We start from the raw sequence: 57,671 nt of genomic DNA, 5'->3' as shown, positions 1-57,671 counted from the left end.
GATTTTATCGAGAGCAAAAGCCAGATCATTTTCCAGCTTTGGGTCTCTGGTTCTGAGATCGTAGTTGATCTGTCCTGATTCATATTGGTGGATCAGGCATTCAAAAAGCTCGATGATATGCCTAACATGCTGACCGACAGAAGCTGTGCGAAATACAGGGGAAATGGAAGAATACCTTTCTGGGGGAAGTTGATCCAGTAGATCACTGAGTTCTTGGAGTTGAAGAGCGCAAGCTTTAGCTAACATACCGAGTTTTTATAAAGCTGATCAATTGATTTTTGAAAATAATCACCTGCCCTACACAAGCCAGAAAACAGACCAATGCCAGTCCAAAAAGCTTTCCTCCGTCGTTGTTGAATATAATGCCTATTTGGAAAATATGAGCACCCAAGGCGCCAATCATTATTCCTATGCCCAAAATAGAACCTAAAAGGGTGGTTTTGGGAAATAGAATCAGGGTCGCTACGATCAGTTCGATCACGCCAAGGCTGATTCTGCCTATGGGCTCTACCCCGAGCTGGGTAAATAGCATCACCGAATCCGGATGTGCCCCAAACTTGAAAATCAAAGATTGGATCAGAATCAGCGCAGCCAATATCCGCAGTCCCCAACTGAGGAATTTGGCATTGGTCATCGTATTAGGAGGAAATCCGGGGCCTTGTAGCATCGTGATGAGATTTGGTTTTCATGTCTCAAGATGCAGCTGGATTGGTTTTTGAATTGTCGGGTAACTTGCATTTAGGAGTTTTTTATGCAAGTTCTTTAAGGTTTTTGATCATGATTTCCTTGCGGGAATAGCTGATCAGTCCCTGCTGTTCCCATTCGTTGAACAGCTGGGTGGTGGTCTGTCGGGAGCTGCAGATAATCTGGGAGATTTCTTTTTGGGTGAGAAAGTTGTCGATGCAGACCTGGTTCCCGGTGAACCGCCCTTCGCGATTGGCCCAATCGGTGAGGAATGCAATCAATCTTTCTTTTGTGTTTTTGAAGAAAAGGTTGGAATAATTGTTTTTGATTCGTTTCAACCTGAAGCCGATCAGTTTGGTGTAAGATATCGCCAAAGTCGGATGCTCAGCCAAAAGCCGTTCGAAATCTGCGGTATTGAAGCTGCAAAGAACGACACTGTCTGTGAGCACTTGGGCATATTCATAGCTGCCGTTGTCCTGTCCAAAATTCAGTGAACCAAAAAGTTCGCCCTTCTGAATGATGTCCACGATTAGTTCGTTTCCTTCCTCATCCACTTGGACGATTTTAAGATTGCCACGCTTCAGGAGATAGATTCGGGAGCTTTCATGCTCTCCAAAATCAATCATTTCCCCCTTTTTTGCCCGCTTGTAATTGGTGATGATGCAGAGCTGACGGACTTGGGAGTTGTTCAATACCCAAAAGAGCTGATGATTTCTCAGGTGCCAAAATTTCACTTCCTCACTCATGCGTGTTTTTGATTAGTTGACGGTAGAGCCAAAAATTCCGAAGTAAATCCTTCAGTTTGGGTTCGGGGCGAATGCTGCTGAGCTGAGATCGGGCGATAGTTGCCATCTGCTGAAAGTAGCGGGCAATTTCCCGGATTGAACTCAGGTAAGTTTTGCCATGAGAATAGATATGAATCGGCTCGGAGTTGGCTCCGTTTACTTCCAAAATGAGGATTTCATCGGGTTTTTTCAAGTCAGTGGAGGTATTGACTTTCACGTCGAGTCTCCCGTAGTAGAAGTCCTCTACGTGTCCGCAGATTTCCTGAAAGGCATCCATGATTTCTGAACAGATCAACTGAGAGCGATCCACAAAAGCGGCTCCCTTGCAATGGTTTCCCTTGATACTTAGCTGGAGCAATTTTCCTGAGGCTGGGACTATTTCCAGAAGTTCAGGTTTGATTTCAGCAAGATACCGTTTGGCGCGGGGATGATTTTGGGCTAATTCCAGCACGTTATCCCGGCCATTTCCTACGACCTGAAGCGGGATTTTTTGTGTGATAGAGGTGACTTTAATTTGCCGGGTGCTTGGATCTTTTTGGATGAAAACTCCATATTCCTCACTTTTTGAAATAAACTCCTGGACAATAACCGATTCATCCTTAAAGTCTCGCAGGTAAATTTCAGCTTCCTTTTCATTTCGGATAAGCTTTACTCCCCGGCCACGCTCACCGATATCAGGTTTGAAGATCATTGGAAAAGCAAACCCTGAACTTTCGGCGTTTTGTAAAAGAGTTTTCGGCTGGTGAGGGGATTTGCTCAGGATGCTTTTTGGGATGTTTCTAGGAGCAAAAACTGCTAAAGAATCAAACTTGGAGTAAAGAAACAGCCCGCCGTTTGCCATTCCGGGATTGACTGCCGGAAAGAAATTGAGGTTTCCCAGTCGGATTCCTTGGTATACACCGATTAAGTACATCGGAATATGAATCGTCCAAGCTGGCCAAAACTCAAAGGTATTGGTCAGAGCTGTACTGTCTGCGAACGGCGTGATCGTGGGATTAGGTATCGGATCCTCTGCGACCACTGACAACTCGCTATTGTTCATGCATTAGTTCTTTTTGACAGTCGCCCAATTTTTATTGGCTTTCTGAATCATCGAATCCCGATCTTTCAGCCAGTCTTTTTGGACGTTCAGATTGTAATTTAAGTAGAGTTTGTCATTCACAATAGTCCATGCATCCGGAGAAGTTTTGGCTTTGTAGCCGCCTGCCACTCCAAAGGCACAATAGCCACCATATTGTGGGGCATATTTTTCAGGATTAGCTACAAAGAGTTTTTTGTTTGCTTCTGAGGAAAAGTGCCAATTGGCGCCTTGATAGGCTACTTTGAATTCCTCTTTTCCTTTGACTGGTTTTTTCTCTGTGAAATAGGCTACCGGATCATAGCCGCCTATTGCTTTGTTGTCAGCGAGATAGATCTCGGATTTTTGTGCAAATGAGACCGACTGGAAAGTCAGTAAAATGAGTAGAACGATAACTTGTTTCATAGACCGGAATTGTATTAGTGGATAAAGCAATGACTTAACCTCTGCAAATTTCCTAAATCGTCGATAACCAAATGTCAGCCAAGCGACAACAAAAAAAGCATGGGTTCTTTCGAATCCATGCTTAATTAGTTGGTTTAATTTACTTTTTAATTGTTTCTGCTATTTCCTCTTCCAGAAGTGGAGCTGCCTCTGCTTGGAGTAGCCGGGGCTTCTTTCCTGGCAGCTGGGGCAGTTGACTTTACTTGCGGGGAAGGTCTGCTTGTTTGCGTTCTTGTAGGTGCAGGAGACTGTGATCTCGCAGGAGCGCTACTTCTTACTTGAGGTGTCTGAGTCCGGGATTCCTGAGTCCTTGCAGGTGCTTGGGATGGTCTGGACTGCTGGACAGTTCCTCTGCTAGGAGCCGAAGTTCTGCTTTCGGTTCGGTTCACCTCACCAGAAGGTCTACCTACAGGAGCCGAGCTTCTCGAGCTTGGACTGGTCGAAGGTCTGGTTTCAGTTGATCTGGACGGAACAGACTGTCTGGTTTCCGGTCTTTCGGTTTGGGCAGGTCCGGTGCTTCTGCTTCTGGATTCATTCGGCATTGGCGTCACTTTTGGTCGTTGAGTACCTTCATTTATTGCAGGACTGGTACCTCTGCTTGGAGTAGTTCTGCCAGATGACACGTCTGAATTTTGTCCGCTTCTTCCGGAAGATTCCAATGTTCTGCTAGGAGCAGTTGATCCTGCTGAAGAGTTTCTGCTAGGAGCGTTTTCATTAAGTGTTCTATTGGATCGGCTACTTTTTGCCTGATCGGCCTCTAGTACTCTGGAAGGTCTTGAATTGACACTTGCATTTCTGGAAGGTTGAATTTCCGGTCTGTACACGTTTAATGAGTTTCGGGAAACGGAGGCTCTACCGGGTGAGTTGCTGTTTCTGACTTGGTATACCGGCACATTTCTTCCTGTCACTTGCTGCAGCTCTCGTCTGGATGGGCCTGCTACATAGGTTTGGTTGTTGTATACATAGGTGTTGTTGATGATCGTAGTGTTATTATAGATTTTGACACGAGTTCTTTGAGGCGGACAATACCGATAGGCATAGTGGTGATAGATGCGGTGTCTTGGGAGAAAAACCCAATGAAACGCAGGGAGATTCACCCGAATATTGACCGATACCCCAGGCCCCATTGGTGCCCAGCCATAGTAGCCCCCACCTGTTCTCCAGCTCACCCAAGCCGGTCCCCATTCGTAGCCTGGGATCCAGGCCCAGCTTTGGAAGTAGTCGTCAAAATACCATCTGCCGTAGTGAAAAGGTGCCCAGCCCCAATCATAGTAGGATACCCAGGTATTGCCAAATTCGGTCATGACCCAATGTCCCTCAGTTCCATAAGGATGAAAATCCTGTCGAACTGCAGGGAGCCATATGTACCCGTATCGGGCATCCTTGACCCAGTCTCCATAGGGTGCTAGCTCATCGTAGAAAACTTGAAAGCTGATTCCAGAGTAATTCTTGCTCTCAGCTTGACTTGGTGTAGCGAATCCCAAGAGAATCAGGAAGCTTAGTCCCAAGGTTAGTAATCGGGGGTTAAATCGAGTTTTCATTTGGAGTGTGGTTTAGTAGTGGATTTATTTTCGATGGGGTTGGGGATACTGGTGTTTTGAATTGGTTTAGCTTTTTTCCATTAGGTTTTGCTTTCAATTAGGTAGATGAGTTTGGAGAAAGAAAGGTTGCATGTGGTTGGTCCAAAATCAAGCCAGTTTTGGTAATTTATTCGAAAAGTGAATTGATAAAGTTTTTAAAAATTGAATATTACCTGAAAAATATTTTAACTTAAATAAAAAAATAGATAAACATAATTTTTAAAAATGGAAATTTGTAAAAACTCAGATTTTTTAAAAAAAAATAAGGCTTAATCTACCAAGCGGGGAAGCTAATTTTATAAAAGCTCATGCAGGAATTTTTTTTACTTCATCCAAAAAATAAAAGCCCGAAATAGAGATTTCAGGCTTTTGAATTCATGATTTTGTCACCATCGAGGTTTTAGTCGCATTTTCCGGATTGGCTGGCGAAGTGTTTTTCTCCATTTACAAAAAGCTCTTCGTTGATAAATTTCAGATTGGCCACGAAAGGAGCGAGGCCTTTCTTATCAAAAGTTAAGGTCAATATCGCTTCGGCATTTCTGCCTTCTACCGACCATTTTCCTTTCATCGAGCCTTTGTATTCCGGATTGGAATCTTTCATCATTCCTTTTTTTGAAATGGCGGCTCGGAAGGTTCCATTGCCGCAAAGGTTAACTTTGGTCTCTTGTTTTGCTCCGACAAAACCCTCATAGGAAATCAGCAACTTGCCTGAAAGAAATTCATTCCAATCAAAATCCTCGTAGGGATCCACTTCCCTAGGGTGTGATAGTGAGGCGGATTTGAGAAGGTCTAAAGCCGATTGGTTCGCCATTTCAGCGTTTTGCTCTAAGGAAATCACCAAAACAGTGATGCAGGCATCCCCGCAGCGCGTCGCAGCAAAGGCCCTGTAATCTTTTGGAGGAAGGTAATTGCCAGTGGCCTCGGCATGGGCATAGAGTAAATCACCTTCGATCTTTGGATCCGTAGCTCGGAGGGTAACTGTCTCTGATACATTGACCCCCGATTTCCAGCTTTCGGCCAGTTGATTTAAGTCGACTTTTTCCCTACCAAAAATAAAAATCTCACCAAAAGTACCTGAGGTAGAATTCAACAGGAATACTTCCGTCTCCCTTGGCAGTACACCAACCCATCCCTCCGGTATCACTCCGCTAAATCCGTACCGTGGGGTATAGATCGAGTCGCCGGAGTTGTAAATTTTCCCGGGTTGGATTCGGTTTTTAAGATTTTGGGCAGTGAGTCCCTGCGGAAGAAAGAGCATACCGAGGAAAAAAGCGAAGTAAACAAGTCGGTTCATGGGAAGCTGAATTAATTGGACCTTAAGATACTAGAAAGAATCTTTTGGAAAAATGAAGGACGGTTCCTGTCTCAGATCAATGCCTGCCCCGAAACGATGAATTGAAATTCAGATTAAGGCAAAAACTGGTTTTTGGTTTATTTCAAAAATCCCCCCAATCCCCTCTGGGATTCCCCGGCATAGATACCAGATTCCTGTTTTTTTTTATTCAGGAAATCAGGTTTCGGTGCAAAAAATAAATCAATGGCTGCCAGAAATAAGTAGCGATTTATAGAATACAAGCGGCAGGGTAAATTTTCATAAAAAGTCATGAAAAAATCACTAGTTGTATTGAGTCTCCTTTTGGGAGTTGTTGTATTTACCGGCTGTTCCAGTGATGCTGAAGATCAGCCATCTGTTCAGGAAGGGTACATTCGGTTCAAGTCTGATGGAGTATCAAGGGAATTTATTCCGGGACCTTTTGATAGGATGGGATTTAGTTTTGATGCAAATGGATCAATTTTCAATGCGGGTGTCCAGGTGCTCGGACCTGGCAGTACTGGCACGAGTAATTTTATCCAATTCACCATCAGAAACGAATCTCCCTTTGCTGAAGGGGTGGATTACGACATGCAGGACGCTATTTTATATCAAGGTGTACCTGTCACACGCATTCTTTTTACCTATTCTGATGAAGAAGGGCAACTATACAATGCTGTGCTTTTGGAGGAGAATTTCCCGTTGTTGGTAGTCAAGGATAATGCGATATTTCGCTTCACTTCGATTACAGATGAGTGGGTGGAAGGGACTTTTTCTGCCCTGCTCACTGGACCGGTGACCAACTTGAGTGTGGGAAATCAGGAGCGGAGACTGACAGAGGGTCAATTTCGCATGAAATTGCTGGACCAAACCCCCTGAAGTGTTGTTCAAAATTTCAGTGAAAGGCCAAGATTAAGGTATGCAACCCCGTAGCCAAGCTCCGCAAATGCACCAAGATTTTCTTCGAAATAGTATCTCGCTCCTGCAAAAAGTGTCAGTCCGGCGGTGTTCCCAAAATTACCTGTATTGCCCGTGTTGAACCCCGAATTATCGGAATAGCTGTAATTCAGTAGGTTATAGCTCGCCATCAATCCTCCATAAACATCCAGATGGTCAACATTGATACCAGTAAAGTGAAGTGCTCCTCTGATCCCAATAATGGTATAGTTCCACTTAGATGTCGCATCGATAGATCCGGCGGAAGTTTTGTATGTAAAGCTTTTATAGCCGACATAGCCACCCAGACCTATCACGCCTACATTTCCCGCCTGCGCTATTCCCTGCTCATACATCAGGCTGATACCGGGGACTTGAGTGCTGTAGTCAAAGCTTCCTAAAGAACTCCCGATTCCAATTCCTAAAGAGGCGACTTTTGTGCCTTTTTCAAAGGTCTGCGACCATGAAGAAGTCGCCGCCAATAGCATCACTGCGAACAATACAAACTTGAGTTTTTCCATGACAATGAGATTTTTGAGGGAAAGTTAATCCCGGATCAATTCGCTGTCACCTTTCAATTATTTTCTGCTGGAATCCGCTTATTTAATCTGCTGAATGGCTTTTTTCTGTAAAAATTCCCTATTTTTTTTCTCTAGTTTATTGAAGATGAGGACTCTTGTTTTTTTTGTTGGGTTTTTTCTTTCTGTTTTTCATGCTTGGGGCCAAAGTCAGATTGATTCACTTCGTCTTGAGCTTACCAAACCCGGTCTCCACGATACGGTACGGGTAGCTATTTACAATGACCTGTCCTTTTACTATGCAGGTATTGATCCAATGGTGGGTCTCAGGTATTCAGATTCGGCCTATGTGCTGAGCTCTAGGCTTGGTCTGACTGACAAAGCCATCACTTCCATCAATAACCGGGGTGTCAATTATTGGTATCAAGGCCAAGATTCCCTCGCACTGGAATCGTATCTTCAAGTGCTCCATGCCCATCAAAAATCAGGAAACCGCAAGGGTCAGGCCAGTGCAATGAATAATATCGCCCTGATCAAATACAACCAAGGAGACTATCGCGGGGCTTTAGAGAGTCATGAAGCTTCTACAGCGATCTTTCAGGATTTGGGACTCAGGAAAAATATTCTGAATAGTCAAATGAACACAGGGGTGGTTTTTCTGGCTTTGGCGGACTACCCTAAAGCCATGGAATATTTCCTCAAAGCTCTCCGCCAAACTGAAGATCAGGACGTCTGGGAGAGAGGAAATTTATATACCAACCTCGGTTTGGTCTATAAAAACCTAAACCAACTTACCGAGGCCGAATCCTATCATCGGAAGGCTACCGAACTCTACCGTCAGGAAGGTTTTAAGCAGATGGAAGCCAGTTCACTTGGTAATTTGGGTGCAGTACTGCAGCTCCGGGGAAAGATCGCAGAAGCCGAAAAGCTTTTTTCAGAGGCCTTGATCCTGAACAAGGAGATCGGAAATAAGCGCCGCGTGGCATCGGATTTTACAGCTTTGGGAAGTTTGTATTCGGAAAAGAAAAACGTAGCATTGGCAAGAAAGTACCTTGACAGTGCCGCAGTTTTTTACTCAGAAATCGGAGAAAAACTCGGCCTCTCCACGGTTTTGCTTCAACTGGCAAAGCTTGAAAAAAGTGATTTTTTTGCCAAAAATCTTCAAAAAGCGCTGGAGCTTGAGCAGCGAGCACTCAGTCTTGCCCAGGAATCCGAATCGCTCGAAGCCCAGCGGGCTGCTTGGAAGGCCTTGTCAGAAAGTCAGGAGGAAGCGCATGATTACCTGAACTCGCTTCGTTCCTTTCAGAACTTTCAGGTCTTTCAGGACAGTATTTTCAATGATGAAAATGAGAAAAAACAACTCAGCTTACAGATCGGCTATGAATTCGAAACCCAAGAGAAAGAGCTAAAGGAAGCCTTTGAATCCGAAAAGCAGCTGCTGGAATTGGAGAAAGAAAGTGAGCAGCTAAAAGCCAGTCTGTATTTATTGGGAATTGGAGCAGTTTTGCTTTTTGGGGGTGGGGGATTTTGGGCTTTTCGGCAGCAGGCTAGGAATAAACGTCAGAAGTTGGAGTCGGAACTAAGAGCCCAAATGGCCGAACTCGAGCTGAAAGCGCTCAAAGCACAGATGAACCCTCACTTTATCTTCAATGCCCTGAGTTCGATCAGTAATTTTTTACTGAAAAATCAGCCGGAGGAGGCCGACCGCTACCTCACACGTTTTTCCAGACTAATCCGGAGGATTTTGGAATATTCTGAGGTTAAGGAAATTTCACTCCGTGAGGAAATCAGTCTGATTCGGGATTACATTACGATCGAGTCGCTAAGATTGGGGAAGAAAATTGATTTTGAGGTGATTTTGGAAGAGGATGTGGATGATTCGCTTCTGATGATTCCACCACTTTTGCTACAGCCTTTGGTTGAAAACAGCATTTGGCACGGAATCGCCCCGAGCAAAGAAGAAGGCTTAATAACGCTCAAAGTGTTGAATCAGGATGAATCCTGCCTTTTGGTACTCCGTGATAATGGGACCGGCATGAAGGAATTTGTCCAGATTCCTGAAAAACACCACTCTATGGGAATGAACCTAGTGAAAAATAGGCTGGAAAACCTCAATTTTAAGAATGGCCAGAGCGCGCTATCTATTTTTTGGAAAAATCTCTCCCCAGGTTTTGAAGTCCAACTGACTATTGCTCAACCTAATTCAATGAAATTCTCATGATGCAATGCATAATCGTCGAAGACGAACCCCAAAGTGCCGAAAGACTGCTGACTTTACTTGAGCGCTATCATTCACATCAAGTATCTGTGGAAAAGTGGCTGAAAAGCCCTGCGGAAGTGGTGGACTATTTAAGCAAAAACACACCGGACTTGGTCTTCTTCGATGTGGAAATTAAGGATCAAACGGCTTTTGATTTGATGAGGAAATTGCCCAAAATTGAGTTTAAGGTGATTTTCACTACTGCACATCAGGAGTATGCCTTAAAGGCAATCAAAGTCTCTGCTTTGGACTATTTGCTCAAGCCGGTCGACCGGGACGAGCTAGCAGAGGCGATCCGAAAAATGGAAAAAAGCATCGCCAAACCTGACGCAGTGGAGCAGATGATGGAGTTGATCGCTGAGTTGAAGCAAGAAAAACTCCCGGTCAAAATCGGTTTACCTACACTTTTTGGGCTGGAATATGTGAGTCCCGAGGAAATTATCCGCTGCCAGGCAGATGTGAACTATACCCATATTTTTCTTCGGGATACGAGAAAGCTCACCGTGGCCAAGACACTGAAGGAATATGAATCGATCTTGAGTGCTCATGGATTTTTCCGGGTGCATAATTCTCACCTAATCAACCTTCGAGAGGTTAAATTTTACAACAAAGGAAAAGGAGGTTTTTTGGTGCTGAAAGATGGAACTGAGGTAGAAGTGGCATCTAGGAGGAAAGAGGAACTGCTCCGGAAATTTAACCCCAGATAATCTGATTTCCGTTTTTGTGGGCCCTTCATAAAATCCCTTCGGTTTATAAGGGATTTTTTGCTGCCTCTGGTTTTTCAAATTCTATGATATATTCTGACATATACTTTCCAAGATCTGAGTATTTGAAAAACAACCTAGCCTTCTTGCCCAATCTTAGACTTGTATTCTTTGCTGCTATATCTTCCGGTGAATTCAACGGCTGCAAAGATGGATACCAGAGGACATGACCGGGCTTCTTCAATAAAAGCTGCGGTGTGGACCAAGCCTGAGAATTATCACCATCTCCTAGGTCCTTGTGCGGATTGAATGAAATGTAAATTTCGTCCCCAAACCAAGATTGACCTTCTACTTTCCCCATCAGCATGACCCAGCTTTCTAGATGGGTATTCCAACTGACAGAAGGTCCCCAATGGAAACCGCCCGCGGGAGAAGATGCAGGGCCTCCACCAGATTCCATAGGTATTTGAAGTGATTTTACAGGTTTTCCTATTCCGTCCCAAGCGGCATTAAATCCATTGCCATCCCATCTCATTCCTTTGCCCTGTGGATCGTCTAAATCCGAAATTTTAATTCTTGCGATGCTGATACACTGCCCACTCCATTCTGTTTCGGGAGAGTAGGTGGCAGGATCGTATTCGCCTGGATAGCCATACTCCCCATAAAAAAGGTACAAGTATTCTCCCACTGCAACGGCAGAGGGATCGCCTACTCCTCCTGCGAATGTCTTGGAAGTATTGTGTGGCTTGAGGATCATCCGGTCTTGGTTGTCTTCGAGGAAGAGACCCTTGTTTTCCCAATTCCATCCACCGTCTGTAGATTTCATCACTCCGATTCGAGGAACCGCCGCTGGCGTGATTCGTTCGGTGAGGCCTAAAGGCCAGTCTTTGTCAATATATCCCTCTCCGGTCTCCTCGTTGAATGGAAGTGTTTCGGGATAGTTTTCATTGTGATAAATCGCATAAAGTGTCCGACCTGTAGGATCCCGTTGATCCTGATAAACGGTTTCAAACCAAACCGCCCCATGAAGTCCGGGTTGCCCGACAGCTGCGTTTTTAGGTAAAGTTGGTGCAATGTATTCTTCGGCTGGTGTGCTGAACACCTCATCAGCATTCGCGCCCGATGCAAATTTCAGGTCGTTGGCAAAACCCCACACGGGATCCTCGCCATATTTGCCCGGAAAAATACGAAGGGTATCTCCAACCCATACCTCTGCCATGTTGCAATCCACGAAATTGTTGAAATGAAAGGTATCTGTCTCAATTAATCGAAATTGTGGATTTTGGAGGTTTACCGGATCTTCGTTAGTGGCAAGGTCTGATTGCGGCGAACCACAGGAAATCCAACAAAAGGCTAATCCTGAAAGAAGAAAAATCGAAAATCGTGAGTGGGTCATTTGAGTAGGGATTATAGCCTACTAATTAAGTGAAAAAAGGCTTTTTGGCAAGCCTCCAGTGATTTGTTGAATTTTAAAAGTTTTCAGCCAATCCAAAGATTAAGCGGCATCTTTTTGATTAGGTCAACCAATAAATACTGAAAAATCGGACTTGGAATTTTGCAGAGACATTTTCCAAAAATGAAATCAAAGGACCTCGGTTTTTTTCAATAATTTCAGGTTTTGCAGCCAAACAATAACCCATATCCAAAATGAAATTGTTTTCATTTTTAAAGAAAAAAGCCAAATCATTTTCGGCTGAACAAGTCTATTTAAAACATGATAAAGAACAGAAAGTAATCGCCGAAAAGGCTATCAGCGCAATATTGATGACGCTTCCTTCCCATCGCCTTAGCGCTCAGCAAGAAAAGCAAATAGAGATTTATGCCACTGAAAAACTGGGATCCATACGTTTTGCACCTGGCTTAAAGGCTTATGCAGTCTATCAAGGAGAATTCAAAGAAGGCTGGATTCCTGACAATTATTTTCACCGGCATGTTTTGCCTCGGACGAATGGATTTCACAGTTCGATCAGTGACCTGCGTCATTTGGCCAAGAGGATCCTAAAGGCTGAAGAGATGCCTGATTTGGGCTATTTTGTGCGTGGGTGCTGGATTTCTGCTGATGGACTACAAATGACCAAACCAGAAGCGAAAAGCTATTTTTTCTCCCGATCAGCTGAAATTATTATAAAAACCAATTCGTCTATGCGTGGGCAGGGTTTTTATCGCTTGGCAGAAAAGGACTTTGCAGTCTTGGATGAGGGAAAATTGTGTGATTTCGTTGTCCAGTTTCCAATTGAGCAGCATGAATGGTATGCTCGGTTTTCCTCAGATAGCGTGGCCACCCTTCGAATCACGACGGTAAAACCCTGGGGGAAGCCAGCGAAGAAGCAGGCCGCTTTTATGCGGTTTGGCAGAGATGGGGTAGATCGGGTCACTTCTACCTCGAGGTTAGTGATAGGCGTAAGCTCAGCTGGTGTCTTGGGTCAGTTTTCCTTAGATTCTGATTGGAACATACTAGACCATCATCCCGATTCAAAGATCGAATGGAAAGGACAGGTAATCCCCGACTTTAGTAAAATGGTCAAAAGATGCGAGGAATTGCACGATTTGGAAGGGACCATGGGAATTATTGGTTGGGATTTGGTTATGGATCGATTTGGCAAAATCCAGTTGATGGAGTGGAATACGGGTTATCCGGGAGTGGTGCATTCCGAAATGACCACCGGTCCAAATTTTCTGGAGACGGACTGGTCTGAGCTTTGGAAGAAATCAAGGAAATAGTCTGACTTGAAGGAGGAATACTTTTTTCTCACCTGATTTCGATTTTTTGATAATTGGCCAAATAAAAACTCGCTTTTAGCTTAAGTTCGATCTAGGTTTCATTCACCAAAGTATCTGTGGCTATGTCAAATCGATCCCATTTCTTTCTCTACCTCTTTTTGGTTTTATTAATTTTCACTTCCTGTGCTAATCAAAAAGAGGAGATTTCCAGTCGGCCAAACATCATCTTCATCATGTCGGATGATCATGCCTATCAAGCCATTTCGGCCTACAGCAATCACCTGATCGAAACGCCCAACATCGACCGAATCGCCCAAATGGGGATGCTTTTCACCAATGCTACCGTCACCAATTCCATTTGCGCGCCAAGTCGGGCGACGATTCTGACAGGGAAGCATTCGCATATCAATGGCAAGATTGATAATGATTTTCCATTCGATACAACCAACGTTACTTTTCCGCAACTCTTCCAGAATGCGGGGTACCAGACGGCGATGTTTGGCAAGCTTCACTTTGGCAACAATCCAAAAGGCTTCGACCAATTCAAGATTCTTCCTGGTCAGGGAGCCTATTACAATCCGGATTTTATCACCAAAAATGAAGGAACAATCAAAGTCCAGGGCTATGTCACCGATATCGTTACAGACATGACTTTGGACTGGCTTCAGAATGAGCGAAAGGCTGATCAACCCTTTATGTTGATGTATTTGCATAAAGCTCCGCATCGGGAATGGCTTCCAGCAGAACGGCATTTAGCCGAATACACCCAGCGTACTTTTCCTGAACCTGCGACCTTGTTTGATGATTACTCAGGAAGGGGAAGAGCTGCAAAAGAAGCCGAGATGAATCTGCTCAAGCATATGAATTGGGCTGGTGATTCCAAGATCTATCCTGAGGTAATGGATGAGTTGGGTATTCCCGATGCTTCTGGCTGGGACAAGGGAGCTTTCCAGCGGGAAGTTGGTAGATTGGACTCCGCTCAGCGTGCGACCTGGAATAAATACTATCTACCTGTAAATGATGCATTCAAGAAAGCCTTTCCAAGCATGAGCGAAAAGGAAAAAATGCAGTGGCGATATCAGCGCTACATGCAGGATTACCTCGGGACCATTGCTTCGGTGGATGAAAACGTCGGTCGGGTGTTGGATTATTTGGAGGAAAATGGACTGATGAAGAATACCATCATTGTTTATACCTCAGATCAGGGATTTTACTTGGGCGAGCATGGCTGGTTTGACAAGCGATTTGTGTATGATGAAAGCTTCAAGACACCGCTGTTGGTGGCTTGGCCGGGAAAAGTAAAAGCTGGAAGTAAAATGGATGAAATGGTGCAAAATCTGGACTTTGCGCAGACCTTTTTGGATGCTGCAGGAATTCCGGCTCCGTCCGATATGCAAGGAGAAAGTTTGATTCCGTTATTGACCGGTGATACCGAAAAATGGACTCGTGACGCGGTTTACTATCACTATTATGAGTATCCGTCAGTTCACATGGTCAAGCGACACTATGCCATTGTGACCAAGGAATATAAGCTGACACATTACTATTTCGATACAGACGAATGGGAATTGATCGATCGGATTAATGACCCTAAGGAACTCAAAAATGTCTACGATGATCCCGCTTACGCCGAGATCAAGGCAGAATTGCATCAAAAACTGGAAGGCTTGCGGGAAAAATACGGGGACAGCAAGGAAATCTCCCAAAGCTATCTGGATCGGTATCTGGATCGATTGGAACAAACCGGACAGTTTGGTGCTGCGAACAAGGAAGTGACGAGAAAGATTCTGGAGGAAAGGAAAAAGTGATGGTCTCCAATGAATTTTACCCTATCCAGAAAAACATGAGGAATCACAATATACTTTTTCTTTTGATATTTTGTATTTTGATCATCTCTTGTAGCCAGGAGAAAAATACTGCCAATGAGCGCCCAAACATCATTTTTATCATGTCCGATGATCATGCCTATCAGGCGATTTCGGCTTATGATACTACCTTGATCGAGACGCCAAATATCGATCGGATTGCCAAAATGGGGATGCTCTTCACCCAAGCTTCTGTCACCAATTCCATCTGTGCCCCGAGCCGAGCGACGATTCTGACAGGAAAGCATTCGCACCTGAACGGGAAAATTGACAATCACTTTCCCTTTGATACAACCAACGTGACTTTTCCTCAACTCTTACAGCAGGCGGGATATCAAACGGCCATGTTTGGCAAACTCCACTTTGGCAACAATCCCAAAGGATTTGACCAGTTTAAGATTCTTCCTGGTCAGGGCTCCTATTACAATCCAGACTTTATCACCAAAAACGAAGGAAATATCCAAGTCGAGGGGTACGTGACCGATATCGTCACTGACATGACTTTGGATTGGCTGGAAAAGGAACGTAAACCCCATCAGCCTTTTATGCTGATGTACTTGCATAAATCGCCCCATCGACCTTGGTTGATGGCTGAGCGCCATATGGCTGAATTTACGCAGCGTAGTTTTCCTGAACCTGCGACCTTATTTGATGATTACTCAGGACGGACTTCTGCCGCTGGCGAGGCGGAAATGAATATTTTGACTCACATGGGTTGGTCAGGAGACAATAAACTTAATCCAGAAGTACTCAAGCAGTTGGGAATTGCCGATGTGGGAGGATATGACACCAGCCGCTTCATCAATCAGATGAAGCGATTTACTCCGGCTCAGGCTGAAAACTTCAAGAAGTACTACGATCCCATCAATGAGGAATTTGTCAAAGCCTATCCTACCATGTCCAAGGAAGACCAAATGCGCTGGAAATACCAACGCTACATGCAGGACTATCTGGGTACAATCAAGGCAGTGGACGAGAATATTGGTCGTCTTTTGGATTATCTTGAAGCCAATGACCTGATGGAAAATACCATCATCGTCTATACCTCTGATCAGGGTTTTTACCTCGGGGAGCACGGCTGGTATGACAAGCGATTTGTCTATGATGAATCCTTCAAAACCCCACTTCTAATTGCTTGGCCTGAAAAAGTAAAAGCTGGAACACGCTCGGACGCACTGGTCCAGAATCTGGATTTTGCTCAAACTTTCCTTGAAGCAGCCGGGGTTCCTTCCCCAGCCGACATGCAGGGCGAAAGTTTGTTACCTTTACTTTTCGGAAATACCGAAAAATGGACCCGTGATGCAGTTTATTACCATTATTATGAATATCCGGCAGAGCACATGGTCAATCGTCACTATGCCATTGTGACCAAAGAGTACAAGCTCATCCACTATTATTTTGTGGAGGATCAATGGGAATTGATTGATCGGGTCAGGGATCCTCAAGAATTGAAAAATGTCTATAACGACCCCGCTTATGCTGAGATTCGGGAGGATTTACACAGACGACTTGATGAGCTTCGGATCAAATACAAGGACAATACAACACTGAGCCAAGGCTATATCGATCAGCTATTGGAGGATGCAGAAGCAGGAAAAGTTTGGGGAGTTGATAAGCAGCGTGCTGCAGAAATCAAAGCTCGGAGATCGGTAATCAACGATGAAAAGTAAGGAGCCAATACACCATGGTCAACATCACGCATAAGAGTAATACACTTCGAAAAGCCATCGCACAGGCAATAGTCAAAGTCAGTTTGCCTGAGACAATTCTCGCTATCCAAAACAGGACTGTACCCAAAGGCGACGTACTCGAGTGTGCCCGTGTGGCAGGGCTTTTCGCTGCAAAACGTACTGCAGATATGATCCCGGATTGCCATCCGCTTCCGGTGGAGTACACAGCGATCTCCTATGAGGTAGGAGAGATGGAAATTACCGTTTTTGTAGAAATCCATACCATTTACAAGACAGGTGTAGAAGTAGAGGCGATGCACTCTGCATCCGTAGTCGCGCTCACAATGTATGATATGCTCAAACCGATCGATAAAGGTGTGACCATCGAGCAGATTAAGTTGGTGGAAAAAAAGGGTGGCAAATCGGATCGCAGCCCTGCAGTAAGTCGGATTTTAAACGCAGCGATCATCGTCTGCTCAGATTCCATTTCCGCAGGGAAAGGTGAAGACCGATCAGGTGCGATCATTTGGGAGAAATTGGAAATGCATGGTGTCCAAGTAGTGGAGAAAAAAATCATTCCGGATGACAAATCAGAAATTCAGCAAGTAGCTAGGCATTTTACTGCAAAGGGCGTCGACTTGCTGATTTTTACCGGAGGTACAGGCCTTTCCCCGAGAGACAGTACACCTGAAGCGTTGGAAGAAATCCTGGACAGAAGGATTCCGGGTATCGAAGAAGCTATCCGGAGCTACGGACAGCAGCGAACCCCATTTGCCATGCTTTCCAGATCTCTTGCCGGTCAAATCGGAAACTCCGTGATCCTTGCCCTTCCGGGTTCATCCAGTGGAGCGGGGGAGTCTATTGACGCCGTTTTTCCGGCATTGCTACATGTCTTTAAAGTCATGGATGGATCCAGACACGAGTAATTCTGGTTCGGTTGACTTTTAAACAGCGGTTCGATATTCAATTTGAACCGGCTTTTTTATGGAAATTGAGCTGCTTACCCGAGACTAAATCAGGTACGACTGCAATTCTGCTGTGAATGGCTTTTCAGAGGCTTCTTCGATCATTGTGCGGATATTCAGTCATTTTTCACCTGAAAAAGTTGATTTTGAGTTAAAACGTCAGGAATGTATTCGCCCGATTCCTGTAATATTGAAAAAAATACGCCCAATGCCCGTAAGACCCAACCTACTTTCTATTCTTTTGAACTGGATTGTTGTTCTTCTATTTATCACTGCCTGTTCCGATCCTGTCGAAAAGCCTATTCCAATGGGCGACGATGGGCAGGTATTTGCGGTTGATACAGAGGAAAGCGAATTGCCCTATTTGGTCATTGATACTCAAGGAAGGGAGATACCTTATGAGCCTGGAACGTCCGCTCGCATGAAGATCTATCAGCAAAAGAAGCTGATTCAGGAGGAGACTATTGATTTGGAATATCGGGGCAAGACCTCCTTCCGGCTTTCGGATAAGAAAGGCTTTAACTTCGAGACAGTGGACGAAGTAGGGGAAGGAGTGGATGTGGCTTTTTTTGGTATGCCTGCTGAAGAAGACTGGCGACTCATAGGCCATGTTGTCAATCTGAATGAAAAATACCTTTGGGATCAAAGTCTGATCTACAATCATGTGGGCTATGAGTTTTCAAGGAAAATAGGCAAATATGCCAGCAGAGGGCAATTGGTAGAAGTGGAAGTCAATGGGGAATACATGGGCGTTTATTATTTCTGCGAAAAAATCAAACGCGACTCCAAGCGAATAGACATCAAATCGCTCAATGCAAGTTCCACCAATCTCAGTGGAGGCTATATTCTGAAAATCGACAAGTCCGATGCTGGCCCTGAGCATGATGGCAAGCCTTTGTCTTATTTTTTGAATAATTGGGACGACGACGCCCGCTACACTGCATTCAATAGTTTCAGAAGTGAATTTGATATATTTCAACAAGCCCTGACAATTCCTGCCTACCAGGCTCCGTATCATTCCCAACAGTATTTGGAGACCTATTTTAACTATGAATATCCGAAGGCTGAGGACATCACCGCTGACCAAAAAGAATACATTGCGTCCTATATGAAGGAGTTTGAGACGGCTTTGATTTCAGACGATTTTGAGACTGCTGAGCGCACGTACACGGCATTTATTGACCAGAACTCATTTGTAGATTATTTCCTGATCTCCGAGCTCTGCCGCAATGTAGACGCGTATCGGATCAGTACATTTTTGCAGAAAGATCGCGATGGAAAACTTGCTATGGGACCAATTTGGGATATGAATATCGGATTTGATGAAGGAGGGCGGATACCTATGAATGACTGGGTAGTCAATTACAACGACTATGTTAGCAATGACCCTTGGATGGTGCCTTTCTGGTGGGATAGGTTGCTGGCGGATCCCCAGTTTAGACAAGCAGTAAAGACACGATGGCAGGCGCTTCGCCAGAGCGAATTGAGTCCTTCAGCTTTGCAAAAAGTAGTGGATGATGCGGTCACTTACCTTCAGGAGAATGGAGCCATCCAGCGAAACTATGCCAAATGGGATCAGGGGATTGGCGTGAACTATGAACAGTCCATCCTAAACCTCAAGCAGTTTCTGACAGAACGATCCACTTGGATGGACGCGGCGATCTCGTCTTTTTGAAGATAAATCAGCATTGCTAGGATTTCCATTTTTCTCACAAACTTTTTAACTGGTTGTGGCAACTCTGGATACGTCTTTCATGTAGCCTTATGCTTCTTGAAATTTAAGCAGACAAGTGCTTTGCTTCTGGTTTATTTTTCCAAAAAATGGGCCTTGGTCTGTTCCTTGTAAGTTCTGGAAATGGGGATGGTCTGCTTTCCGTTCATCTCAAGTTCCTGTCCTTTGTAAATTGCAAAATTAGGATTGATCAGAAATGACCGATGAACGCGAATAAATTGAGGGAGGCGTTGAGTCCATTCACTTATTTTTACCCCGTTTTTCAAAGATTGCCCATTGACCAATTGAATGGTGGTGTGTTCGCCCAGACTTTCGATGAAGAGGATTTCATTTTGTTTCAAGGAAATCAGTTTTCTATTGCTATAAAAGGAAATGGATTCGGAATGGCTTGGGATAGTGCTATTTTTTCGAAAAAGGAAAAAATAAAGTCCTGAAAAAAATCCCATGATTACCCATAGCAGAATGGGGTTGATGATAGACTTTTCAAAATAATTTGAGTTGAAGCCCAGAAAATACCAATACACAAATGTGATGGCCAAATAGGCCAGATGAAGCGAGGTAATGCCCACGAGCAATAGTCGATTGTAGCGTCTCCAATGGGTGAATTGCAAAGCCCAAGAAATACCTTTTTGAAGAAGCAGGGTAGGAAGGAGTAAAAGGCATCCCGCGAGCCAGCTCCCTGAAGAATTGGAGAAAGCATCCCGGACAATCAGGGACATCAGGAAAGCGGTTGCCAGCCAGAAGGCAATTTCAAGTCGGTTGGATTTGGATATGGTCAAAAATAGTAAAATTGAGCTCAGAAGGGGTTTTTGCCTTTTCCCGAAGTTCATTAATTCTGTTTTTGACTGGTCTAGGAGGGTTTATTGCCTACCTTGGAGGCGTTGTTTTGGGCTTATTTTGAGCTGTACCAAAACCAAAAAAATATGATCGATTTATTCAATGCAGGAGGACACATCATCATGAGCATCCTGACCCTTTTGTTGCTGGCAGTCTTGGTTACGGCCTTTAAGTTTCAGGAGTGGACCAAAGAAATGGGGCTATTGGCCTTGTCTGTCGGAATCCTTGGGCAGGTAGTGGGATTATAGGGGATGTTTGAAGGGATTGAGTCGTTTGGAGGAAAAATCAACCAAGCCATGATTGCGGGAGGATTGAAGTACAGTACGATTTCTACGATTTATGGAGTACTGATTTACATCGTTTCCTTCGCGATCAGACTGGTCAATAAAACGAGGTTTATGGAATCCTGAAAAAGCAAAAGCCTTCAGGGCAGACGCTGAAGGCTTTTATTCCTTACCGAATAGATCTTGGATTTTTGTATCTCTTTCTAAAATAATCAGAAGCCAAAGTGTAGCATGGCAAAAAGTAGTATACCTCAGTACAAAATGGAATTATATCCCAAAGCCTGAAGCTGTAAAATCCGGATGGTATAAGTTTCCACAATCTCCAATCCAGAAAACAGCTGTTCCTTAGTAATTCCCTGCCGTTTCATTGCAACACTGCAAATACTTACACGGATTTTACCTTTATATTTTTCAAACTGCTTTTCAAGATCCGATCCCTTGACCATCGTTTTTACGACAGGTCCCTTGACCACAATTTCAAAATTCTCGAACTGAACGCCATTATGAGCGAAGGTATCAAACAAGGACAATGCACTCATCAGGCCATCTTCGTCTTTTACTCCAAAGGCGTAGTTGGGGGTTTTGTTAAGGTCAGCCACGGTTTCTTTTTCTAGAATAGTCTGAGCACTGATTTCTGAAGATAGAAACACGAGAGCGAAAGCAAATAAACAGTTAAGAATTAGTTTCATGTGGGTGACAATTATCGGGATCGGTCTATGGAAGGAATGGGTTAAAAGTAAGGAATTTGTATAAAAGTCGAGAGGGCTGTGGAAAAGCTTGAAAAAAGGAAATAAAAAGCCTCAAATCATCAGATTTTGAGGCTTTTGAAGCTCCTCCCGTACGTACGGGACTCTAACCAATTGAGCTAAGGAACCGGAGGGAATAAATTGAGGATCAACTAGCTTCTCAATTAGTTTCCTCGACTTTTGCTTTTTAATAAAGGATTCGATTTTTAAAGCATCGCCTCGACCACCAGATATTTCAAAAATAGCCTTGATCTCCCAAGGTTTTCCTGAGGTGGTTGAATTATGGAATTTACCAAAATTATGTTCAGTTAACCTGCGAAAAGGGTCTTCTGATTGCCCGACGTAGTATTTGTCAGTTGAACTTGAGTGGAGGATGTAGCTAAAAAACGGCATAGATGAAAATAAAAAAAGCCTTGCATCTCTGCAAGGCTTTTGCTCCCCCTCTAGGGCTTGAACCTAGGACCCCATGATTAACAGTCATGTGCTCTAACCAACTGAGCTAAGGAGGAATATCTCTTATTTCAATCTCTCTGACTCTATGATTAATCCCGTACTTACGGGACTCTAACCAATTGAGCTATGGAGGAATTTTGTAGTGTTAACGATGTCCCTTTTGGAAATCGTGTTGCAAATGTAGGTGCATCACCTTTTTATTCCAAATCCCTTTTTGAAAAAATCTTAGATTCTGGCTCTTTTGCCTTACTTCTATTTCTTTTTCAGGGACTTATTTTTTGAGAATATCTTTTCTCTTTAGAGGACTACTGATTTTTTGCACTGAATTTCCTTGTCAGGTTTTTGATATACCTGATTTTTCGAAATCGAAGTGCTGACCAGTCTTCGTCAATTGCAATTTGCCGGACACCTTCATAATCCATATCACCGACGATCTTCCAACCTGAATCACGGTTGATCTGAGCTTTGTATTTTTTGGATGTGCCTTTGGGATAAGCAAACCAAATGATTTCATCGTCTGGTGATAGCCTGTGCATTTCGTGGAAGTAGGTTTTTATGTCAGCTTCTGTTTGCACAAAGGAAAGCATGAAGTTTGCTTTTTCCTCTGAGTGTGCCATTAGTCCGTCTTTTTCCCAAGATTCAAACAATTTATTCAGATCACTTGGCTCGTTCCAAATCCGAATTTTCATTCCTTCCTTGAAGTTCATTTTCTTTAAGATCGCGTCCATAACCAATCTGGATTTAGAGTTATGAATTAAAATTAACAGGAAGTTTTCAGAGTAGGTCCGTCAATTCCCGTATTTTTGAGCATCCTATTTTACCATGTTTAGATTTCTTCCTCTACTACTTTTCCTTTCATTTTCTGGATTTGCACAGCAAAAATTTGATTCTGTCTATCTGGCTGGAATTCCGATTCGTACGATCGATAATCCCGTTTTGGAGGAAATGAGCGGCTTGGCTTTTTCCAAAAATCATCCGGATAAATTCTATACCCACACCGACAGTGGAGGGGAAGCTGCCGTGTATGTCTTGGATTCGATGGGGAGGGAGATCGGCAAAATTGTATTGGAAGAGATAGAAAACAGGGATTGGGAAGATATTGCCGTGGGACCTGGCCCCAAAGGAAAATCCTATGTGTATATCGCAGAAATAGGGGATAATGCCGGCGTTCATAAGTCGGTGAAAATCCTTCGATTTCCAGAACCAGAACGGTTTAGTGAAAGGGGTGCTCTAAAGCCAGAGGTTTTGGAATTTGAGTATCCCGAGGGACCTATGGATGCCGAAAGCCTCTTTGTAGACCCCCTATCCGGTGATCTGTTTGTAGTTTCAAAGCGGGATAGTCAAAACACCCTCTTTCGATTGAATTCGGATGATTTTGGTAAAAAAGATGTAGAGGCCAAAGAACAGGTCAAGCTACCGTTTACCAGTGCTACAGCCGCAGATATCAGTCAAGATGGGACGAGGATTTTGATCAAAAATTATTTCAAGGTTTACTATTGGGAGAGGACTAAAGGTGAATCCGTGCTGCAGGCACTTGCCAGAGCTCCTAAGGAACTTCCCTACGTACCGGAGCCACAGGGTGAGGCGATAGGGTTTCAGTCGGATGGCAGGGCATACTACACCATCAGTGAAAAGCGATTTAACATCTTCCCGGTTCTTTATCGATATTCTTTAAATAAATAACCCATGCAGACTAGTTCTACCATTTTGATGGTTCGTCCGGCCAACTTTGGCTTCAATCCAGAGACGGCCGAGAATAATTTCTATCAAAAACAGGATTCGAGGAGTCAAGAGGAGGTAAAAGCTTTGGCCAAATCTGAATTCGATGGGTTTGTGGGAATGTTGCGGGATCAGGGGGTGAATGTCATCGTGGTCGAGGACACAACCCGACCTGTAAAAACAGACGCTGTCTTCCCAAACAACTGGTTTAGTACCCATCCGGATGGAAAGTTGATCCTATACCCGATGTACTCACCTATTCGCCGGCAAGAGCGTAGAAAAGATATTATCGAGAACTTGATGCAGCTGGGTTTTCAAGTGAATGAGATCGTTGACCTGAGTTTTTTTGAGGAAAGTGAGCAATATATGGAAGGTACCGGAAGCATGGTCATTGACCATCAGGCCAAAGTGATCTATGCATGCTATTCTGAGCGGACCCATCAGGTTCCCTTGGATTATGTCGCTAAGATTTTGGGGTATTCTGTTTTGGGTTTTGATGCCGTGCAGGAGATTGAGGGCAAGCTCAGTCCGATCTACCATACCAATGTGATGATGCACATCGGCACTGATTTGGCTGTGGTTTGTCTCGATAGTATTCCCAGATTAGCAGAGCGAAGGAAGGTACAGGAATCACTGACTAAGTCAGGCAAAAAGTTGATTCCCATCACAGCGAAGCAGAAATTCAACTTTGCCGGAAATATGCTGGAGGTAGGAAATGATGGGGGTGAAAAGTTTACGGTAATGTCACAGACGGCTCTGGATTCACTCAATGTGGGTCAGATCCAGCAAATCGAAAAGTACACTACAATCATTAGTCCGGCAATACCCACCATCGAAAAGCTTGGAGGAGGTAGTGCCCGTTGCATGATGGCTGAGATTTTTTTACCAAAGGGCTGATAAAAAATCACTTGATCCGCTTCATTCCCTCCGGTATGGGGTATACTTTGATCTTGTCCTCTGATCGGAGAGTCATAATTTCCTGACCAATTTGGATGGATTCAATGTCAGAGGTTGGCAGCTTTCCTAGGTCGAATATGGCTTTTGTCGCCAATGAATACATTTTTAGACGCTCACCCTCAATCCAAAACAACTGTTCTTTGTAAAAGCACATGCGCTGCTCGATTTGGATGGAAACTTTCTGAAGAAAATTCCCCTGATTGTCAAAAATGTAGATTCCCGACTCGGGGACGTTCATGAAAAGCCGGTTCTTAAATTCCCGGATCTCAGTCACGCGGAGTTCTTCCGAATCCAGAATCAGATTCAATGGCTGAGACTGAAGAATGATGTTTCGCAGATAGTCTAGGCTTTTCAGGGACAAGTCAGACTCATCCCATACCCAAACGATGTTGTTGTTTCCCAATGTGGCTGCTTTGGGAAGGGTGATGTTATTGAGCAGGAAGCTGTTTTCAGCGATTGGGTTTAGGAATCGGTCCATGACGCGATATTCTTGGAGATCTGCTGAAAAAGTGAAAATATTCACGGTCCAAGAGGCTTCCAGTTGCTGGATTCGAGCTTGTCGAGGGGGAGAAAAGAGATTCAGTTGCTTTCCGGATTTATCAAAAAGCAGCACATCCCCACTTCCGGTGCTGGCAAAGATTTGATCCCGAGTATCCAAAGAAACCAAGTCCAGATTGTCAATCGAGATCTCCGAAATGGGATTTTCGAACAGAAGGACTTCCTGCGAAAAAAGTGATCTGCTAAGCAAATGAAAGATTAGAAAGAATAAGGTCTTCATTTTTCGAATGTCAAGAGTTTGCCTCCATGGGAATCAAATTCAAGATAAGTATTTTGGGAGACCCATTCGCCCAGATTAAAATAGGTTGATTTTTCCCCCACAGGAAGTTCCAAGGGCAAGTGTCGATGTCCGAAAATATAGAAATCGTGAGGAACTTTAGTGTTTATTTCTTTGCAGTATTGCCACAGCCATTCCTCTTCGTTGAGAAAGTGATTCTCATTTTTTTCCACATTGGTGATTCTGCTATGGCTTGACCAGGCTTTGGCAAGTTTAATTCCCAAATCGGGATGAAACCAGCGAAAAAGCCATTGGGCAACAGGATTGGTAAAGACTTTCTTAAGGATTTTGTAGGAATTATCACCGGGCCCGAGTCCGTCACCATGGCCGACTAAGATTTTTTTTCCTTCTACCGAAAGTTCAATGGGGTGATGATATACGGGGATTCCGAGCTCTTGGGTGAAGTAGTCTTTCATCCAGAGATCATGATTGCCTGTAAAAAAAAGTATCGGGATGCCTCGATCTCGTAGTTGAGATATTTTGGAAACAAAAGGGATGAATCCTTTGGGAATCACCTGTCGATATTCAAACCAAAAATCAAATATATCCCCTACCAAAAAAATTGCAGCAGCATCGTCTGCAATCGAATCCAGCCATCGAATGATCCGTTTTTCTCTGATTTTGCTTTGCTGGGCATCGGGAGCCCCTAGGTGAAAATCAGAGGCGAAATAGAGTTTTTTTTGGTTCAGTGGGAAATCAAGGGGGGCAGCTTGCATATGCTAAGATACTGTCAGGGAACAAAAATAAAAAAGCCCCAATCTGTATGGGGCTTTTGTAATTATTTTTCTTCCTTCACCTCAGGCACTTCTGCCTGATCAGCATCAGGATCCACAGGAGCAATATCATCTTTTACGACGTCCTGATCTACTACGACTTTATCTTTTTTGTTTGTAAAAGCTTGATAGGTAGTCTCTTTGTCAAAAGGACGCTTTCCGATCAGTTTTTCCAGATCCGCTTGGAAGAGTATTTCTTTTTCAAGAAGCTCTTTTGCTAAAATTTCCAGATGATCTCTGTGTTCTTTCAGCAAATCGATCGTTCGGGTGTATGCAAATTGAATCAACTTACTTACCTCCTGATCGATCATTTCAGCAGTGGCTTCAGAGTACGGCTTGGTCATTTTGTAACCATCGGCTTTACTGTCGTAGAAGGAAATGTTTCCCAGTTTCTCATTCATTCCGTAGACGGATACGATGGAATAGGCCATTTTGGTAATTCGCTCCAAATCGCTGAGTGCACCTGTGGAGATTTTTCCAAAAATGATTTCCTCAGCAGCACGTCCACCCAGTGTCATGCACATCTCGTCGATAAGCTGCTCTGTTTGGTAGAGGAACTGTTCTTTAGGCAAGTATTGCGCATATCCCAAGGCAGCGACTCCACGAGGTACAATGCTGACCTTTACCAATGGATCAGCATGCTCCAAGAACCAACCTGCCACAGCATGGCCAGCTTCATGGTAGGCAACTATTTTCTTTTCCTCTGGGGAAATTATTTTGGTTTTCTTTTCCAGTCCGCCTATCACCCGATCCACTGCGTCCTGGAAGTCCTGCATGTCTACTGCTGATTTGTTTCTTCTGGCAGCGATCAAAGCGGCTTCGTTACACACGTTAGCGATTTCAGCTCCTGCAAAACCCGGAGTCTGCGCAGCAAGTTTCTTAGGATCGATATCATCGGCGATTTTGATCGGCTTGAGATGCACTTTGAAGATGGCCTCACGTCCGTTGATATCTGGCTTATCAATGGAGATTTGCCGATCAAAGCGTCCAGCCCTAAGGAGAGCACTATCTAGTACGTCAGGTCTGTTGGTAGCAGCAAGTACGATTACTCCGGAGTCAGTTCCGAACCCGTCCATTTCCACCAATAGTGAGTTCAGGGTATTTTCACGTTCATCATTTGAACCCGGCATTTGACCTTTGCCTCTGGATCTACCGATTGCGTCGATCTCATCAATGAAGATGATACATGGTGCTTTTTCTTTGGCTTGCTTAAACAAATCACGCACACGTGCAGCACCTACACCGACAAACATTTCGACGAAGTCTGAACCTGAAAGTGTAAAGAAGGGAACACCTGCTTCACCCGCTACTGCTTTTGCAAGCAAAGTTTTACCAGTACCTGGAGGGCCTACTAAGAGTGCTCCTTTAGGTATTTTTCCACCAAGTTTGGTGAATTTTCCAGGGTTTTTAAGGAATTCTACGATCTCCTGAATTTCCTCCTTTGCTTCATCCAGACCAGCTACGTTATCAAACGTGATCTTTACCTTATTTTCAGCGTCAAAAAGCTGTGCTTTCGATTTACCTACATTGAAGATCTGACCTCCAGGTCCAGATGGACCTGCCATCCTTCGCATCATAAACCAAAAGAAGACAAACAACAGGATCAGAAATCCAAAGCTTCCAAAATAACTGCTCCAGTTTTCTTCATTAGTGACTGAAGCACCTATTCGATCTTCTTCTGGAACTTTTTCCTCCAAAGCCTGAAAGTCTGTCTGAAACTTATCCGAGGTCGTTACCTGCAAGGCATAATGCGGACCAGTCGGATTAAAGAAAGAAGAATTGGCCTCAAGTTCTGACTTGTATTTTGCATTTTGAAGGGCCGAAGGCTTTAGGGTCACATCCACACGGTTCATATTGCGGACGATGACGACCTTGGAGATGTCTCCGGCTAGGTACATGTCTTCAAATCGCTTTTGGGTAATGTCTATCACCGCTCCACGCTGTTGAATCCATGTCAATCCCAGTAGCACCAAAACAGCCGCAATAATCAACCAGAGCTGAAAATTCGGTTTTTGAGGTGACTTAGGAATTATATTTTTATTCTTATTTTTTTCGCTCATCGCTTTAGGGGTAATTCTTTAAACTTATGCTAAAACGGATTAACCTTTTGAAAGTTTATCCTGTTTTTTAATTGATCCGTGTTGTTTTGGCATCACCCCAGAGTTCTTCCAAACCGTAGTAATGACGTTTTTCTTTTAGGAATATGTGGACGACTACGTCAAAGTAATCCATTAATACCCATTCTCCGTTTGCTTTACCTTCCAGTCTTTTCGCAGGTTTTTCATTTGCCTTTAGAATTTCCTCTTCGATTGACTCAGATATAGCTTCAAGCTGCGTGTTGGAATTTCCCGAACAAATCACAAAAAAGTCGGCTACTGAATTTTTAATCTTTCTAAGGTCCATCACCAAAATATCAGAGGCTTTTTTTTCCTCCATCCCTTTGACGATAACTTTGCTCAGCGCTTCTGCTGTCATATATTAAATTTAATTTTACGGTGCGATCTTGAATCACTTACAAGCCCAACCGAAAAATAATGTATAAAATTCTTGCCAACACGATTTTTTTGGGGAAAGATGTTCTTTTCCTGCCAGAGTGTCACTCTACTAATGACAAAGCGCTTGAACTAATCCGAACCGGACAGGCCAAAGAAGGTTCGATAATCATATGCGGGCATCAAACTCGGGGGAAGGGGCAGCGCGGCAACAGTTGGGAAACACAAGCCAATCAAAACCTTACCTTCTCATTGGTTTTGTCACCTGGATTTTTGGACATCTCCGAGCAGTTTTACTTGAACATGATGGTGTCTAATGGGATCAGAAAGTTGTTTCAGGAATATCTTCCCGACATCAAAGTTAAATGGCCAAACGATCTGGTGGTACCCGGTCATGGAAAAGTCGGTGGGGTCTTGATTGAAAATATCCTGAGCTCGAATGGCTGGGACTATGCCGTGGTTGGAATCGGATTGAATATCAACCAGACTCAGTTTGAAACTCAAAAAGCGACTTCTTTAGCATCGATCACTGGGGGTCAATTCAGTTTGGAAGAGATTTTTAGACTTTTAGTAGCCCATATTGAGCAGGGATATATTTCGTTAAAAAAAGGAAGAACTCAAGCAATCCTGGAGGAATACATTAGTCATCTATTTCTAAGGGATCAATGGGCAATATTTACTGAGAATTCCTGCGAATTCGAGGGTAAAATTCAAGGGGTATCCAAAGCAGGGAAACTCCAAATGATCCTCAGAGATGGTTCAGCACGATTTTTCGACTTGAAGCAAATCGGCTTTCCAAATCTTTAAGGAGGTTTTTATTCCCGATTTTATGCGGTAACTTTGCGACCATCAAAAGATTTTAATTCTTTAACTATCAATAACATGTCAGAAATTAAATCTGAAAAATTCATTCAGTATAAAGTAAAAGACATCTCTCTGGCTGAGTGGGGGAGAAAAGAAATCCGATTGGCGGAGGCAGAAATGCCGGGTTTGATGGCCTTGAGAGCGGAGTTTGGTCTATCTCAGCCTTTGAAAGGCGCCAGAGTCGCAGGTTGTCTTCACATGACGATTCAGACAGCAGTGTTGATCGAAACTTTGGTTGCCTTGGGCGCTGAGGTGACCTGGTCATCTTGCAATATTTTCTCTACTCAAGATCATGCTGCGGCGGCAATTGCAGCAGCAGGAATCCAGGTGTATGCTTGGAAAGGTCAGACAGCCGAGGAATTTGACTGGTGTATCGAGCAGACCTTGTTTTTCGGAGAAGGCAGACAGCCATTGAATATGATTCTGGACGATGGCGGTGACTTGACCAACATGGTTTTGGATCAGTATCCAGAATTGGTGGCAGGAATCAGAGGATTGTCAGAGGAGACCACGACAGGTGTCCACAGACTTTATGAAAGAATGAAGAATGGCACCCTTCCGATGCCTGCGATCAATGTGAACGACTCGGTGACCAAGTCTAAATTTGATAACAAATACGGCTGTAAAGAGTCTCTTGTGGATGCGATTCGTCGCGCTACTGACGTGATGATGGCTGGAAAAGTAGCGGTTGTGGCAGGATATGGTGATGTTGGAAAAGGCTCTGCCGCTTCACTTCGAGGTGCCGGTGCTCGAGTAATCGTGACTGAAATTGATCCGATCTGTGCGCTTCAAGCTGCGATGGACGGATTTGCAGTGAAAAAGATGAAGGATGCTGTAAAAGAAGGAGACATCATCGTCACAGCTACAGGAAATAAAGACATCATCAATGGAGAGTACTTCAAAGCGATGAAAGACAAGGCGATCGTGTGTAACATCGGCCACTTTGACAATGAAATCGACATGGCGTGGTTGAACAAAAACTACGGTCACACCAAAAATGTGATCAAGCCGCAGGTGGATCTCTATGAACTGGATGGAAAAGAAATCATCGTCTTGGCCGAAGGTCGATTGGTGAACTTGGGTTGTGCTACTGGGCACCCATCCTTTGTGATGTCCAATTCATTTACCAACCAAACACTTGCACAGTTGGAGCTTTGGGCTAATCACGAGAAGTATCAGCCAGGCGTATACGTGCTTCCAAAGCATCTGGATGAGAAAGTGGCAGCACTTCACTTGGCAAAGCTAGGAGTCGAACTGGATACGCTATCTGAAGATCAGGCACAATACATCGGTGTGGAGGTTCAAGGACCATTCAAGCCAGAGTACTACAGATATTAATTCTGATAAACTGATTAAGAATAAGCCTCGGAGAAATTCGGGGCTTTTTTTATGGGTTCAATTGAATCGTCCTCCCATCAGGAAGAGTAGAAATTACCGTAGGATTACACCCATCACCAGTTTCAAATTTCACCATGTATTCCAGACTGCTTGAATTTCCTCTACTCACAATCCAAGATTCCGTACCGGATTGAGGTAGTTCCCATCCCAGCCGATAACAGGAAAATAATTGCTCTTTTGCACCTGTGATAGCGGCAAAGAAATTTCTACCGGCAGGATTAGTACCTTCTACTCTTCCTCTGGTGCTAAGTGCAAATGGTCGTGCACTGAGCCTGGCCACTGAGTAGGACAATGTGCCATTGACTACAAATCCAAGGTTTGGATCCAATGTAATTTTTAGGTTTTCTACGCTTTCCTGATTTTCATTAAACGAAATATTCCTAAATACCCTAACACCCTCGATTTTAATACTTCCGAAAGAGTAGTCTTCATATTTCATGGTCCAACTGGCCTCGGCTGTGTTGGATAATCCAAAGTCCAGTATGATTTTCCCTTCTCTTGGTATTGAATTTAAGTGTTCGCATGCTTGCGGATTGGAATAGTCTAAAATGATCGTACGTGTAGCAGTATTGCGAGTGATGAGGGGACAGCCGGGGATTTCGTCACCACTTATTCTGAAATAATCTCCGTAGGAAATATTTCCTAGATACCCGGTTTCGCCTAAAGCACTTGAGAATCTAAAAAACTGATCAGCTTCCTGTGTTAAGTCAGTGTTGATATTTCGGCTGACGTCCTCTGTGCAGGAGCTTAAGATCAATGAACAAAGAAAAAGAAGCAGGAGATTTTTCATTTGCATACAGTATTCACAATTCCTTTCAATTACCGCGCCCGATTACTATCTTGGACTAAAACGAACTTACTTTAAAATGAACTATAACGAAGGAATGCTCCGAGATGGGGCACTCAAAGATAAAAACATTCTCATCACTGGAGGTGGTACCGGCCTAGGACGCTCAATGGGTGAATATTTTTTAAGACTGGGAGCGAATCTCGTGATCACTTCCCGTAAGCTGGATGTTTTGGAAGAGACGGCTCGGGAAATGATGGAGAAAAATGGCGGGATGGTTTTTCCGGTGGCATGCGATGTTCGTGATATCGAACAAGTAGAGGCTATGTGGGAAAAATCCAAAGCTGAGCTGGGTCAAATCCACGCGGTACTCAATAATGCTGCAGGAAACTTCATCAGCCCGACCGAACGGCTGTCAACAAATGCCTTCAATACTGTTTTGGATATCGTACTCAAAGGAACGTCACAGGTGACCCTCACCGCAGGTAAAGATTGGATAGCCCAAAAGCAGTCAGGTACATTTTTAAATATCGTCACGACGTATGCATGGACTGGATCGGGTTACGTGGTCCCTTCCGCAGCGGCGAAAGCAGGAGTTTTGGCCATGACTCGCTCCTTGGCTGTAGAGTGGGCCAAATACGGAATCAGGTCTAATGCAATTGCTCCTGGTCCTTTTCCGACTGAAGGCGCATGGAGCAGATTGCTGCCAGGAGACCTGGTAAAGAAATTTGATCCTGCAAAAAAAGTCCCGGTAGGCAGAGTCGGTGAGCACCAGGAGCTGGCTAATATCGCTGCATACTTGGTCTCTGATTTCTCAGCCTATGTCAATGGGGAAGTCATTACCATAGATGGCGGTGAGTGGCTTAAGGGAGCAGGTGAATTTAACAATCTGGACCAAATACCTCAAGAAATGTGGGATATGATGGAGGCTTCCCGAGGAAAAAAGCCATGAGCCCCGGCGTAGTTTGGGGCTATCTGAAAGCCAAGTGGAAAATCAGAAATCTCTAATCAGGAAGGACCGATACCGCGTTCCCAAGATTCATTTTGGTTGACGGAGTCTTTAATGCTTTTCTTTAGGGCTTGGTCAAGCTGTTTGGATTCTGTCTTGAGAATATCAAGAAGTTTCCGGGACTCCGGAGTTTGATGTTCGGTATCCATGATTTCAAGTATACCGAGAATATTGGCTACCCGAGCCCGTAGTGAATGCGATTGCTGGAATGCTAGATCACGAAGGAAATAATGGTGTTCACGCATCCATATTTCCTGCTTTTTCTTTTCTGTGATGTCAATCAATAGTCCCTGAACTTTGCTTGGATGACCATCCTCCTTCCATTTAGTAGTCTTGCCAAATCCGATCACCCAACTGACTTGATTTCCCTTGGATACTATCCTAAATTCTTTTCTAAAAGGAATATTTCCGGTGGTTTTGAAGTGCATCGACAAGTCCTTGATCAAGCCTTGGATATCATCAGCATGAATGTGATTCTGCCAAGAAATATTCTTTTGACTTCGGATCTCATCTTCAGAATAACCGAGCATTTGGGCGAGTCCGCTACTGATGTAATCAGTTTTGGTTTCCGGCTCAAAATCCCAAAATCCAAGAAGCTTATTTTCTAGTAGGATATCGACCAGCTCATTACTATTGGTGGTGCCTTCAATGAATTCTCCCAGGCCTAAATTGTATGGACGAAGAGGCTCTACTGGATGACCAAGTCCAAGGCATGTTCCAAAGTCCTCTGTGATGAAAAAAAACTCCCATTTGGTCAGGACTGTGTTACCGTCTGGATGGTTAATTTTTTGAAGGTCAACGATGAAGGATTGATGACTGCTTTTCCAAGCTTTTATTCGCTGATTTTCATATTTTGACCAATCAGAGGCGAGAAAGCAATCAGCAAAAAATATGGGTTTTTCTTTGTGATCGAAAAGTGAAGGAACCGGGCCAATGCCTGAGTCAGAGGAAAGAACCTTTCCAGACTTATCCAAGGTCACCTGCAGAAAATACTCTGAGGTGATTGCTAGGTTACTCAAGACTTTGATCGAATCCCAACTCTGCATGGTACAAAGGTAATTGATTTCTTCGTTTGAAGTACGTAAGACATAAAAAATTATTTAAAATACAATAAAATATATTTAAAATGGAAAATGATTCACTTCGACTAAACAGAAGTAGCTTTGGTAATCCTCAAAATATCGATCAGGTTTTGTCTACTCCGGAAGCAAAGCGTCTTCTGGATGATTGGGTATTGAATGAAAAACTTAAAGTTCACATGAAACAAGTTGCCCATTTGATGAAGGCTTTCGCGGCTTCGAGAGGGCTGGATGACCTAAATATTCATAAATGGTATTTGGCAGGCTTGCTTCATGATGCCGACTGGGATCAATGGCCCGATCAGCATTGTAGGAAGATCATCGAGGAATTAGAACTGCGGGGTATCGATCCTGAAATAATCCGGGCGATTGCTTCGCATGGTCCACGCTATTTTGGAGTGGAGCCTGTTTCTGAGATGGATAAGATGCTTTATGCGTTTGATGAGTTGAGCGGTTTTGTTCATGCCTATTCGCTGATGCGACCTGAGGGCTACGTAGGAATGGAAGTGAAGGGAGTTAAAAAGCGGTTAAAAGATAAAACCTTTGCTGCACAAGTCAGCAGAGCGGATATTCTAGATGCAAGTGAGCGGGCGGGTATCACCATGGATGAGCTGATACAGTTTGTGATTGCCAATCAAGCTAATTCCGACCTGAGCTAAAAAAAAGAGCCATTTTCAGTGGCTCTTATTCATTTTCTTATTCTTCTTCGATTTGATTTACCGGACGGAAGTTCCCTGGAGGAAGCTGTTCTGCTACTTCGTCTTTTTCAAAAGGAAATACTTCAATGATTGGACTCTCTGTGATGTCAGGTACCCGGAAGCTCACCAGCATGTTGCTCAGACTTTCTTGGATTCTGTCATAGGCTTGGCGCAGATCTTCAGCAGTGACAATCATATATTGAGTTACTTTTTTCTCTTTGCCATTGTCCCCGTCGGCGATGAGGTAGGTGATTTTGCACTTGTACCACTGATCTGCATCCTCATAGAAAAATACATCAACGATGTTGCTCTTGCTGATGCCTGTCACTTGAAAATCGCCTCGAATCTGTGATCCTAGCCTGTCATAGAGAATAGCCTCGGCTTCGGTAAAAGAAACTGCATCTACCAAATATTGCTCTGATATACTCTTGAGCAAGCCTTCTTCATTTTCCTTTGCGTACTTTACTTTGCACAAAAACCAGGTTCTCATCTTTTTCTGTTTTAAGATTCGAAGGTACTTTTTCTATCCTAAAGCTGCGAATGATTTCCATGGATATCTTCACCTCTTTGGTTAGCTAACTATCCAAAACATTGATTGTCAGTTCCTAAAAATAAGCAGAACTAATCGTGCCGGATGGATCCTTAGGAATTATCAAAAAAGAGTAACTTGTTCACAACATTAAACCCATGAGAGACCGAATTCTATTTAGTTTTCCAATACAGCTTTTCTTACTTCACCTGCGTAAAAATCTCGCTTTACTTCTGATCTGGGTAGTGTTGGCAGGGGTGATCTTGGAGCAATTTGGGGTGGTTTTAGGGATTCCTTTTCTTTTTTTGGATCCGGAGTATTTGCATGAAGTTTCTTGGTTGAGTTTTGCCCTGATGGGAGTAGGATTGGCTATGCTGACCATGGCTTTTCACATGACTACTTACATCGTGGATGGTAGGCAGTTTAAGTTTTTGGCAGTGGTACCCAAGCCCTTCATCCATTATTGCATCAATAACTCAATTGTCCCGTTACTTTTCTATTTGCTCTATACCATCAAGTTTGTTGTTTTCCAGTTGGATAATGACTTGCCTTCTAATTGGGAGGTCGTTAAATTTTACCTTGGATTCAGTCTGGGAAGCATCCTGAGCTATGGGTTGATTTTTGGGTACTTTTCCTTTACCAATAAGGATTTTTTTATCCTCTTTGCCGGTAACCTTGACAAGCGACTTCGAAAAGTCCGCTTGACTCGAGCCACAGTTTTCAGCCAATACAAAGAAATAAAGAACAAAAAGGATCAAGTCATCACGTATTTAGATCTGAAGCTCAAGTTGCAGGATGTTCGCCCTGATCTGGCAAGATTTGATGCGCAAAAGTTGCTGAGGGTATTTGACCAAAACCATCTGAACCTATTCTTGATCCAGAGTTTCCTGATCCTGTTTGTTTTGTTTTTGGGATTTTTCAAAGAGAAAGAGATTCTTCAGTTTCCTGCTGCCATGAGTGTTACTTTGCTTTTGGCTATTTTGATTATGCTAGTTGGTGCATTGAGTTTTTGGTTGAGGAGTTGGGCCACTTTGATTGTATTTTTGCTGCTCTTTTCGGTCAACTTTTTCTCCAATTTTTCTTTTCTCAATCGCCCACACGAGGCTTTTGGGATCAATTATGACATTAAGCCAACTCCCTACACGCTTGCTAGACTGGATTCACTGGTTCACCCCGATACGTTGAAAAAAGACCGTGAGAATACCCTAAGGATTTTGGAAAATTGGAAGTCCAAGTTTCCCGAAGACTCCTTGCCCAAGTTGGTAGTGGTAGCAGCCAGTGGAGGAGGGCAACGCGCCGCTATGTGGACTCTTCATGTTTTACAGACTATACACCAAGCCACTAAAGGGGAAATAACTAGACATACGGAGTTATACACAGGAGCTTCTGGCGGAGTCTTAGGTGAGGCGTTTTTCCGTGAAATTTACCTGAGGTCGCTTTCAGACCCGGCTTTTGATCCAGTCGCCCCTCAGTATCTGGATCAAATCTCAGCCGACAATCTGAATCCTATCATTTTCACGTTATTGGTCAATGACCTACTGATCAGAAATCAGCGCTTTGAGTATCGGGGATATCGTCATTTGAAAGATCGTGGATTTGCCTTCGAAAATCAGCTCAATATCAATACCATGGGGATCATGGACAAACCCCTGATCGCATATCAGCAACCGGAATTTGAAGCCCAGATTCCCTTGCTACCGGTCACAACACTGGTGACCAATGATGGGAGAAAGCTAGTGATCACGCCCCACTCCATGTCCTATTTTGGAAGTTCGGTTCTGGGAAAGACTGGATTTGGAGAGAAAAAACAGTCGATCGACTTTTTGCGGTTTTTTGAGTCGCATGATCCGGGTAATCTGCGATTTCTGAGTGCGCTGCGAATGAGCGCTACGTTTCCTTTTATTACACCTAATGTAGAACTTCCCTCTGAGCCTACTATGGAAACGATGGATACGGGATTGTCCGACAATTTCGGGATTCAGGATGGCTTGCGGTTTTTGTACGTGTTTCAGGACTGGATAGCCAATAATACCAGTGGTGTAGTGGTCATTTCGATCCGTGATTCAGAAAAATCCACGGAGATTCCGCAGACAGAACTGCCAAGAATCTTTGAGAAAATATTCAATCCACTCAAGAATATCTACACCAATTGGGACAATGTCCAAACGATCCAAAATGAAGTGCTTTTCAATTACATGAATGAATCGATGCCTTTTGAACTGGAGCGAATTGAATTTGAATATGCCCCAGAAAAGGTCCAAGTAGAGGAATTGTCCGGGTCGCAAGAGACGATGCAGCGCGCATCACTGAATTGGAGGCTGACTGCTCGGGAGAAAAAGTCAATTCTCATGAGTATCCAGTCAAACACCAATAAAAAAGCCATTGCACGTATTCAAGAGTTATTTCCGGGGAATTGATCAAATCCCATTTTTACTCAATAAGCCAGCCCTATTTTTTTGTAAATAAAATGCATGAGCCAGGCAGGACCGATCAGCAAAAACTGAACATCCTTCAGAAATGAAGGCTTTTTGCCTTCGATCTTGTGACCGAAAAACTGTACAATCCAAGCCAAAACAAAAGTCCCTAAACTGATCATCCAAAGCTTCCCAGGAAAGACAATGCTCAAAAAATTCGCCAAAGCCAGGCATAACGCGGAGAAAAAAAGCATTCCCAGACTCAATGGGACAGAAAGAGAGATATAGTAAATGAGAATCAAGAACAGGGCAATTGAAGCCCAGTTGGCGAAATTTCCCAAAAAGGAAAGCGGTTCACTCAAAATCTCGGATGGGATACTAAAAATCAAACCCACTACACTGAAGAAAATTGCCGGAACACAAAACCAGTGGATCAGTTTATTGGTGTCATTTTGATGGCTTTGACCATATTCGTCTAGGAGCAAATCTATTTTTCTCATGGCTTTTGGGTTATATTAAGGTAGTTTCGATTCAAAATAGGGAACTCATTTTAAAAATTTAAACAATTTTCTGAAACATGTTTAGTTATTGGGAGCAAAAAAATTTCTTTAGCTATGACTTGATTGTGATCGGATCGGGATTTACCGGACTTTCTACAGCAATAAATTTTAAACGCAAAAATCCCAAATCGAATGTGCTGGTTTTGGAAAAAGGGATTTTCCCGACGGGAGCTAGTACCAAGAATGCAGGATTTGCCTGTTTTGGAAGCTTGACGGAAATATTGGATGATTTTTGGAAAATGACTCCTGATGAAGTCACAGCTTTAGTTGAGCGGAGATACAAAGGGCTGCAGCAGATTCGGAAGAATTTTGGAGATGCCACGCTTCGTTACCAGCATACCCATGGATTTGAATTGCTCGAGGAGGAAAATCTATCCGCAGTCGATCAACTGGGAGAGGTAAACAAAATGCTCAAGAAGATCTTCAAAAAGGAGGTTTTCACGCTAGTGAAGAAACCGGAAAAAATGGGCTTCTCCGATCGGGTGAAAGTGGTCGTGGAAAATCACTTTGAGGGAGAACTGGATCCTGGGGCATATTTAGGAGCGCTTTGGAATATGGCTTCGGAAATGGGCATAAAGATTCTCACCGGAGTTGCCGTAGTGGAAGTTCAAAAAGACGAGGGAATTGTTTTGGCAGAAAATTCAGGCAAAAACAAAGTATATGAATTTAAAGGAAAGAAGGTGGCCATTTGTACCAATGCCTTTTCCAAAAAACTCTGGCCTGAGTCAGCGCTGGAGCCCGGCCGTGGTTTGGTACTTTTAAGCAAACCCTTGACAGAAAAAATTCCTTGGAAAGGTTCTTTCCATTTGGATAAGGGGTACGTTTACTTTCGAAAGGTAGACGGTAGATTGCTGCTCGGCGGAGCCAGAAACAAAGATTTTGAAAAAGAAAAATCTCTTGATTTTGAAATAAATCCTGAAATAAGAGCGCATTTAAAAAGCCTGGCTGCGGAAGTAATTTTGCCTGGCAAAAGTATTGAATGGGAAATGGAGTGGACAGGAATTATGGCTTTTGGTCCTAAAAAAAGCCCTTTGATTCAGCCTATCGGCGAAAAGACGGCAGTCGCAGTTCGACTTGGCGGTATGGGCGTGGCCATAGGTTGGCAAGTGGGTAAAGAGCTCTCCCAACTACTTTCAAAAATGTAATTGATTTTTTTTCCTTAGATTCAAAGCTCCCAAACCACCGGTATAACTGAATGAAAATTTCTCAGAAAGCTCCAAGTATCATTGATGCCCTGATTCCGATTTTATTTTTAATTGTCCTTTTGATTATTAACATTCAGATTTTTGGGACAGATAGTTTGTCAGGGTCCAATCAGCTGGTTTTGGTATTGTCCTCTGTGGTGGCAGCATCTATTGCAGTTTTTCGTCTGAAAATACACTGGGAAACACTTCAGGATGGTATTGTCAAGAGCATCAGCTCTTCGATGAGCGCGATTTTGATTTTATTTCTGATCGGATCTTTGGCCGGTACCTGGCTGCTTAGTGGAATCGTACCAGCCATGATTTATTATGGATTGAAAATTCTGAGTCCAGAGATTTTTTTGGTAGCGGCTTGTGTCATCAGTGCGGTAGTGTCTGTGGCTACAGGCAGTAGCTGGACTACTGTGGCGACAGTAGGAGTCGCGCTACTTGGCATCGGTAAAGCTCTGGGTTTTGACGAGGGAATCATTGCCGGAGCGATCATTTCAGGAGCTTATTTTGGAGATAAAATGTCACCGCTAAGCGATACGACGAATTTGGCGCCTGCTATGGCCGGAACGGACCTGTTCACCCATATCCGCTATATGGCCAAAACAACAGTGCCGTCCATCACGATTACGTTGATCCTTTTTGTGGTGATTGGGTTGAATTATGAGACGGCTGGAAGTGTGGATGATGTCAAAGCGATTTCGGATACGATTTCAGCCAATTTCAATATCTCAGGCTGGCTATTCATAGTACCGCTTGCAGTCTTGGGGATGATTGTGAAAAAAGTCCCCGCGATTCCTGCATTGCTTGCGGGAGCGCTTCTTGGGGGAGTTTTCGCTTTGGTTTTCCAGCCGGAGATTGTGACCAGAATTACAAATGACACTGGATCTTATGCGTACCTGGGGTTCAAATCGGTAATGATGGCACTCTATGGTGAAATCGCCATTGTTACGGAAAATGCGATCGTAAACGAACTTTTGGTGACAGGAGGGATGGCTGGAATGCTCAATACTATCTGGCTGATTGTCTGTGCGATGGTTTTTGGAGGGATTATGGAAGAAAGCGGCATGCTCCGGGTGCTCGCAGAGGCAATCATCAAAAAGGTTCATTCTGTAGGCTCGCTAATAGCCTCGACTGCTGCGACCTGTGTATTTTTCAATGTGACGACTTCGGATCAATATTTGGCGATCTTGGTCCCTGGTCGAATGTATGCAGATGTCTACAAGAAGCGCGGGCTCAAGCCTGAAAACCTCAGCCGAACTTTGGAGGATTCTGCCACCGTGACTTCAGTACTTGTCCCTTGGAATACCTGTGGAGCAACTCAGGCGTCTGTGCTTGGTGTAGCCACTTTGGCATATGCTCCCTATTGTTTTTTTAATATTATCAGTCCGTTTATGACCATTTTATATGGTTATTTGAAAATCGGAATCCATTATTATGAGCCGGAAGAAGAGTTGGTATGATTCCTTATAGTATTAGCAAAGAAGAAGTAAATGAATTGCCACTGGGGCAATTTGAAGGAGATATCTTTATGATCGATCAACCCGATCTAGTAGAGGAGGCGGTGGATTTTCTGGAAGATCAGCGGATCATCGGTTTTGACACGGAGACCAAACCTTCGTTTAAAAAGGGACAGTTCAATCATGTCTCCCTCCTTCAATTGTCCACGACCGAGCAGGCATTTCTTTTCCGATTGAATAAAATCGGATTCCCGGAATCCCTTAGAAATCTCTTGGAAAAAGAAAACCTAGTCAAAATCGGAGCTGCAGTCCATGATGACCTGAAAGGGCTCGGGAAGCTTACAGACAGCTTTTATCCACAATCTTTTTTCGATTTAAATGATGAATTGAAAAAGGTTGGTTTTCAAAATGTAGGCGTGAGGAACTTGAGCGGAATGGTCCTGAAAATCAGGATTTCCAAATCGGAGCAAGTCTCCAATTGGGAAACAGAGGTGCTCACCGAAAAACAGCAGCGCTATGCTGCAACGGATGCTTGGGCCTGTCTTAAAATTTTCAACGTACTACGCGAAGAAGGATTTCTGGATGAGCTGTTTAATCGATCCTGATCGATACGGCTTCGATTTCTCCAAGTTTTTCCAAGACTTGTTCGGCCAATCCTTGCCTGACTGATAGGGTAATGTTACAATCCAAATTCATCTCCTGAGCTATGATTACAAGATTTTGGGACTTGACTACTTTCATTACTGCATTCATAGCAGGATAGGGGAACTGAAGGGCAAGTTTTACCATCACCCATTCTTCCACGATCTCATTTTCTTCAATGGCCATGGCAGCTGAGGTCTTGTAAGCTTGGATCAAGCCGCTAACGCCGAGCTTGGTGCCACCAAAATACCGTACTACCACGATCAAAACATTGGTAAGCTGATGGGATCGGATTTGACCCAAAATCGGATCTCCGGCACTGTGATTGGGTTCTCCGTCGTCATTGGCACGGAAAGTCAATCCCTCTTTTCCTAGCACCCATGCAAAGCAGTGATGTGAGGCATCAAAGAAAGTTTTTCGAAGCGACCCTAGTACTGTCTTTATTTCTTCCTCCGAACTTACGGGATAACAGAAGTAATGGAACTTGCTGCCACGATCTTTGTACACCCCTTCACTTATCCCAGACACGGTGAGGTACGAATCATGATAAGCGGGCTTTTCACTGGGTAGATTTATCAAAATTTGAGGAAATGATGCAATGAAATGGTCCTGAGTGGGCCTTACATTAGGTGATGATAGTCTTAGGCATTCATCAGGCCAATTAAATTCAATTTTAAACACATGAAATTAGAAAATTAACCGTAAGCTAACGACCCATTCACTGCATTTGTCTTATTTTTAGCTATGCCAAATACGGATATCAACAACAAAAGTCTCGCCTATCAAAAGCCAAGATTAATTGAGATTCCTGGTCAGTCCAATTCCAGTGGATCGGTACACTTTTGGGAAAATGCCTCCCTTTTTCCTCAGGGAATCCAGCGTTGTTTTTGGATCACTGGGGTGAAAGAGGGAGAATCCAGAGGCAATCACGCCCACTGGCAAGAATCCCAAGTGTTGATAGCGGTCGCAGGTGAGCTTGATGTCAACGTGTGGGGCAAAGACGGTCAAACCCTAAGCTTTCATCTGACGCAGTCTGGAATTGGGCTGTATGTCCCGCCATTGAATTGGTTGGAAATATATTTTTCAGGAGACGCAGTTCTGTTAGGTTTAGGCGATTTGCCTTATTCCGAGGAAGATTTCATCAGAGATAAAAAATATTTTGGAAGCGCACTCTAAAGAAACTGCAGAAGCCTACGATTTGATTGTGGTTTCTTCTTTTGGAGAAAAAAGCCCCTATTTTCTAAGGAATTGCACAACGGTAGGATTTACAGAGCAGCTGGATTTCCGATGGGTGAAAAAAGAGAAAACCAAGGCTTCGATAACTTTTGCCATCGCAAAAGGTACTGAAGCTGTATCTTTACCTCAGTCGCCATTTGGGGGCATTTGGATTGAGGATAGCCTTTCTTCTTCAGCTTTGGAAGGTTTTATTCGGGCTGTTTTGGAAGATCTTTCCCATCGGGGAATTCCTTTTGTAAAAATTATCCAACCTCCCAGACCGTATGAGCAAAACTTGGATTTGATCAATTACCTGCTTTTCAAAGCAGGTTTCCAACAGGAATCCATGGTAAGCCATCAGTTTTTTATGGGTAAAAAGAAAATCAAAAAGCTGGTTCAAAGAGAAAACACCAAGTACTTGACCAAAACCAAAGATCTGGGTTTGAAAATTCAAAGTGGACCAATCCAAAATTTCGGATTCCTTCAGGAGATCAAAATCTGGAATCAATCCCGAGGATATGACATCCTTTTTGATGAATCAAGATTGATTTCTCAGGTCTCTGAATTTCCGGAGCGGTATTTTCTGATTAGTATTCTTAAGGATGGAAAGGCACAGGCTCATACACTCGGGGTGAAATTGGTCCCTGATGGAATGTATTATTATCTTGCTGCCACCAAGCCAAAATCCCCAATTAAAAATCTTGGCGAAATGTGTCTATTTCAACTTTTTAATTTGGCAGCGGATCAAAAACTCAATTTTATCGATTTGGGATCGTCAGATTCTGACACGGGTGCTAATCATAGCTTGATATTCTTTAAATCCCGTTTTTCCAACGATATTAGCAATAAAGTCAATTGGACTTTGAAGCTTAAGTGATGGATACCTCAGACTTGGTCACCGTAATATGCATTGCATACAACCACGAGGCGTGGATAGAAGAGACACTTGAAAGTGTCAAAGCGCAGGATTATTATGCCAAAAAGCTCATCATCGTCGATAATGGCAGTACTGACGGTACAGCAGAAAAAATTAAAAATTGGGTAGAAAAGTCCTCGGGATTACTCTCGGTGGAGACCATTTATCATACTGAAATGCAACCCTATTGCCGGCTTTTTAATCAAGTTCTGGCTAATGTAGACAGTCACTATTTGGTGGATTTATCTGGAGATGATGTGCTGTATCCAGACCATCTGTACGCTTCCATTTTAGAATTAAGAATGGCACCGTATGCCGCATTCGTTTTTTCGGATGCCTATATTTTAGATCAGCGGGGAGAGGTAAAAACCTTCTACAAGCGAGATAATGGGGGAGACCTGATTGAGGAGATAGAATTAAGCAATCTCTATGAAACCTTGATACATAAAAATTTGATCTGCTCTCCGACGGTGGTTTTTAATACAGCAATTTTGCGAAAGGAAGGTGGATATGATGAATCGCTCTTCTACGAGGATTTCGATATTCAAATTAGATTGGCAAGAAATCACCCGGTTGTCTTTTCAGATCATATCGGTGTACTCAAGCGAAAGCATGCCAAATCTATGTCCTCGCGACAATACCAAATTTACCACTCCAAGATGCTTCCCAGCACGGTCAAGGTCTGTTCAAAAATTCAGGGAATGAACATTTACCCTGAAGAAAACAAGGCATTGAAAAAGAGGGTGCTTTACGAATTGAAGCATGCGCTCTGGTCTGCAAATTTCGAACCTGCGCGAGAACTGGTGGGTATTGGGGAGAACTTGGGTATGAAAGGAATCAGATTTTGGTTTTATAAAATCTGGGCTACTAAGTCATGGGATATTTCGTGGCTTTACCTCCAGCTGACTTGATCAGCCAACGACCACTTCGACAAATGGTGGTTTGGAAAAGTATTTTTTACCGATATCCAGGATTTCCTCAGCTGTAAATTTCCGGAGGTAATCGAGTTTTTTTCTGTAGAAATCAAAATCCAAGCCCGAGTGATGTACTGCCCTGAATCGGTCAATCAAATCAAAAGAAGAACTAAATCTCCCCAACATTTGGCCAATCAGGTAATTTCTGACCACTTCCATTTCTTCCTCCGAAAGGGGATGGGTGGCTAGCAAATGGATTTCCTTGTAAATCTCGGAGATAACTTCCTCCCGGTGGGCTTTCTGAACATCTGCGCCTATTACCCAATAGTACTTGTCACCGATTTCAGCCAAGCTGGAACTGATCCCATAAGTATGCCCCTTGTCTTCTCGGATATTTTTTATGAGTCTGGACCCAAAGTATCCTCCAAGGATCGTGTTGAAAACAGATAAGGCCTGAAAGTCAGGGTGATTTTTTGGAATGGACCATCCACCCAATCTGATGCTACTCTGGAATGCCTGTGGCCTGTCCTCCAGGATGCTGGGAGTCATTTGAATCAAGGCTGAAGGAGACGCTTGGTTTGATTTCCGCGATGGGATATTTTCCAAGAGAACAATGAGCTGGTGTATCGATTCTTCATTCAAATCCCCACATAGAAAGAACTCAGTATCATGGAGGAGATTGGTTTCATAGTAGTATATGAGATCCTGCCGGCTGATGATATCGACATGCTCTTCAGTAATCTCCTGACCATAGGGGTGCTGCTCCCCAAATAGCGCTTTTCGGAACAATTGACTTGCTCTTGAAGCGGATTTTTCACGCTCCATCTGGAGTCCCAATTTTCGTTGCGATTTCTTTTTTTGAAGACTTTCTTCTGGGAAAACAGCCTGATCAAAAAGCGAACAAAACACAGGTAAAACCTCGAATAGATGTTTTTTGGTAGTCACCAGACTCATTCCTTCATGAGAATAGGTGAGGTTGGGACGAATCTCCGTGGCGTGAAAATCAAAGAACTCGGATAGTTGACTTTCAGAAAGCATCTGCGTCCCCTCAGCTAGCAACTGGAGGGTAAAAGAAGGAACTAGCGTTTTTGGCAGCGGGAGATCATGTCTTTGACCTTTTCCCAAAACTTCCAACTTAACGGCATTCAGGCCAGGTGTCGGAATAAAAAAAAGACTTCGCCCCTCGCTCAATTCAAACCGTTGCGGCCTGGCTAATTCAAAATCCTCCGGAATGATAAATTCAGGCGCTTTTGACCGATCTAGAAGCATTAATTGTTAGTAATCGTGTAAAGCAGTGAAAACCGGAGGGTTTCTGCCAAGGGGTGATTTTGTACTTGTGGAACGAGGTATGAAAAATCAAATCCGATCTTTTTGATATCAAATCCCAAACCCATAGTGAAATAGCGTCTACCGCCTTTTTCAGGATTTTCATAAAAGTAACCGGTCCTCAAGGCGAACTTCTCCGCATATTGATATTCAACGCCAAAGGAAATAGTAAACTCACTCATTTCCTCAGAAAATCCATCCGGGGCGTCAGCGAAAGAGCCAAACATGCCAGAAATCAGGGCTCTATTTGGGTCTTTACCATTTCCGGGTTCAATAATTAGATTTCCGTTTTCATCCGTTGCAAGGGATCCATCCTCATTGGTCTTATAAATGGGAGGTGTAGGTACCATCAACTTATTAAAATCAAGTGCGAAAGTCAATGAGTTGAGAGGGTCAAAGTTGATCGCGTATGCAGTTCCGATCCGGAAATTTGTGGGGATATAATCCAAGTCCTCCGCACTGTTGTAGGTGATTTTTGGGCCAATGTTGGTGATCGCCATGCCCCAAGACCAAGTGCCGTCTTTAGCCCCTACGAAAATTGGTTTTCGATAATACAGTCCAATGTCAGTACCCACACTAATGCCAGCTCTGGCTTCCGAGCCTCCTGCAGAGGAGATATTTCCGGATAGGTTTGAATGGATAAATCTTGCCGAGATTCCCAATCCTAAATTTTGGGAGAGTTTTCTTGAGTATGTTCCTCCGATGGCGATGTCTCGGGGATTAAATTCTCCAAGCGGATTGCCAAAGCCATCGGTGAGTTGAATATCACCCATGTTGAAATAGCGCAAATCGAAAGCGAATGCTGAATTCTCGTCGATCTTTTTGAATCCTGTCAGGTAGCTTAGCGACATGTCATTGACCAATTTGCCTAGCCAGGGAGAATAGGATAAGGAGAAGCCTAAATCCTCTTTGATAAAAGCCAGCTTACCGGCATTCCAGTGCGCTGAATTCGCGTCTGGCGTAGTAGCTACTCCGACATCGCCCATTCCCGAATGTCTGGAATCCGGTGCAAAATTCAGGAATGGAACTGCCGTAGTGATGACCCTTCTGTTGGGATCCTGGCCTGAGATGATGACACTGTTTTGCGCAAAAGTGGAAGAACCGCTCAAAGCGAAGACAATTAAAAATAGGCCTTTCCAGCTTCTCATGTCCTTTTTTTTCATTGAATTACTATTTTTCCACTCACCGAATCTGATGTAAGGTCCGATTCTGAATATATGTCTAATTTGTAAATATAAGTTCCTTTTGCTGGATATTTTGACTGACTTTGCAAAAATATCCAAGACAAATCATCGATAATCTCTTCAGCCCTAAGCAAACGAAAAGACTCTGAAAATAGTATTTGGCCTGTGAGAGAATAAACCGCCAAACTGAGATTAAGGTTTTCTCCAGGTCTATTGTGGCGAATCAGAAAATTACTTTCGCTAGTGGCCGGATTTGGGTAGACGGTATGTTCGGTAATTTTTAAGGTCCTACTTCCTCTGATTTCCACTTCCATTTCCAGAGTGCTTTCATTTCCTACATTATCCCAAGCACGGATGATAATGGTGTTTTTGCCTTCTACAAATCCTTCCAGCGAAATCTTAAATTCTCCTTCCTGAAAGCTTCCGTTTTTGGCACTGTAGCGTTGGTTCAAGAGGATAGGATTTTGGCCATTCAGCTGAATGCTGAGGTCTTGCCCTGGGACATAGCCGGAGATATTGATGCCGCTTTCGTCAAACAGTGCGGCCTCAATTTCAAGAGTTGGAGTTGGAAATACAAAGGGTCCTGATGCTTGACCATTCAATTTGGGTAGGATTTCTGGTCCAGTTTGGTCGTTTGGTTCGGATTCCAATTTACCACCTAGGATCGGCTTACTACTTCCCATAGCTTGAAGCTGAGTTTGCGTATCCCACGCCCGAATCCGTAGACTGCCTGCACCGAATTCCGGATTGATTTCTTTTGGAATAAAAAATCTAGCTTCCAAGACTCCAGACTCCACTTTTCCCCGTCCTTTGAAAATTAGGTTCTTTTCTTCATCAAACTCAAATGGTGTACTTTCATCTCCCAATGTTTTTTCAGTTACCGGTTTGTCGCGAATTTCTAGTTGAAAATCTCCATTGAATCCCGGCTGAAAAGCCTGGGTCAGTGGATCGATAATTTCAGCCTTCAAAACTACCTCCTGCAAACTTTTCAAAGTATCTGCTTGGGATCCTTCAATCGCATCTTGGATTGAGGTGACTTTGACTTCCAGCTCCGGGATAGCTAACTTCAGGCTGGGGTCACCTAAAAGAGAGAAATTGCGATTGAGTGAACCGTTTAGACTTTGGTTTTTAGTGTTTTTGAAGATTTCTCCCAAAGATTGGAACTGTCCTTCGTTCTTTTTGAAGACTTCGTTGATAAAAGCTTCATTCAAAGCAAAATTCACACTGCTGAAGACAGGTCTTCCTGTGGTCAATAAGGCCACAGCACCTTTTTCCGCTGCAAAAAGTAATTCTTCGGCAGCAGATCGAATGAAAGGACTGTCATGTCTTCCAAACTCGCAGGTGGCAGTAACCCATAGCGCTGGGTTTTCTTGCTGAGCCCAGTCAGTGATGTCCGCTACCTGGAATATTTCTTCAGCGGTCAGCGTTGTTTCATTACCATGACCGATGTAGTTGAGAATGAGCGTACCCTCATCGATGGTTTTTTCCAGAGCTGCTTTAGCTTGGGGAGAACGCTGGATTGACCCTGTTTTTTCCTGCTCAAATCGATCCAGATAAAGTTTACTCAGTTGAAATTCCGGATGATTTTCCGTTAGGAATTTGGCGTGAGCTTCCGCATCCCGCACGTGGATATTATTGTCGGCATCATCCGCCAGAAACGTAATCGTAGCGGCTTCAGGCGATCGGATGGGGTTGGTTTCATAGCGGATTATCTTTTCGACCATTTCATTTGCTTCCGCAAAGTTGATGGCAGGCAATCTTCCTATTCCGATCTGCATCGGTTCGTCCCCTTCTCGTGATTCCTCCCATTCCCCTTGTTCCCAGTCAATGAGACCAAAAAAGTCATCTGAACTGAATGTGGTCAGAGGATTTAGGCTCTCTCTGCTGCTGTAGATAGGGACAAGATTTGGACGTCCACCGAGTTTTGTTTTGTAATCAAAAGTCCCCTTTCCAAGGATCAGGACGTTTTTCAGGTTTTTACCAACTTGGTACGTATGCGCGATGAAATTCCGGATAGCGGTCAAGTCTTGATTTCCGTATCCGAAGTTCTCATAAATCTCCGTCGTTGTGGCCACTTGTACATCCAAACCCATGCTCAATTTGTGATCTCTAAGCTTGTTTGCCGAGGAAATCAGAAGCGGAGAAGTGATGATCAAAAGTTCAGGTGAGTCTGCGGAGTTTCTCAAATCCATCGAGGCAATGCTGAGGTCTTTAATTTCCGGGACTTTTTCCTGAGAAAAAATCACCCATTTTTTACCATCAGCGCTAGCACCTGCAGTGTTTTGGTAGGCAATTGGATTATAGAAATCGCTTACTTCCCAGGTGTCAAACTGGGCAAAAAGTGGAATAGAAGCGGATTGTTTTGCGTGGAAAATACCTTCTGCCAGCGATGAGTTTGCAATAGGTACACCAACAACCACATGGTCTAAATATCCCGCTGATTCTGACCCTGAGCCTTGGAAAGTGAAACGGAGTTGTGGAATTGCCTGGTTTCCGGGTTTGATCATCAAAACAAAATCAGATTCTCTACCCTTGATTCCATAGGTGGAATTTGGGATTGGCGCAAATTCAACCTCAGTCAATAAATCATTACCCGTCAAAACCCGCATCGTGGAGGAAGAAAAGGACTGAGCCATTAATCTTCCTTGCAAAATCCAGGGCTGGTCAGATGTAGACCTTAAGCCTAAGTTTATGTTCAGACTTTGTCCTTGCCTGATGGGTGAAGAATACCAAGTTCTGCCCGAGTTAAGGATATTAGTTATCTCTTCTTTATGGGTAGTAAATGCGTACCAGATTTGATCTGGATTTGTTGCTTTTGTTGTTCCTAGTGTCAGATTTATCCGTTTTGGATTCTCTTTTTCTCCAAGAATATAGCTTAGGGAGTCTGTGAAAAGATGGTGAGAATAAACAAGCCTTTCTTCAGAAAAAGTCACATCATTCGCACCGTTGAGGAAGAAAAAGAGATTTCCATCTTTTTCCAATGCGGGAATTTCCTGTAGTTCAAGTTGCTCAGGACCGAGTTTTTGCGGAAGCATTCCCGGAAAACCAAAAATTGCCACTTGAGAGAGTTCTTCAAAACCCAAACCGGCAGCTTGCTGGGAAGAGATTCGATAGATGCCTGATTCCAGAATTTTAAATTGAAAGAAATTGGTCTGGGCAGCGGAAGTCCCAGCCAGGAGCATCAAAAAAAGACATAGGAAAGGTACCGTCAACTTTCTCCTCATTCACTTCCGATTGCATTTTCGATTATTGATAGTCCAATATACGCCAAAATCACCAAGGGGATGCCTGCGAGCTGAAGCCATGCAAACATGCCTATCCCAATGATAATAAGGAGGTAGCGAAAAATGTTTTTAGAAAGATCCAGACTTTTGAATTTGAAGGCGATAAGTGGTAGCTCGGAGATCAATAATATGGCAAAAATCCAAGCCAGAATGACCAAAACCATTGGATTTGAAATCCATTGTCCCAAGATCGGAAAGTCAAGTGCCAAATAAGGTAAAGTGCTTATAAATAAAGCGTTGGCAGGAGTCGGTAGACCGATGAATCGATCACTTTGTCTGGCGTCTAAGTTGAATTTAGCCAACCTGTATGCCGAAAGCATCGGAATAATTAAAGTCAAATAGGGGACATAAGACGAAGGATCTACCACACCTTTTGTCAGCATAAAAAGAATGAGTCCAGGCAGTACGCCAAATGAAACCACGTCAGCGAGCGAGTCCAATTCCTTTCCTATATCGCTTTGGACTTTTAACAATCTCGCAACAAATCCATCCAAAAAGTCAAATCCTGCAGCGATCAGTACAAAATAGGCCCCTGAGCGCACGTCACCATTTAGCACCCACACTATACCGACTACTCCAAAAAACAGATTAAGAAGGGTTAATACATTGGGAATTTGTGCTTTGATTTTCATTGAATGGCTCGTTCGCCCACAAATGGGTTGTAGATTTTTTCATACCCGATGGTCGTTTCCGGTCCATGTCCAGGGTAAATTATAGTTTCATCAGGGAGGGAAAAAAGCTCACTTTTGATCTTTGCCAAAAGTAGGGTATGGTTCCCACCTGGGAGATCAGTTCTTCCAATACTTCCTCTGAATAGCGTATCTCCTGCTATGCATTGGCCACTTTGCTCATGGTAAAATACAAGATGTCCTGGTGCGTGTCCTGGGACAAAGATGATTTTCATCGATTCCAGACCAATGGTGAAAACCTGCCCTTCTTCCAGAAAGTCATCAGCCTCTGAAGATTCGTATCCGCTGAACCCATAGTTTGGCGCATAGACTTCCACAGATTTCAATACCGGAAGCTCATTTTTATGAATTAAGAGTGGGATTCCAAAGCGCTTTTTCGCCCAGGCGTTTCCTAAGACATGATCAATATGGCAATGCGTATTGAGCAAATGATGAAGCTTCAAGTTTTGAGAAGTGATAAATCCCTCTAGTTCTGCTCGTTCTTGGCCTGTATGGCAGCCGGGGTCAATCAGGACCGCTTCACCCTGGTCATCATATACCAAATATGTGTTTTCTTGAAAAGGATTGAAGGTGAAGGTTTTAATATGAAGCATTTGAAAACTTGCTGGAAAGGCAGCAAAGTAAGGAATTATGCCTTTAATTTGGATTATGGAAATTGATTTTTTAATCATCGGACAGGGGCTTGCAGGCACATCTTTGGCTTATAGGTTGGAGCAATCTGGGCAAAGGATAGTCATTTTTGATCAGCCGGAACTCACGAAAAGCAGCAGAGTGGCTGCTGGGCTCTACAATCCGGTGACCGGACGAAAAATGGTCAAATCCTGGATGGCAGAGGTGCTTTTTCCTGAAATCGAACCCTTTTATCAGGAGTTAGAGCGAATTACCAAAAGGGAGTTTCTGACCAAGAAAAAAATCTATCGTCCCTTTCTATCCATTGAAGAGCAGAATGAGTGGATGGGGCATTCCAGTGATCCGAACATTGCGCAGTTTATCGATCAGATTTATTCCCAAAGCCAATATCCTGAACTCAAAGATCCTTTTGGAGGTGTTTTGCTCAAGATGTCAGGCTGGTTGAATATCAAGGAATACCTCGACGGGATGTCGGAATATTTTGGAGATCGACTTAGGTTTGGTCTATTCGATGAAAATAAACTTGAAAAGATTCAGGAAGGCTGGAAGTATGAGGATTTTCTTGCTAAAAACTTAATTTATTGCAATGGACTAGGCGCAATGAAAAGCCAGTTTTTTAAGAATTTGCCTTTTGCTCCGGTGAAGGGAGAAGTACTTGAAGTTGCTCAGGACTTTGACCCGGATTTTATTGTAAACCGAGGAGTATTTCGAGTCCAGTTGGATCAGGGAATCTATCGTGTGGGATCTACCTATTCTTGGCACGATTTGGAGACAGGCCCTACAGAATCTGCCAAAAATGAGATACTCGAAAAGCTTTTGGATGTGGTAAAAGTACCCGTGGAATCTGTCTTGAGCCATAAAACCGGAATCCGCCCAGCAACTCGTGATCGTAAGCCATTTCTTGGCAAACATCCTGTTGAAGATAGCGTTTACATATTCAATGGTTTTGGAGCCAAGGGAGTTTCACTTGTTCCGTACTTTAGTAAATTGATGACACATTATTTGATAAATTCTGTGCCTATACCTGCTGAGGTGAATATAGCTCGGTATTTTAAGTATATTTAAACTCTAACAATCCTGATCCGAATGCGATACCTTGTCTTTCGACTTTTGATCTTCATCTTATTCTTAGGCGGATCATCCGTTTCATTTGCACAATTTGACCAAGAACGATTTGGGAAAAACAGAGTGCAGCACAAGGAGCTCGAATGGTATTTTTATTCCTCCAATAATTTTGAAGTTTACTACTACGATCGTGGCGGACCCAATGCTAAAATGGCCATTGAATACCTAGAGTCGGAGTTTGATAAGCTGACTCAAATGATCGGATATGTGGCTTATACCAAGCCTAGAATTTACATTTATAATTCACCCGAAGAAGGGCTGCAGAGTAATCTAAATCTAAATAGCCAGAAATATACAGAGGACGGTCAGACAAAGTTTACCCGATTGATAGCAGAAGTATCACACAAGGGTAGCGTGGATCAGTTTAAGGAAGATATCATCTACTCTACGTCTAAGGTTATCATCAGGGAAATGCTATATGGTGCTTCTGTTGCAGATGCCTTCCAAGCTAATCTTATCAATGATTTTCCAGAATGGTATATCGATGGTGCGGCGCTTTACCTTGCCAAAGGTTGGAGTAGAGAAATGGATGATTTCATCCGACAATATTTGAAAGAAAATAAAAATCCGAAGATTCTGAACCTAACTGGAATTGAGGCAGGACTCGTAGGGCAGTCTATTTGGAATTACATCGCCGAAAAGTACGGGAGGAGGTATGTTTCCAGCATTTTGAACCTGTCCAGAATCAATAGAAATGAGGAGAATAGTATAGCAAATACCATTGGGGTCAATGCAAAGGTCTTTTTCGAAGACTGGAAGAATTACTACCTAAAAGTAAATGAGCCCGTCTATGCCTCATTTAAGAATGTTTCCCCAGAATCTGCAATCGCAAAAACATCTTCTAGAGTAGATGGCGCGATCAGCGATGTCAAGTTTAGTCCTGATGGACTATTACTTGGATATGTAGTGAATAACGCAGGAAAGTACAAAGTAATCGTGCGCGATTTGTCCACCGGATCGGAGCAGACGATTTTTCAGGGAGGAGCTAGCTATGACGAGCTTAGCCCCAATTTATATTCTCCACTGATTGCGTGGAGAGACTCCGCAAATCTTGCCATAGCTTCATTCAAGAGAGGTTTTACGACTTTGAGACTTCGGTCTATTGACGGCAGCAATCAAGACAAAATATTCCTACGAAACATCACACAGATTCTGAGTATAGATTTCAATGAATCTGGAAAAAATATGGTTTTATCCGCAATTTCAAATGGAAAGACCGATATCTATACATTGAATACAAGAGGACAAGGTAAAAGGCTCACCAATGATATTTTCGATGACCTGACTCCGGTATTCCTTAATGATTCTGTTATCGTTTATTCATCCAATTACGTGGATTTGCCGGATTCAGTCTTGACTCCGACTCCGGACATCAATGTGTTGCCAAATCAGTACAACCTCTTCCGGGTGGAGGTATTGAAGGATACTACTATTGTTACCAAGTTGACCAATGCCAACAGTAAGAATACCCATCCTCGGAAAGTCAATAGCAATACCTTGCTATTTCTCAGTGATCTGAGTGGAATCACCAATATCATGCGATTCAATATCGGCAATCAGGTATCCAATCAGATTTCTGCCTTCGACAAAAGCATTGAGGTATTTGATGTAACCAGTCGGATGAATAAAATCGCCTATGCCCTGCGAAGTGGTAAAGAATCTCATCTATATGTCGAAGGATATAGCGGAGCAGATCAGTTTACGCCAAGCACTCCTAGGATACAGCTCGCCCAAGCTAAAGATCTGAATGAGCGACTGGCGGCAAGAAGATTACTGGAACAAAAAACAAATCTATCCAAGCCTTCGACAACCCAGCAAGAACCTCAAATAGAAAACCAAACGATAGCCGTAGATACCGTATCAAAAAATAACACCTCTTCTATCAGTCTGGATCGACTAAGATTTGAATCTAAAAAAGGGATTAATACTGAGAACTACACTTTTGATACAATTCCTCAACTTCAAAGTCCTGCCGATGCAGGAGAAAATAGCGGGACCAGCCGAACCAATCTTTTGGAAGCATTTAGAAAGCAGTCTCTTCAGAAGCGAGTTTCGGGACCAAGAAGAATGGAGGACCAGTTCTTTACCAACCACATCAACACCCGGTTTGTGGTCGATCCCTTAAGAGGGTTTGGGATAAATCTGAACGGCAAAATGACGGATATTTTGGATAATCACGTGTTTTCAGGAGGAATCATGACAGCGCTTGATTTCAACTCAGGTGGAGATATCTGGTTTGAATACGAATACCTCAAAAGTAGGCTGGATTTCAGAGGACGATTTGATAGAAAAACCGTACGGGTTGAAGAGAGCGACCTTACATTCCAGAAATATGTATTGACACAAGTAGAGGCTGGAGTTTCGTATCCATTGAATATCAATTCTCGCATATACGCAGCTCCATTTGTTGCAAAAACTCAATATTTTAATTTAAATCCAGACTCCTTGACAATGGGTCAGGTGCCTGAGCAGAATAGGTTTGATGTGAATTATGTTGGCGGAAAGGTGGAGTTTGTTTACGATCGGACAGAGCCAATGGGCTTGTATTCTTTCACCGGAATCAAAGGAAAAATAGGCTTCCAGCACTATCAGGGGTTGAATCGGGGTGAAAGATCCTTCAGTAATTTTTACCTCGATCTGAGAAATTACCAGAAAATCCACAAGAATATTACTCTTGCTTCCAAGCTTTATGTAGGATCATTTACTGGAAATAATCCTCAAAATTACCTCGTTGGAGGTATGGACAATTGGCTTTTCAATGAATTCTATAATCCTCCGTCCAATAGACCGGAACCCTCTCCAATCCGTAATCCAGGCGGAAGCGAAAATTCCAACATACTCTTTGCTGACTTTGTCGACTTGAGAGGATATGATTACGATGAGATTAGGGGGAATAACGTGATTACATTTACAACCGAATTGCGTATCCCACTATTCTCCTATTTGACCCGAGGAAATATCACTTCAAATTTCGTCAGGAATTTTCAACTAGTCGGATTTTATGACATCGGGTCTGCGTGGGATGAATTTGCGCCGTGGGAGCGTGTAAATGATCAAAATACCGAAGTCATTAATACAGAGGGTTCACCGTTTGTCATTGTGCTCAACAACTTCAATAATCCATGGCTGCAAAGTTATGGCGCGGGACTTCGTACAGTTTTGTTGAATTATTATGTAAAATTTGATGTAGCTCGACCAATTCGAAATTATGAGACTGAAGACCTGAAATTTTACTTTACTTTGGGCTACAATTTCTAATTCCTTATAAAGTATGATCAAATCGATGACCGGCTTCGGTGTTGCCGGACTTGAGAATGAGCAAATGATGATCCAGGTCGAAGTGCGATCGCTCAATTCAAAATTTTTGGATTTATCCATCCGTAGCCCCAGACAATTTTCTGATAAAGAACACGAAATACGAAACCTAGTCCAGTCTGTTTTGGATCGGGGAAAAGTGAATGTTTCCATTGAATTTGTGCCGAAGGGAAGTCAAAATCTTCCGGTAACCATCAATCAAGAGCTTTTTAAGGCTTATTTCGAAAAGTTTAAAAGCTTAGCAGACCTCGTCGGCGAAAAATCAAATGACCTCTTCAAACTTGCCTTGCAGTCCCCAAATGTGATTACTTCCATACCTATGGAGCGTGAGGAAGGAGAGGATTGGGAGCAAACCAAGCGGGTATTGGAAGAGGCATTGAAAAAATGCGATGGATTTAGAATAGATGAAGGAGCTGCACTTTTTTCCAAACTGGAAGAAAACATCCTGGTCATCAGATCAGCTTTTGAAAAAGTAAAGAAAGAAGAACCCATCCGAAAGGAGCGAATCAAGCAGCGAATCCGAAATCATTTTGACCAATGGATGGATGAAAACTCATTCGATGCCAACAGATTTGAGCAAGAGTTGATTTATTATTTCGAAAAGCTGGATGTCACAGAGGAATTGGTCAGACTGGAAACTCACCTGGATTATTTTTTGAAATCCTTGAAGGAAGAAAATGCACAAGGAAAGAAGTTAGGCTTTATCAGTCAGGAAATTGGTAGAGAAATCAATACGATCGGATCCAAGGCAAACGATGCTGAAATTCAGAAGCATGTCATTTTGATGAAAGATGAATTGGAAAAAATCAAAGAACAAGCACTCAATGTGCTTTAGTTTTCTGCCACAAAGTTTAAGGTTTTTTAATTTTTCATTTAACATGTTTTTAGTTGGGGATTTATTCTGAAATCTACTATAAGATTATCTTTGATTAAACGTTTAATCTTGCTGCAGAAGATTAATTGTTGATTTAAGTTTTTCTCATACGTATTTCAAAATAGAACTCATGAAAAATGCTATTCCCTTTCTTTCCACCTTAGCTTTTTTTATCTGCTTAGGAGGTAACAGTCTTGCCCAGAGTCGTTTCAAAATGGAATTCTATGGTGGCCCACAATACAGCTACCAAAAACCTACCACTATCCAAGGAGTCCCCCTAAATATGGATGTTGGGATTGATTACCACCTTGGATTAAACTTCCTACTTGGAATCGGTAAAGACCTTCAATTATCCTTTCAATCAGAAATGATCAGGCCAAACTTGAAATTTGATTACTACCTGGCCTATCCTGATTTGTCACCTCGTTTAGAGGTAAAGCGAGTTGACTCATTTGGCAATTATCGACTTGGCCTTCGGAAAAGCTGGGAAAACGGAAAGCATGGATTTTTTGTTCAGCCCTCTTTGGGATTTACAGTCAATAACTATTGGGATTTTCCAAGAGCAGATACTGTAGCATTTGTTTATGCAGAAAAAGCGACAAAGATAGTTGGGAATGTTGCTTTGGAGGCAGGAATGAAATTCTATACGAAGAGGAAAAATTACCTAATGGTTGGGGTGAGGCACCAATTTGGACTTAGCCCCCTTAATCCGAGCAGCATCAATAATTATGCGGGAATCTCGGAAGCCTCAGTTCAGCGAAGGGGAACTTATACAGGCTTATTCGTGGGGTATGGCATAGACTTCAAGGGGAGAACCAAAGAGGAACGGCTCGAAGAGAGACTTGGTAAAGAGGCACAAAAATTAGAAAAAAGGGAAATGGCATGGGGAAATGGACCTTACGTCATGGCTAACGGACTTTTAAGATTCAGACCTAAATCCGAGCGGGAGCCAAACTTAGAGTTTTCGCACATTTCAGGTGGATATGAATTATTGGCTGGATATACTTTGGGCTCGTTTAGCTTGGAGTCTGGTTACAGCAAATTCAATGCATACACAGGAACCACGAGGCCAAATGGGTTTTCCATCCAAACCAACACTAATTTTAATGTGAGTGCAATTCCGGTACGATTGCGCTATCATATTGACCTAGGGGAAAACAAAAGAATCAGAGTTGGTGCTTCCTTGGCAGCATTTTATACACTTCAGACAAGAGGTCTA

General features: G+C 43.3%; 54 protein-coding genes and 1 tRNA gene (2 of these 55 running past the window's edge). 27 read left to right on the top strand and 28 right to left on the bottom strand.

All coding sequences use genetic code 11. The annotated features are described in order from the left end of the window. The 7 genes from DK188_RS21460 to DK188_RS09415 all read right to left on the bottom strand — a co-directional run. A protein-coding gene (locus tag DK188_RS21460; RefSeq protein WP_157963210.1) for a DinB family protein crosses the window boundary here: on the bottom strand, positions 1-246 show its 5' end (the start). Its footprint begins 249 nt before the window's first position; 246 of the gene's 495 nt are visible here — the first part of the coding sequence; it begins with the start codon at positions 244-246; the stop codon falls past the left edge of the window. Then, positions 236-667: a DoxX family protein gene (locus tag DK188_RS09440; RefSeq protein ID WP_198672994.1), complete on the bottom strand. Its 432-nt coding sequence runs from the start codon at positions 665-667 to the stop codon at positions 236-238. Before DK188_RS09440 ends, DK188_RS21460 begins: the two co-directional genes overlap by 11 nt. An 82-nt stretch (positions 668-749) precedes the next feature. Further along, complete coding sequence (locus DK188_RS09435) at positions 750-1,430, bottom strand: Crp/Fnr family transcriptional regulator (RefSeq protein WP_111670556.1); 681 nt, start codon at positions 1,428-1,430, stop codon at positions 750-752. Beyond that, entirely contained in the window at positions 1,423-2,511 is a 1,089-nt protein-coding gene (locus DK188_RS09430) for an ATP-grasp domain-containing protein (RefSeq protein WP_111670555.1), read from the bottom strand. The genes DK188_RS09435 and DK188_RS09430 overlap by 8 nt, the downstream gene beginning before the upstream one ends. A gap of 3 nt (positions 2,512-2,514) precedes the next feature. Further along, complete coding sequence (locus DK188_RS09425; protein WP_111670554.1) at positions 2,515-2,952, bottom strand: YHS domain-containing (seleno)protein; 438 nt, start codon at positions 2,950-2,952, stop codon at positions 2,515-2,517. Positions 2,953-3,098: 146 nt separating this feature from the next. Continuing rightward, positions 3,099-4,532 carry a DUF6600 domain-containing protein gene (locus tag DK188_RS09420; protein WP_157963209.1) on the bottom strand — a complete coding sequence of 478 codons (1,434 nt, stop codon included), beginning with the start codon at positions 4,530-4,532 and terminating at the stop codon, positions 3,099-3,101. Between the two features lie 439 nt (positions 4,533-4,971). Next, positions 4,972-5,865 carry a hypothetical protein gene (locus tag DK188_RS09415; RefSeq protein WP_111670552.1) on the bottom strand — a complete coding sequence of 298 codons (894 nt, stop codon included), beginning with the start codon at positions 5,863-5,865 and terminating at the stop codon, positions 4,972-4,974. Positions 5,866-6,174: 309 nt separating this feature from the next. On the opposite strand from DK188_RS09415, the gene DK188_RS09410 reads away from it, so the two are divergent. Then, positions 6,175-6,762: a hypothetical protein gene (locus tag DK188_RS09410; RefSeq protein WP_111670551.1), complete on the top strand. Its 588-nt coding sequence runs from the start codon at positions 6,175-6,177 to the stop codon at positions 6,760-6,762. Between the two features lie 8 nt (positions 6,763-6,770). Here DK188_RS09410 and DK188_RS09405 read toward each other — a convergent pair whose 3' ends face one another. Then, positions 6,771-7,340 carry a hypothetical protein gene (locus tag DK188_RS09405; RefSeq protein WP_111670550.1) on the bottom strand — a complete coding sequence of 190 codons (570 nt, stop codon included), beginning with the start codon at positions 7,338-7,340 and terminating at the stop codon, positions 6,771-6,773. Between the two features lie 145 nt (positions 7,341-7,485). Between DK188_RS09405 and DK188_RS09400 the strand changes: the two genes are divergently transcribed. Both DK188_RS09400 and DK188_RS09395 read left to right on the top strand, forming a co-directional pair. Continuing rightward, positions 7,486-9,558, top strand: coding sequence for a tetratricopeptide repeat-containing sensor histidine kinase (locus tag DK188_RS09400; RefSeq protein WP_198672993.1), 2,073 nt, complete (start codon positions 7,486-7,488; stop codon positions 9,556-9,558). Continuing rightward, the gene (locus DK188_RS09395; RefSeq protein ID WP_111670548.1) at positions 9,555-10,304 is read left to right on the top strand and encodes a LytR/AlgR family response regulator transcription factor; all 750 of its coding nucleotides are present in this window, start codon (positions 9,555-9,557) and stop codon (positions 10,302-10,304) included. Before DK188_RS09400 ends, DK188_RS09395 begins: the two co-directional genes overlap by 4 nt. A 43-nt stretch (positions 10,305-10,347) precedes the next feature. Here DK188_RS09395 and DK188_RS09390 read toward each other — a convergent pair whose 3' ends face one another. Then, positions 10,348-11,697, bottom strand: a complete 1,350-nt coding sequence (locus tag DK188_RS09390) for a hypothetical protein (protein WP_111670547.1) — start codon at positions 11,695-11,697, stop codon at positions 10,348-10,350. A gap of 251 nt (positions 11,698-11,948) precedes the next feature. Between DK188_RS09390 and DK188_RS09385 the strand changes: the two genes are divergently transcribed. The 5 genes from DK188_RS09385 to DK188_RS09365 all read left to right on the top strand — a co-directional run bounded on the left by DK188_RS09385 (position 11,949) and on the right by DK188_RS09365 (position 19,197). Continuing rightward, positions 11,949-13,022, top strand: a complete 1,074-nt coding sequence (locus DK188_RS09385) for a sugar-transfer associated ATP-grasp domain-containing protein (protein ID WP_111670546.1) — start codon at positions 11,949-11,951, stop codon at positions 13,020-13,022. Between the two features lie 122 nt (positions 13,023-13,144). Further along, entirely contained in the window at positions 13,145-14,830 is a 1,686-nt protein-coding gene (locus DK188_RS09380) for a sulfatase family protein (RefSeq protein WP_111670545.1), read from the top strand. 35 nt (positions 14,831-14,865) lie between these two features. Then, complete coding sequence (locus tag DK188_RS09375; RefSeq protein ID WP_111670631.1) at positions 14,866-16,557, top strand: sulfatase family protein; 1,692 nt, start codon at positions 14,866-14,868, stop codon at positions 16,555-16,557. A gap of 14 nt (positions 16,558-16,571) precedes the next feature. Then, complete coding sequence (gene moaCB, locus DK188_RS09370) at positions 16,572-17,483, top strand: bifunctional molybdenum cofactor biosynthesis protein MoaC/MoaB (protein ID WP_111670544.1); 912 nt, start codon at positions 16,572-16,574, stop codon at positions 17,481-17,483. Positions 17,484-17,730: 247 nt separating this feature from the next. Further along, positions 17,731-19,197 carry a CotH kinase family protein gene (locus tag DK188_RS09365; protein ID WP_111670543.1) on the top strand — a complete coding sequence of 489 codons (1,467 nt, stop codon included), beginning with the start codon at positions 17,731-17,733 and terminating at the stop codon, positions 19,195-19,197. A 131-nt stretch (positions 19,198-19,328) separates the two neighbouring features. Here the strand turns inward: DK188_RS09365 and DK188_RS09360 are convergent, their stop codons facing one another. Next, the gene (locus DK188_RS09360; protein WP_157963208.1) at positions 19,329-20,033 is read right to left on the bottom strand and encodes a LytR/AlgR family response regulator transcription factor; all 705 of its coding nucleotides are present in this window, start codon (positions 20,031-20,033) and stop codon (positions 19,329-19,331) included. A gap of 144 nt (positions 20,034-20,177) precedes the next feature. On the opposite strand from DK188_RS09360, the gene DK188_RS09355 reads away from it, so the two are divergent. Further along, on the top strand, positions 20,178-20,339 hold the full coding sequence (locus DK188_RS09355) for a hypothetical protein (protein WP_157963207.1): 162 nt from the start codon (positions 20,178-20,180) through the stop codon (positions 20,337-20,339). Positions 20,340-20,342: 3 nt separating this feature from the next. Next, positions 20,343-20,501 (top strand): hypothetical protein, encoded by a 159-nt coding sequence (locus DK188_RS21455; RefSeq protein WP_157963206.1) that lies wholly within the window; start codon positions 20,343-20,345, stop codon positions 20,499-20,501. Positions 20,502-20,626: 125 nt separating this feature from the next. Here the strand turns inward: DK188_RS21455 and DK188_RS09350 are convergent, their stop codons facing one another. From DK188_RS09350 to DK188_RS09335, 4 genes are all read right to left on the bottom strand, one after another. Further along, entirely contained in the window at positions 20,627-21,064 is a 438-nt protein-coding gene (locus tag DK188_RS09350; protein WP_157963205.1) for a hypothetical protein, read from the bottom strand. 111 nt (positions 21,065-21,175) lie between these two features. After that, on the bottom strand, positions 21,176-21,514 hold the full coding sequence (locus DK188_RS09345; protein WP_111670539.1) for a GIY-YIG nuclease family protein: 339 nt from the start codon (positions 21,512-21,514) through the stop codon (positions 21,176-21,178). A gap of 42 nt (positions 21,515-21,556) precedes the next feature. Next, positions 21,557-21,630 (bottom strand) — tRNA-Asn (locus tag DK188_RS09340). Between the two features lie 249 nt (positions 21,631-21,879). Further along, positions 21,880-22,302, bottom strand: a complete 423-nt coding sequence (locus tag DK188_RS09335; RefSeq protein WP_111670538.1) for a hypothetical protein — start codon at positions 22,300-22,302, stop codon at positions 21,880-21,882. Between the two features lie 94 nt (positions 22,303-22,396). Here DK188_RS09335 and DK188_RS09330 point away from each other — a divergent pair, with 94 nt between their 5' ends. Beyond that, positions 22,397-23,257: a hypothetical protein gene (locus tag DK188_RS09330; protein ID WP_111670537.1), complete on the top strand. Its 861-nt coding sequence runs from the start codon at positions 22,397-22,399 to the stop codon at positions 23,255-23,257. A gap of 3 nt (positions 23,258-23,260) precedes the next feature. After that, positions 23,261-24,190 (top strand): citrulline utilization hydrolase CtlX, encoded by a 930-nt coding sequence (ctlX, locus tag DK188_RS09325; RefSeq protein ID WP_198672992.1) that lies wholly within the window; start codon positions 23,261-23,263, stop codon positions 24,188-24,190. Positions 24,191-24,197: 7 nt separating this feature from the next. Here the strand turns inward: ctlX and DK188_RS09320 are convergent, their stop codons facing one another. The 4 genes from DK188_RS09320 to rsfS all read right to left on the bottom strand — a co-directional run bounded on the left by DK188_RS09320 (position 24,198) and on the right by rsfS (position 28,333). Continuing rightward, a complete protein-coding gene (locus DK188_RS09320) occupies positions 24,198-25,028 on the bottom strand; it encodes a hypothetical protein (RefSeq protein ID WP_111670536.1) in 831 nt (276 codons plus the stop codon). Continuing rightward, complete coding sequence (locus DK188_RS09315; protein ID WP_111670535.1) at positions 25,025-25,801, bottom strand: UDP-2,3-diacylglucosamine diphosphatase; 777 nt, start codon at positions 25,799-25,801, stop codon at positions 25,025-25,027. Before DK188_RS09315 ends, DK188_RS09320 begins: the two co-directional genes overlap by 4 nt. Positions 25,802-25,863: 62 nt before the next feature. Next, the gene (gene ftsH, locus DK188_RS09310; protein WP_111670534.1) at positions 25,864-27,918 is read right to left on the bottom strand and encodes an ATP-dependent zinc metalloprotease FtsH; all 2,055 of its coding nucleotides are present in this window, start codon (positions 27,916-27,918) and stop codon (positions 25,864-25,866) included. 67 nt (positions 27,919-27,985) lie between these two features. Continuing rightward, on the bottom strand, positions 27,986-28,333 hold the full coding sequence (gene rsfS, locus DK188_RS09305; protein WP_111670533.1) for a ribosome silencing factor: 348 nt from the start codon (positions 28,331-28,333) through the stop codon (positions 27,986-27,988). A 59-nt stretch (positions 28,334-28,392) separates the two neighbouring features. On the opposite strand from rsfS, the gene DK188_RS09300 reads away from it, so the two are divergent. Both DK188_RS09300 and ahcY read left to right on the top strand, forming a co-directional pair. After that, positions 28,393-29,157 (top strand): biotin--[acetyl-CoA-carboxylase] ligase, encoded by a 765-nt coding sequence (locus DK188_RS09300; RefSeq protein ID WP_111670532.1) that lies wholly within the window; start codon positions 28,393-28,395, stop codon positions 29,155-29,157. A 75-nt stretch (positions 29,158-29,232) separates the two neighbouring features. Continuing rightward, positions 29,233-30,552, top strand: a complete 1,320-nt coding sequence (ahcY, locus tag DK188_RS09295) for an adenosylhomocysteinase (protein WP_111670531.1) — start codon at positions 29,233-29,235, stop codon at positions 30,550-30,552. Positions 30,553-30,601: 49 nt separating this feature from the next. Here ahcY and DK188_RS09290 read toward each other — a convergent pair whose 3' ends face one another. Beyond that, positions 30,602-31,402: a hypothetical protein gene (locus tag DK188_RS09290; RefSeq protein WP_157963204.1), complete on the bottom strand. Its 801-nt coding sequence runs from the start codon at positions 31,400-31,402 to the stop codon at positions 30,602-30,604. 76 nt (positions 31,403-31,478) lie between these two features. Between DK188_RS09290 and DK188_RS09285 the strand changes: the two genes are divergently transcribed. Next, positions 31,479-32,351, top strand: coding sequence for an SDR family oxidoreductase (locus DK188_RS09285; protein ID WP_111670529.1), 873 nt, complete (start codon positions 31,479-31,481; stop codon positions 32,349-32,351). Positions 32,352-32,407: 56 nt separating this feature from the next. Here the strand turns inward: DK188_RS09285 and DK188_RS09280 are convergent, their stop codons facing one another. Continuing rightward, complete coding sequence (locus DK188_RS09280; RefSeq protein ID WP_111670528.1) at positions 32,408-33,454, bottom strand: PAS domain-containing protein; 1,047 nt, start codon at positions 33,452-33,454, stop codon at positions 32,408-32,410. A gap of 80 nt (positions 33,455-33,534) precedes the next feature. Here DK188_RS09280 and DK188_RS09275 point away from each other — a divergent pair, with 80 nt between their 5' ends. Beyond that, positions 33,535-34,146, top strand: a complete 612-nt coding sequence (locus DK188_RS09275; RefSeq protein ID WP_111670527.1) for an HD domain-containing protein — start codon at positions 33,535-33,537, stop codon at positions 34,144-34,146. A gap of 37 nt (positions 34,147-34,183) precedes the next feature. Here DK188_RS09275 and DK188_RS09270 read toward each other — a convergent pair whose 3' ends face one another. Then, positions 34,184-34,675: a DUF4494 domain-containing protein gene (locus DK188_RS09270; RefSeq protein WP_111670526.1), complete on the bottom strand. Its 492-nt coding sequence runs from the start codon at positions 34,673-34,675 to the stop codon at positions 34,184-34,186. Between the two features lie 197 nt (positions 34,676-34,872). Between DK188_RS09270 and DK188_RS09265 the strand changes: the two genes are divergently transcribed. Beyond that, positions 34,873-37,131 carry a patatin-like phospholipase family protein gene (locus tag DK188_RS09265; protein ID WP_111670525.1) on the top strand — a complete coding sequence of 753 codons (2,259 nt, stop codon included), beginning with the start codon at positions 34,873-34,875 and terminating at the stop codon, positions 37,129-37,131. Positions 37,132-37,148: 17 nt separating this feature from the next. On the opposite strand, the gene DK188_RS09260 is transcribed toward DK188_RS09265, so the two are convergent. Beyond that, positions 37,149-37,628 carry an Mpo1 family 2-hydroxy fatty acid dioxygenase gene (locus tag DK188_RS09260; RefSeq protein ID WP_111670524.1) on the bottom strand — a complete coding sequence of 160 codons (480 nt, stop codon included), beginning with the start codon at positions 37,626-37,628 and terminating at the stop codon, positions 37,149-37,151. Between the two features lie 77 nt (positions 37,629-37,705). Between DK188_RS09260 and DK188_RS09255 the strand changes: the two genes are divergently transcribed. The 3 genes from DK188_RS09255 to DK188_RS09245 are packed head-to-tail and all read left to right on the top strand — an operon-like array spanning position 37,706 to position 40,943. Further along, entirely contained in the window at positions 37,706-38,833 is a 1,128-nt protein-coding gene (locus DK188_RS09255) for an NAD(P)/FAD-dependent oxidoreductase (RefSeq protein WP_111670523.1), read from the top strand. Between the two features lie 50 nt (positions 38,834-38,883). After that, positions 38,884-40,341 (top strand): Na+/H+ antiporter NhaC, encoded by a 1,458-nt coding sequence (nhaC, locus tag DK188_RS09250; RefSeq protein ID WP_111670522.1) that lies wholly within the window; start codon positions 38,884-38,886, stop codon positions 40,339-40,341. Then, positions 40,338-40,943, top strand: coding sequence for a 3'-5' exonuclease (locus DK188_RS09245; RefSeq protein WP_111670521.1), 606 nt, complete (start codon positions 40,338-40,340; stop codon positions 40,941-40,943). The genes nhaC and DK188_RS09245 overlap by 4 nt, the downstream gene beginning before the upstream one ends. Here DK188_RS09245 and DK188_RS09240 read toward each other — a convergent pair. Then, a complete protein-coding gene (locus DK188_RS09240; protein ID WP_232825702.1) occupies positions 40,930-41,559 on the bottom strand; it encodes an IMPACT family protein in 630 nt (209 codons plus the stop codon). The genes DK188_RS09245 and DK188_RS09240 overlap by 14 nt on opposite strands. A 165-nt stretch (positions 41,560-41,724) precedes the next feature. Between DK188_RS09240 and DK188_RS09235 the strand changes: the two genes are divergently transcribed. Genes DK188_RS09235 through DK188_RS09225 form a run of 3 tightly spaced genes read left to right on the top strand, consistent with a single transcriptional unit; the run spans position 41,725 to position 44,022 of the window. Then, on the top strand, positions 41,725-42,156 hold the full coding sequence (locus DK188_RS09235) for a sugar 3,4-ketoisomerase (protein ID WP_111670520.1): 432 nt from the start codon (positions 41,725-41,727) through the stop codon (positions 42,154-42,156). Then, positions 42,140-43,072, top strand: coding sequence for a hypothetical protein (locus DK188_RS09230; RefSeq protein ID WP_111670519.1), 933 nt, complete (start codon positions 42,140-42,142; stop codon positions 43,070-43,072). The genes DK188_RS09235 and DK188_RS09230 overlap by 17 nt, the downstream gene beginning before the upstream one ends. Then, on the top strand, positions 43,072-44,022 hold the full coding sequence (locus DK188_RS09225; protein WP_111670518.1) for a glycosyltransferase: 951 nt from the start codon (positions 43,072-43,074) through the stop codon (positions 44,020-44,022). Before DK188_RS09230 ends, DK188_RS09225 begins: the two co-directional genes overlap by 1 nt. Here DK188_RS09225 and DK188_RS09220 read toward each other — a convergent pair whose 3' ends face one another. The 5 genes from DK188_RS09220 to DK188_RS09200 are packed head-to-tail and all read right to left on the bottom strand — an operon-like array spanning position 44,023 to position 51,101. After that, complete coding sequence (locus tag DK188_RS09220; RefSeq protein WP_111670517.1) at positions 44,023-45,294, bottom strand: M16 family metallopeptidase; 1,272 nt, start codon at positions 45,292-45,294, stop codon at positions 44,023-44,025. Further along, a complete protein-coding gene (porV, locus tag DK188_RS09215) occupies positions 45,294-46,499 on the bottom strand; it encodes a type IX secretion system outer membrane channel protein PorV (protein ID WP_111670628.1) in 1,206 nt (401 codons plus the stop codon). The genes DK188_RS09220 and porV overlap by 1 nt, the downstream gene beginning before the upstream one ends. Positions 46,500-46,510: 11 nt before the next feature. Then, positions 46,511-49,759, bottom strand: a complete 3,249-nt coding sequence (gene porU, locus DK188_RS09210) for a type IX secretion system sortase PorU (RefSeq protein WP_111670516.1) — start codon at positions 49,757-49,759, stop codon at positions 46,511-46,513. Beyond that, a complete protein-coding gene (pssA, locus tag DK188_RS09205; protein WP_111670515.1) occupies positions 49,756-50,451 on the bottom strand; it encodes a CDP-diacylglycerol--serine O-phosphatidyltransferase in 696 nt (231 codons plus the stop codon). The genes porU and pssA overlap by 4 nt, the downstream gene beginning before the upstream one ends. After that, positions 50,448-51,101: an MBL fold metallo-hydrolase gene (locus DK188_RS09200; protein WP_111670627.1), complete on the bottom strand. Its 654-nt coding sequence runs from the start codon at positions 51,099-51,101 to the stop codon at positions 50,448-50,450. The genes pssA and DK188_RS09200 overlap by 4 nt, the downstream gene beginning before the upstream one ends. Before the next feature lie 37 nt (positions 51,102-51,138). Between DK188_RS09200 and DK188_RS09195 the strand changes: the two genes are divergently transcribed. From DK188_RS09195 to DK188_RS09180, 4 genes are all read left to right on the top strand, one after another. Next, positions 51,139-52,203, top strand: a complete 1,065-nt coding sequence (locus tag DK188_RS09195; RefSeq protein WP_232825701.1) for an NAD(P)/FAD-dependent oxidoreductase — start codon at positions 51,139-51,141, stop codon at positions 52,201-52,203. Between the two features lie 21 nt (positions 52,204-52,224). Beyond that, positions 52,225-55,521: a biopolymer transporter Tol gene (locus DK188_RS09190; RefSeq protein WP_111670513.1), complete on the top strand. Its 3,297-nt coding sequence runs from the start codon at positions 52,225-52,227 to the stop codon at positions 55,519-55,521. 13 nt (positions 55,522-55,534) lie between these two features. Beyond that, positions 55,535-56,413, top strand: a complete 879-nt coding sequence (locus DK188_RS09185) for a YicC/YloC family endoribonuclease (RefSeq protein ID WP_111670512.1) — start codon at positions 55,535-55,537, stop codon at positions 56,411-56,413. A gap of 169 nt (positions 56,414-56,582) precedes the next feature. Then, positions 56,583-57,671, top strand: partial view of a hypothetical protein gene (locus tag DK188_RS09180; RefSeq protein WP_111670511.1) — the 5' portion only. The gene runs 309 nt beyond the window's last position; only the first 1,089 of its 1,398 coding nucleotides appear in the window; its start codon is at positions 56,583-56,585; its stop codon lies beyond the right edge, outside the window.

Source organism: Algoriphagus litoralis (assembly GCF_003259255.1).
GTDB lineage: Bacteria > Bacteroidota > Bacteroidia > Cytophagales > Cyclobacteriaceae > Algoriphagus > Algoriphagus litoralis.
This window is presented reverse-complemented; position numbering and strand designations above follow the sequence as displayed.

Coding starts and splice junctions, on each gene's coding strand:
- DK188_RS09440 (WP_198672994.1), bottom strand. CDS start 667: ATGCTACAAGGCCCCGGATTTCCTCCTAATACGATGACCAATGCCAAA.
- DK188_RS09435 (WP_111670556.1), bottom strand. CDS start 1,430: ATGAGTGAGGAAGTGAAATTTTGGCACCTGAGAAATCATCAGCTCTTT.
- DK188_RS09430 (WP_111670555.1), bottom strand. CDS start 2,511: ATGAACAATAGCGAGTTGTCAGTGGTCGCAGAGGATCCGATACCTAAT.
- DK188_RS09425 (WP_111670554.1), bottom strand. CDS start 2,952: ATGAAACAAGTTATCGTTCTACTCATTTTACTGACTTTCCAGTCGGTC.
- DK188_RS09420 (WP_157963209.1), bottom strand. CDS start 4,532: ATGAAAACTCGATTTAACCCCCGATTACTAACCTTGGGACTAAGCTTC.
- DK188_RS09415 (WP_111670552.1), bottom strand. CDS start 5,865: ATGAACCGACTTGTTTACTTCGCTTTTTTCCTCGGTATGCTCTTTCTT.
- DK188_RS09410 (WP_111670551.1), top strand. CDS start 6,175: ATGAAAAAATCACTAGTTGTATTGAGTCTCCTTTTGGGAGTTGTTGTA.
- DK188_RS09405 (WP_111670550.1), bottom strand. CDS start 7,340: ATGGAAAAACTCAAGTTTGTATTGTTCGCAGTGATGCTATTGGCGGCG.
- DK188_RS09400 (WP_198672993.1), top strand. CDS start 7,486: ATGAGGACTCTTGTTTTTTTTGTTGGGTTTTTTCTTTCTGTTTTTCAT.
- DK188_RS09395 (WP_111670548.1), top strand. CDS start 9,555: ATGATGCAATGCATAATCGTCGAAGACGAACCCCAAAGTGCCGAAAGA.
- DK188_RS09390 (WP_111670547.1), bottom strand. CDS start 11,697: ATGACCCACTCACGATTTTCGATTTTTCTTCTTTCAGGATTAGCCTTT.
- DK188_RS09385 (WP_111670546.1), top strand. CDS start 11,949: ATGAAATTGTTTTCATTTTTAAAGAAAAAAGCCAAATCATTTTCGGCT.
- DK188_RS09380 (WP_111670545.1), top strand. CDS start 13,145: ATGTCAAATCGATCCCATTTCTTTCTCTACCTCTTTTTGGTTTTATTA.
- DK188_RS09375 (WP_111670631.1), top strand. CDS start 14,866: ATGAGGAATCACAATATACTTTTTCTTTTGATATTTTGTATTTTGATC.
- moaCB (WP_111670544.1), top strand. CDS start 16,572: ATGGTCAACATCACGCATAAGAGTAATACACTTCGAAAAGCCATCGCA.
- DK188_RS09365 (WP_111670543.1), top strand. CDS start 17,731: ATGCCCGTAAGACCCAACCTACTTTCTATTCTTTTGAACTGGATTGTT.
- DK188_RS09355 (WP_157963207.1), top strand. CDS start 20,178: ATGATCGATTTATTCAATGCAGGAGGACACATCATCATGAGCATCCTG.
- DK188_RS21455 (WP_157963206.1), top strand. CDS start 20,343: ATGTTTGAAGGGATTGAGTCGTTTGGAGGAAAAATCAACCAAGCCATG.
- DK188_RS09350 (WP_157963205.1), bottom strand. CDS start 21,064: ATGAAACTAATTCTTAACTGTTTATTTGCTTTCGCTCTCGTGTTTCTA.
- DK188_RS09345 (WP_111670539.1), bottom strand. CDS start 21,514: ATGCCGTTTTTTAGCTACATCCTCCACTCAAGTTCAACTGACAAATAC.
- DK188_RS09335 (WP_111670538.1), bottom strand. CDS start 22,302: ATGGACGCGATCTTAAAGAAAATGAACTTCAAGGAAGGAATGAAAATT.
- DK188_RS09330 (WP_111670537.1), top strand. CDS start 22,397: ATGTTTAGATTTCTTCCTCTACTACTTTTCCTTTCATTTTCTGGATTT.
- ctlX (WP_198672992.1), top strand. CDS start 23,261: ATGCAGACTAGTTCTACCATTTTGATGGTTCGTCCGGCCAACTTTGGC.
- DK188_RS09320 (WP_111670536.1), bottom strand. CDS start 25,028: ATGAAGACCTTATTCTTTCTAATCTTTCATTTGCTTAGCAGATCACTT.
- DK188_RS09315 (WP_111670535.1), bottom strand. CDS start 25,801: ATGCAAGCTGCCCCCCTTGATTTCCCACTGAACCAAAAAAAACTCTAT.
- ftsH (WP_111670534.1), bottom strand. CDS start 27,918: ATGAGCGAAAAAAATAAGAATAAAAATATAATTCCTAAGTCACCTCAA.
- rsfS (WP_111670533.1), bottom strand. CDS start 28,333: ATGACAGCAGAAGCGCTGAGCAAAGTTATCGTCAAAGGGATGGAGGAA.
- DK188_RS09300 (WP_111670532.1), top strand. CDS start 28,393: ATGTATAAAATTCTTGCCAACACGATTTTTTTGGGGAAAGATGTTCTT.
- ahcY (WP_111670531.1), top strand. CDS start 29,233: ATGTCAGAAATTAAATCTGAAAAATTCATTCAGTATAAAGTAAAAGAC.
- DK188_RS09290 (WP_157963204.1), bottom strand. CDS start 31,402: ATGAAAAATCTCCTGCTTCTTTTTCTTTGTTCATTGATCTTAAGCTCC.
- DK188_RS09285 (WP_111670529.1), top strand. CDS start 31,479: ATGAACTATAACGAAGGAATGCTCCGAGATGGGGCACTCAAAGATAAA.
- DK188_RS09280 (WP_111670528.1), bottom strand. CDS start 33,454: ATGCAGAGTTGGGATTCGATCAAAGTCTTGAGTAACCTAGCAATCACC.
- DK188_RS09275 (WP_111670527.1), top strand. CDS start 33,535: ATGGAAAATGATTCACTTCGACTAAACAGAAGTAGCTTTGGTAATCCT.
- DK188_RS09270 (WP_111670526.1), bottom strand. CDS start 34,675: ATGAGAACCTGGTTTTTGTGCAAAGTAAAGTACGCAAAGGAAAATGAA.
- DK188_RS09265 (WP_111670525.1), top strand. CDS start 34,873: ATGAGAGACCGAATTCTATTTAGTTTTCCAATACAGCTTTTCTTACTT.
- DK188_RS09260 (WP_111670524.1), bottom strand. CDS start 37,628: ATGAGAAAAATAGATTTGCTCCTAGACGAATATGGTCAAAGCCATCAA.
- DK188_RS09255 (WP_111670523.1), top strand. CDS start 37,706: ATGTTTAGTTATTGGGAGCAAAAAAATTTCTTTAGCTATGACTTGATT.
- nhaC (WP_111670522.1), top strand. CDS start 38,884: ATGAAAATTTCTCAGAAAGCTCCAAGTATCATTGATGCCCTGATTCCG.
- DK188_RS09245 (WP_111670521.1), top strand. CDS start 40,338: ATGATTCCTTATAGTATTAGCAAAGAAGAAGTAAATGAATTGCCACTG.
- DK188_RS09235 (WP_111670520.1), top strand. CDS start 41,725: ATGCCAAATACGGATATCAACAACAAAAGTCTCGCCTATCAAAAGCCA.
- DK188_RS09225 (WP_111670518.1), top strand. CDS start 43,072: ATGGATACCTCAGACTTGGTCACCGTAATATGCATTGCATACAACCAC.
- DK188_RS09220 (WP_111670517.1), bottom strand. CDS start 45,294: ATGCTTCTAGATCGGTCAAAAGCGCCTGAATTTATCATTCCGGAGGAT.
- porV (WP_111670628.1), bottom strand. CDS start 46,499: ATGAGAAGCTGGAAAGGCCTATTTTTAATTGTCTTCGCTTTGAGCGGT.
- porU (WP_111670516.1), bottom strand. CDS start 49,759: ATGAGGAGAAAGTTGACGGTACCTTTCCTATGTCTTTTTTTGATGCTC.
- pssA (WP_111670515.1), bottom strand. CDS start 50,451: ATGAAAATCAAAGCACAAATTCCCAATGTATTAACCCTTCTTAATCTG.
- DK188_RS09200 (WP_111670627.1), bottom strand. CDS start 51,101: ATGCTTCATATTAAAACCTTCACCTTCAATCCTTTTCAAGAAAACACA.
- DK188_RS09195 (WP_232825701.1), top strand. CDS start 51,139: ATGCCTTTAATTTGGATTATGGAAATTGATTTTTTAATCATCGGACAG.
- DK188_RS09190 (WP_111670513.1), top strand. CDS start 52,225: ATGCGATACCTTGTCTTTCGACTTTTGATCTTCATCTTATTCTTAGGC.
- DK188_RS09185 (WP_111670512.1), top strand. CDS start 55,535: ATGATCAAATCGATGACCGGCTTCGGTGTTGCCGGACTTGAGAATGAG.